63 protein-coding genes and 10 tRNA genes (2 of these 73 running past the window's edge) are annotated in these 56771 nt (G+C 39.8%); 50 read left to right on the forward strand and 23 right to left on the reverse strand.

The genetic code is table 11. From position 1 onward, the window contains the following. Positions 1-362: the beginning of a transketolase gene (gene tkt / locus GNP81_RS11190; RefSeq protein WP_012534052.1), read on the reverse strand. The gene continues 1633 nt to the left of window position 1, outside the view; the window shows 362 of its 1995 coding nt (coding positions 1-362); it begins with the start codon at positions 360-362; its stop codon lies off the left edge, out of view. 364 nt (positions 363-726) lie between these two features. Here tkt and metK point away from each other — a divergent pair, with 364 nt between their 5' ends. From metK to ruvX, 7 genes are all read left to right on the forward strand, one after another. Beyond that, entirely contained in the window at positions 727-1881 is a 1155-nt protein-coding gene (gene metK, locus GNP81_RS11195) for a methionine adenosyltransferase (RefSeq protein ID WP_155674772.1), read from the forward strand. 164 nt (positions 1882-2045) lie between these two features. Beyond that, a complete protein-coding gene (locus GNP81_RS11200; RefSeq protein ID WP_155657725.1) occupies positions 2046-2546 on the forward strand; it encodes a SprT family zinc-dependent metalloprotease in 501 nt (166 codons plus the stop codon). A 91-nt stretch (positions 2547-2637) separates the two neighbouring features. Next, a complete protein-coding gene (locus GNP81_RS11205; protein WP_155674774.1) occupies positions 2638-3342 on the forward strand; it encodes an endonuclease in 705 nt (234 codons plus the stop codon). A 73-nt stretch (positions 3343-3415) separates the two neighbouring features. Next, positions 3416-4147, forward strand: coding sequence for a 16S rRNA (uracil(1498)-N(3))-methyltransferase (rsmE, locus tag GNP81_RS11210; protein WP_155657724.1), 732 nt, complete (start codon positions 3416-3418; stop codon positions 4145-4147). A 13-nt stretch (positions 4148-4160) separates the two neighbouring features. Next, positions 4161-5108: a glutathione synthase gene (gene gshB / locus GNP81_RS11215; protein WP_155674776.1), complete on the forward strand. Its 948-nt coding sequence runs from the start codon at positions 4161-4163 to the stop codon at positions 5106-5108. A 112-nt stretch (positions 5109-5220) separates the two neighbouring features. After that, positions 5221-5784 carry a YqgE/AlgH family protein gene (locus GNP81_RS11220; protein ID WP_005417575.1) on the forward strand — a complete coding sequence of 188 codons (564 nt, stop codon included), beginning with the start codon at positions 5221-5223 and terminating at the stop codon, positions 5782-5784. Further along, positions 5781-6206, forward strand: coding sequence for a Holliday junction resolvase RuvX (gene ruvX / locus GNP81_RS11225; RefSeq protein WP_012533754.1), 426 nt, complete (start codon positions 5781-5783; stop codon positions 6204-6206). The genes GNP81_RS11220 and ruvX overlap by 4 nt, the downstream gene beginning before the upstream one ends. A gap of 128 nt (positions 6207-6334) precedes the next feature. Here the strand turns inward: ruvX and GNP81_RS11230 are convergent, their stop codons facing one another. Together GNP81_RS11230 and GNP81_RS11235 are read right to left on the reverse strand one after the other, a co-directional pair. Then, on the reverse strand, positions 6335-7441 hold the full coding sequence (locus GNP81_RS11230) for a PilT/PilU family type 4a pilus ATPase (protein WP_155674778.1): 1107 nt from the start codon (positions 7439-7441) through the stop codon (positions 6335-6337). Positions 7442-7443: 2 nt separating this feature from the next. Continuing rightward, positions 7444-8481, reverse strand: coding sequence for a type IV pilus twitching motility protein PilT (locus GNP81_RS11235; RefSeq protein ID WP_005417568.1), 1038 nt, complete (start codon positions 8479-8481; stop codon positions 7444-7446). A 23-nt stretch (positions 8482-8504) separates the two neighbouring features. Between GNP81_RS11235 and GNP81_RS11240 the strand changes: the two genes are divergently transcribed. The 7 genes from GNP81_RS11240 to hemW all read left to right on the forward strand — a co-directional run bounded on the left by GNP81_RS11240 (position 8505) and on the right by hemW (position 13287). Further along, a complete protein-coding gene (locus GNP81_RS11240; protein WP_155674780.1) occupies positions 8505-9215 on the forward strand; it encodes a YggS family pyridoxal phosphate-dependent enzyme in 711 nt (236 codons plus the stop codon). A gap of 83 nt (positions 9216-9298) precedes the next feature. Beyond that, on the forward strand, positions 9299-10117 hold the full coding sequence (gene proC, locus GNP81_RS11245; RefSeq protein ID WP_155674782.1) for a pyrroline-5-carboxylate reductase: 819 nt from the start codon (positions 9299-9301) through the stop codon (positions 10115-10117). Between the two features lie 48 nt (positions 10118-10165). Beyond that, positions 10166-10720 (forward strand): YggT family protein, encoded by a 555-nt coding sequence (locus tag GNP81_RS11250; protein ID WP_155674784.1) that lies wholly within the window; start codon positions 10166-10168, stop codon positions 10718-10720. 7 nt (positions 10721-10727) lie between these two features. After that, positions 10728-11015 carry a DUF167 family protein YggU gene (yggU, locus tag GNP81_RS11255; RefSeq protein ID WP_005417561.1) on the forward strand — a complete coding sequence of 96 codons (288 nt, stop codon included), beginning with the start codon at positions 10728-10730 and terminating at the stop codon, positions 11013-11015. Between the two features lie 69 nt (positions 11016-11084). Then, the gene (locus tag GNP81_RS11260; RefSeq protein WP_012533186.1) at positions 11085-11516 is read left to right on the forward strand and encodes a DUF4426 domain-containing protein; all 432 of its coding nucleotides are present in this window, start codon (positions 11085-11087) and stop codon (positions 11514-11516) included. Between the two features lie 10 nt (positions 11517-11526). Beyond that, positions 11527-12123, forward strand: a complete 597-nt coding sequence (locus GNP81_RS11265) for an XTP/dITP diphosphatase (RefSeq protein WP_155674786.1) — start codon at positions 11527-11529, stop codon at positions 12121-12123. A 3-nt stretch (positions 12124-12126) separates the two neighbouring features. Further along, on the forward strand, positions 12127-13287 hold the full coding sequence (gene hemW, locus GNP81_RS11270) for a radical SAM family heme chaperone HemW (protein WP_155674788.1): 1161 nt from the start codon (positions 12127-12129) through the stop codon (positions 13285-13287). 103 nt (positions 13288-13390) lie between these two features. Here hemW and glsB read toward each other — a convergent pair whose 3' ends face one another. Together glsB and trmB are read right to left on the reverse strand one after the other, a co-directional pair. Continuing rightward, a complete protein-coding gene (gene glsB, locus GNP81_RS11275; protein WP_155674790.1) occupies positions 13391-14311 on the reverse strand; it encodes a glutaminase B in 921 nt (306 codons plus the stop codon). Positions 14312-14394: 83 nt separating this feature from the next. After that, positions 14395-15111, reverse strand: a complete 717-nt coding sequence (gene trmB / locus GNP81_RS11280; protein WP_005417556.1) for a tRNA (guanosine(46)-N7)-methyltransferase TrmB — start codon at positions 15109-15111, stop codon at positions 14395-14397. 244 nt (positions 15112-15355) lie between these two features. On the opposite strand from trmB, the gene mutY reads away from it, so the two are divergent. The 14 genes from mutY (at position 15356) to GNP81_RS11350 (ending at position 19757) form a co-directional block, all read left to right on the forward strand. Continuing rightward, entirely contained in the window at positions 15356-16408 is a 1053-nt protein-coding gene (mutY, locus tag GNP81_RS11285) for an A/G-specific adenine glycosylase (RefSeq protein ID WP_155674791.1), read from the forward strand. Positions 16409-16410: 2 nt separating this feature from the next. Then, complete coding sequence (locus GNP81_RS11290) at positions 16411-16683, forward strand: oxidative damage protection protein (RefSeq protein WP_005417551.1); 273 nt, start codon at positions 16411-16413, stop codon at positions 16681-16683. Between the two features lie 108 nt (positions 16684-16791). Further along, complete coding sequence (mltC, locus tag GNP81_RS11295; protein WP_069581819.1) at positions 16792-17928, forward strand: membrane-bound lytic murein transglycosylase MltC; 1137 nt, start codon at positions 16792-16794, stop codon at positions 17926-17928. 109 nt (positions 17929-18037) lie between these two features. Continuing rightward, positions 18038-18113 (forward strand) — tRNA-Phe (locus GNP81_RS11300). A 75-nt stretch (positions 18114-18188) separates the two neighbouring features. After that, positions 18189-18264 (forward strand) — tRNA-Thr (locus GNP81_RS11305). A 7-nt stretch (positions 18265-18271) separates the two neighbouring features. Next, positions 18272-18347, forward strand: a tRNA-Phe gene (locus tag GNP81_RS11310). A gap of 6 nt (positions 18348-18353) precedes the next feature. Then, a tRNA-Asn gene (locus GNP81_RS11315) sits at positions 18354-18429 on the forward strand. A gap of 41 nt (positions 18430-18470) precedes the next feature. Then, positions 18471-18546, forward strand: a tRNA-Thr gene (locus GNP81_RS11320). A gap of 33 nt (positions 18547-18579) precedes the next feature. After that, positions 18580-18655 (forward strand) — tRNA-Asn (locus GNP81_RS11325). A 73-nt stretch (positions 18656-18728) separates the two neighbouring features. After that, positions 18729-18804 (forward strand) — tRNA-Thr (locus tag GNP81_RS11330). Between the two features lie 7 nt (positions 18805-18811). Continuing rightward, positions 18812-18887: transfer RNA gene (locus GNP81_RS11335), tRNA-Phe, on the forward strand. 6 nt (positions 18888-18893) lie between these two features. Next, a tRNA-Asn gene (locus GNP81_RS11340) sits at positions 18894-18969 on the forward strand. A gap of 110 nt (positions 18970-19079) precedes the next feature. After that, positions 19080-19466 (forward strand): diacylglycerol kinase, encoded by a 387-nt coding sequence (locus tag GNP81_RS11345; protein WP_011261207.1) that lies wholly within the window; start codon positions 19080-19082, stop codon positions 19464-19466. 33 nt (positions 19467-19499) lie between these two features. After that, positions 19500-19757, forward strand: a complete 258-nt coding sequence (locus tag GNP81_RS11350; RefSeq protein ID WP_063658530.1) for a DUF2999 domain-containing protein — start codon at positions 19500-19502, stop codon at positions 19755-19757. A gap of 128 nt (positions 19758-19885) precedes the next feature. Here the strand turns inward: GNP81_RS11350 and GNP81_RS11355 are convergent. After that, a tRNA-Leu gene (locus tag GNP81_RS11355) sits at positions 19886-19970 on the reverse strand. A 179-nt stretch (positions 19971-20149) separates the two neighbouring features. Between GNP81_RS11355 and GNP81_RS11360 the strand changes: the two genes are divergently transcribed. Beyond that, positions 20150-20614 (forward strand): RDD family protein, encoded by a 465-nt coding sequence (locus GNP81_RS11360; protein WP_012533244.1) that lies wholly within the window; start codon positions 20150-20152, stop codon positions 20612-20614. Between the two features lie 73 nt (positions 20615-20687). Here the strand turns inward: GNP81_RS11360 and lptG are convergent, their stop codons facing one another. Together lptG and lptF are read right to left on the reverse strand one after the other, a co-directional pair. Then, the gene (lptG, locus tag GNP81_RS11365) at positions 20688-21764 is read right to left on the reverse strand and encodes an LPS export ABC transporter permease LptG (RefSeq protein ID WP_155672025.1); all 1077 of its coding nucleotides are present in this window, start codon (positions 21762-21764) and stop codon (positions 20688-20690) included. Continuing rightward, a complete protein-coding gene (gene lptF / locus GNP81_RS11370; RefSeq protein WP_005417536.1) occupies positions 21757-22869 on the reverse strand; it encodes an LPS export ABC transporter permease LptF in 1113 nt (370 codons plus the stop codon). Before lptF ends, lptG begins: the two co-directional genes overlap by 8 nt. A gap of 189 nt (positions 22870-23058) precedes the next feature. On the opposite strand from lptF, the gene pepA reads away from it, so the two are divergent. The 3 genes from pepA (at position 23059) to GNP81_RS11385 (ending at position 28074) form a co-directional block, all read left to right on the forward strand. After that, the gene (pepA, locus tag GNP81_RS11375) at positions 23059-24567 is read left to right on the forward strand and encodes a leucyl aminopeptidase (RefSeq protein WP_011261202.1); all 1509 of its coding nucleotides are present in this window, start codon (positions 23059-23061) and stop codon (positions 24565-24567) included. A gap of 79 nt (positions 24568-24646) precedes the next feature. Then, complete coding sequence (locus tag GNP81_RS11380; protein WP_005417533.1) at positions 24647-25090, forward strand: DNA polymerase III subunit chi; 444 nt, start codon at positions 24647-24649, stop codon at positions 25088-25090. A gap of 110 nt (positions 25091-25200) precedes the next feature. Then, positions 25201-28074 (forward strand): valine--tRNA ligase, encoded by a 2874-nt coding sequence (locus tag GNP81_RS11385; protein WP_155674851.1) that lies wholly within the window; start codon positions 25201-25203, stop codon positions 28072-28074. A 283-nt stretch (positions 28075-28357) separates the two neighbouring features. Here the strand turns inward: GNP81_RS11385 and GNP81_RS11390 are convergent, their stop codons facing one another. Then, positions 28358-29200: a glycosyl hydrolase 2 galactose-binding domain-containing protein gene (locus tag GNP81_RS11390; protein WP_155674793.1), complete on the reverse strand. Its 843-nt coding sequence runs from the start codon at positions 29198-29200 to the stop codon at positions 28358-28360. Between the two features lie 70 nt (positions 29201-29270). Then, entirely contained in the window at positions 29271-29687 is a 417-nt protein-coding gene (gene rraB / locus GNP81_RS11395) for a ribonuclease E inhibitor RraB (RefSeq protein WP_005417527.1), read from the reverse strand. Positions 29688-29840: 153 nt separating this feature from the next. Here rraB and arcA point away from each other — a divergent pair, with 153 nt between their 5' ends. The 5 genes from arcA to GNP81_RS11425 all read left to right on the forward strand — a co-directional run bounded on the left by arcA (position 29841) and on the right by GNP81_RS11425 (position 34359). Beyond that, positions 29841-31061, forward strand: a complete 1221-nt coding sequence (gene arcA / locus GNP81_RS11400; protein ID WP_155672027.1) for an arginine deiminase — start codon at positions 29841-29843, stop codon at positions 31059-31061. 112 nt (positions 31062-31173) lie between these two features. Next, positions 31174-32178: an ornithine carbamoyltransferase gene (argF, locus tag GNP81_RS11405; RefSeq protein WP_155674795.1), complete on the forward strand. Its 1005-nt coding sequence runs from the start codon at positions 31174-31176 to the stop codon at positions 32176-32178. 245 nt (positions 32179-32423) lie between these two features. Further along, positions 32424-33353 carry an aspartate carbamoyltransferase gene (gene pyrB / locus GNP81_RS11415; RefSeq protein WP_012533771.1) on the forward strand — a complete coding sequence of 310 codons (930 nt, stop codon included), beginning with the start codon at positions 32424-32426 and terminating at the stop codon, positions 33351-33353. 13 nt (positions 33354-33366) lie between these two features. After that, positions 33367-33831 carry an aspartate carbamoyltransferase regulatory subunit gene (pyrI, locus tag GNP81_RS11420; RefSeq protein ID WP_011261195.1) on the forward strand — a complete coding sequence of 155 codons (465 nt, stop codon included), beginning with the start codon at positions 33367-33369 and terminating at the stop codon, positions 33829-33831. Between the two features lie 138 nt (positions 33832-33969). After that, the gene (locus tag GNP81_RS11425; RefSeq protein ID WP_005417516.1) at positions 33970-34359 is read left to right on the forward strand and encodes a RidA family protein; all 390 of its coding nucleotides are present in this window, start codon (positions 33970-33972) and stop codon (positions 34357-34359) included. Positions 34360-34432: 73 nt separating this feature from the next. On the opposite strand, the gene idi is transcribed toward GNP81_RS11425, so the two are convergent. The 9 genes from idi to mlaF all read right to left on the reverse strand — a co-directional run bounded on the left by idi (position 34433) and on the right by mlaF (position 40515). Continuing rightward, positions 34433-34978 carry an isopentenyl-diphosphate Delta-isomerase gene (gene idi, locus GNP81_RS11430; protein ID WP_155674797.1) on the reverse strand — a complete coding sequence of 182 codons (546 nt, stop codon included), beginning with the start codon at positions 34976-34978 and terminating at the stop codon, positions 34433-34435. A 71-nt stretch (positions 34979-35049) separates the two neighbouring features. After that, entirely contained in the window at positions 35050-35778 is a 729-nt protein-coding gene (locus GNP81_RS11435; RefSeq protein WP_005417513.1) for a 1-acylglycerol-3-phosphate O-acyltransferase, read from the reverse strand. Between the two features lie 147 nt (positions 35779-35925). Beyond that, positions 35926-37194 (reverse strand): UDP-N-acetylglucosamine 1-carboxyvinyltransferase, encoded by a 1269-nt coding sequence (gene murA, locus GNP81_RS11440; protein WP_005417511.1) that lies wholly within the window; start codon positions 37192-37194, stop codon positions 35926-35928. A gap of 11 nt (positions 37195-37205) precedes the next feature. Continuing rightward, positions 37206-37463 carry a BolA family iron metabolism protein IbaG gene (ibaG, locus tag GNP81_RS11445; protein ID WP_005417509.1) on the reverse strand — a complete coding sequence of 86 codons (258 nt, stop codon included), beginning with the start codon at positions 37461-37463 and terminating at the stop codon, positions 37206-37208. Continuing rightward, positions 37463-37783 carry an STAS domain-containing protein gene (locus GNP81_RS11450; protein WP_005417508.1) on the reverse strand — a complete coding sequence of 107 codons (321 nt, stop codon included), beginning with the start codon at positions 37781-37783 and terminating at the stop codon, positions 37463-37465. Before GNP81_RS11450 ends, ibaG begins: the two co-directional genes overlap by 1 nt. Continuing rightward, on the reverse strand, positions 37783-38424 hold the full coding sequence (gene mlaC, locus GNP81_RS11455) for a phospholipid-binding protein MlaC (protein ID WP_155674799.1): 642 nt from the start codon (positions 38422-38424) through the stop codon (positions 37783-37785). The genes GNP81_RS11450 and mlaC overlap by 1 nt, the downstream gene beginning before the upstream one ends. Next, entirely contained in the window at positions 38424-38918 is a 495-nt protein-coding gene (gene mlaD / locus GNP81_RS11460) for an outer membrane lipid asymmetry maintenance protein MlaD (protein WP_155672032.1), read from the reverse strand. Before mlaD ends, mlaC begins: the two co-directional genes overlap by 1 nt. 3 nt (positions 38919-38921) lie before the next feature. Next, positions 38922-39716: a lipid asymmetry maintenance ABC transporter permease subunit MlaE gene (gene mlaE, locus GNP81_RS11465; RefSeq protein ID WP_155672033.1), complete on the reverse strand. Its 795-nt coding sequence runs from the start codon at positions 39714-39716 to the stop codon at positions 38922-38924. After that, positions 39709-40515 (reverse strand): phospholipid ABC transporter ATP-binding protein MlaF, encoded by an 807-nt coding sequence (gene mlaF / locus GNP81_RS11470; protein WP_196587439.1) that lies wholly within the window; start codon positions 40513-40515, stop codon positions 39709-39711. The genes mlaE and mlaF overlap by 8 nt, the downstream gene beginning before the upstream one ends. 201 nt (positions 40516-40716) lie before the next feature. Between mlaF and GNP81_RS11475 the strand changes: the two genes are divergently transcribed. From GNP81_RS11475 to mgtE, 12 genes are all read left to right on the forward strand, one after another. Then, positions 40717-41688, forward strand: a complete 972-nt coding sequence (locus GNP81_RS11475) for a calcium/sodium antiporter (RefSeq protein WP_005417502.1) — start codon at positions 40717-40719, stop codon at positions 41686-41688. A gap of 185 nt (positions 41689-41873) precedes the next feature. After that, the gene (gene kdsD, locus GNP81_RS11480) at positions 41874-42848 is read left to right on the forward strand and encodes an arabinose-5-phosphate isomerase KdsD (protein WP_155674800.1); all 975 of its coding nucleotides are present in this window, start codon (positions 41874-41876) and stop codon (positions 42846-42848) included. Beyond that, positions 42848-43408, forward strand: a complete 561-nt coding sequence (gene kdsC, locus GNP81_RS11485; RefSeq protein WP_155672036.1) for a 3-deoxy-manno-octulosonate-8-phosphatase KdsC — start codon at positions 42848-42850, stop codon at positions 43406-43408. The genes kdsD and kdsC overlap by 1 nt, the downstream gene beginning before the upstream one ends. Beyond that, a complete protein-coding gene (gene lptC / locus GNP81_RS11490; protein ID WP_005417499.1) occupies positions 43405-43968 on the forward strand; it encodes an LPS export ABC transporter periplasmic protein LptC in 564 nt (187 codons plus the stop codon). Before kdsC ends, lptC begins: the two co-directional genes overlap by 4 nt. Then, positions 43949-44446: a lipopolysaccharide transport periplasmic protein LptA gene (gene lptA / locus GNP81_RS11495; protein ID WP_012533710.1), complete on the forward strand. Its 498-nt coding sequence runs from the start codon at positions 43949-43951 to the stop codon at positions 44444-44446. The genes lptC and lptA overlap by 20 nt, the downstream gene beginning before the upstream one ends. Before the next feature lie 2 nt (positions 44447-44448). After that, positions 44449-45174 (forward strand): LPS export ABC transporter ATP-binding protein, encoded by a 726-nt coding sequence (lptB, locus tag GNP81_RS11500; RefSeq protein ID WP_005417497.1) that lies wholly within the window; start codon positions 44449-44451, stop codon positions 45172-45174. A 65-nt stretch (positions 45175-45239) separates the two neighbouring features. Beyond that, on the forward strand, positions 45240-46667 hold the full coding sequence (locus GNP81_RS11505) for an RNA polymerase factor sigma-54 (protein ID WP_419465706.1): 1428 nt from the start codon (positions 45240-45242) through the stop codon (positions 46665-46667). Between the two features lie 19 nt (positions 46668-46686). After that, on the forward strand, positions 46687-46974 hold the full coding sequence (gene hpf / locus GNP81_RS11510) for a ribosome hibernation promoting factor (protein ID WP_005417493.1): 288 nt from the start codon (positions 46687-46689) through the stop codon (positions 46972-46974). A 1-nt stretch (position 46975) separates the two neighbouring features. Beyond that, complete coding sequence (gene ptsN, locus GNP81_RS11515; protein WP_012534023.1) at positions 46976-47419, forward strand: PTS IIA-like nitrogen regulatory protein PtsN; 444 nt, start codon at positions 46976-46978, stop codon at positions 47417-47419. A 24-nt stretch (positions 47420-47443) separates the two neighbouring features. Continuing rightward, positions 47444-48298 carry an RNase adapter RapZ gene (rapZ, locus tag GNP81_RS11520; RefSeq protein ID WP_011261178.1) on the forward strand — a complete coding sequence of 285 codons (855 nt, stop codon included), beginning with the start codon at positions 47444-47446 and terminating at the stop codon, positions 48296-48298. Between the two features lie 18 nt (positions 48299-48316). Next, positions 48317-48595, forward strand: a complete 279-nt coding sequence (locus tag GNP81_RS11525; RefSeq protein ID WP_155672038.1) for an HPr family phosphocarrier protein — start codon at positions 48317-48319, stop codon at positions 48593-48595. A gap of 150 nt (positions 48596-48745) precedes the next feature. Continuing rightward, positions 48746-50101 (forward strand): magnesium transporter, encoded by a 1356-nt coding sequence (mgtE, locus tag GNP81_RS11530; RefSeq protein WP_005417489.1) that lies wholly within the window; start codon positions 48746-48748, stop codon positions 50099-50101. Positions 50102-50186: 85 nt separating this feature from the next. Here the strand turns inward: mgtE and pmbA are convergent, their stop codons facing one another. Continuing rightward, on the reverse strand, positions 50187-51530 hold the full coding sequence (gene pmbA, locus GNP81_RS11535) for a metalloprotease PmbA (protein ID WP_155672039.1): 1344 nt from the start codon (positions 51528-51530) through the stop codon (positions 50187-50189). A gap of 118 nt (positions 51531-51648) precedes the next feature. Between pmbA and yjgA the strand changes: the two genes are divergently transcribed. After that, positions 51649-52179, forward strand: coding sequence for a ribosome biogenesis factor YjgA (gene yjgA, locus GNP81_RS11540; RefSeq protein ID WP_196587436.1), 531 nt, complete (start codon positions 51649-51651; stop codon positions 52177-52179). Positions 52180-52265: 86 nt separating this feature from the next. Here the strand turns inward: yjgA and tldD are convergent, their stop codons facing one another. From tldD to GNP81_RS11555, 3 genes are all read right to left on the reverse strand, one after another. Further along, positions 52266-53711 (reverse strand): metalloprotease TldD, encoded by a 1446-nt coding sequence (gene tldD, locus GNP81_RS11545; protein WP_155674804.1) that lies wholly within the window; start codon positions 53709-53711, stop codon positions 52266-52268. A gap of 93 nt (positions 53712-53804) precedes the next feature. Beyond that, positions 53805-54623: a carbon-nitrogen hydrolase family protein gene (locus GNP81_RS11550; RefSeq protein ID WP_155674806.1), complete on the reverse strand. Its 819-nt coding sequence runs from the start codon at positions 54621-54623 to the stop codon at positions 53805-53807. 14 nt (positions 54624-54637) lie between these two features. After that, on the reverse strand, positions 54638-56771 hold the 3' portion of the coding sequence (locus GNP81_RS11555; RefSeq protein ID WP_336495452.1) for a YhdP family protein. The gene runs 1736 nt beyond the window's last position; only the last 2134 of its 3870 coding nucleotides appear in the window; its start codon lies beyond the right edge, outside the window — the gene reads right to left on this strand; the stop codon is at positions 54638-54640.

Below are 56771 nucleotides of genomic sequence, written 5' to 3' on the forward strand. Positions count from 1 at the left end.
GTGATGCCTTGGCCTAATGGACCCGTAGTTGTTTCTACGCCTGGCGCATAACCATACTCAGGGTGACCTGGAGTTTTAGAATGCAGTTGACGGAAATTCTTTAAGTCTTCGATAGACAGGTCATAACCTGAAAGATGAAGCAGAGAATAAATCAGCATAGATCCATGGCCGTTTGAAAGAATGAAACGGTCGCGGTCAGCCCACTCTGGATTTTGCGGGTTGTGATTTAGGTGGCTACGCCATAATACTTCAGCGATATCTGCCATACCCATAGGTGCGCCTGGGTGACCAGAATTTGCTTGTTGAACACCATCCATGCTTAAAGCGCGGATTGCATTTGCTAGATGTTTACGTGAAGACATGCCTGCTCCTGAAAATTCGAAGGACTATATTGTTGAGCAAGTTAATCACTATTGATTAACCTAAATTTGCAGGTGCGTATTGTCGCAAAGCCTCATCGGCACTGCAAACGATTACTTAGTAAATAAGACGCTTTTTTTCACGATTTTGACAGAAAACGGGATTTATACCGATAAATCTCACAGCAAAACGCAAACGATTGGTTATGTCTTATATTTATTTTCTTAAACTAAATGAGTTGTAATTAATCAATTTTACTTTATTATGGACGTCTAGATGGAAAAACACCTACACTGTTAAACGTATAGACTTATATAGATTGTGGGTATTTTTAGAACTTATTATTTATAGAAGTGGAGCTCCCTTATGGCTAAGCACCTATTTACCTCTGAGTCAGTATCAGAAGGTCATCCAGATAAAATTGCAGATCAGATTTCAGATGCAGTACTTGATGCGATCTTAGAACAAGATCCAAAAGCGCGTGTTGCGTGTGAAACATACGTAAAGACTGGCATGGTGATGGTTGGTGGTGAAGTAACCACTTCTGCATGGGTTGATATCGAAGAGATCACTCGTGAAACCGTTCGTGAAATCGGCTACGTACATTCAGACATGGGCTTTGATGCAAACTCTTGTGCCGTACTAAACACAATTGGTAAGCAATCTCCAGACATCAACCAAGGTGTTGATAAAGCAGACCCTAAAGAACAAGGCGCTGGTGACCAAGGTATCATGTTTGGTTACGCAACTAACGAAACGCCAATTTTAATGCCAGCTCCAATTACCTACTCTCACCTACTTGTTCAAAAACAAGCTGAAGTACGTAAGAGTGGCAAATTAGACTTCCTACGCCCAGATGCAAAATCTCAAGTAACGTTCCAATACGACCAAGGCAAAATTGTTGGTATTGATGCCGTTGTTCTTTCAACACAACACTGTGATTCTGTAACAACACCAGATCTTCGTGAAGCGGTAATGGAAGAAATCATCAAGCCAGTACTGCCTGCTGAATGGTTAAATAAAGACACTAATTTCTTTATTAACCCAACAGGTCGTTTTGTTATCGGTGGCCCAATGGGTGACTGTGGTCTTACTGGTCGTAAAATTATCGTTGATACATACGGCGGTGCAGCTCGTCACGGTGGCGGTGCATTCTCTGGTAAAGATCCATCAAAAGTTGACCGTTCAGCAGCATACGCAGCACGTTACGTAGCGAAAAACATCGTAGCAGCTGGCATGGCTGATCGTTGTGAAATCCAACTTTCATACGCAATCGGTGTTGCTGATCCAACATCTATCATGGTTGAAACGTTCGGTACTGAAAAGGTATCTCACGACATCATCATTGAAGCAGTTCGTCAAAACTTCGACCTACGCCCATACGGCCTACAAGAAATGCTTCACCTTCTTCAGCCTATCTATAAGAAGACAGCAGCTTACGGTCACTTCGGTCGTGAAGAGTTCCCATGGGAAGCAACTGATAAAGCAGCAATCCTTCGAGATTTTGCTGGTATTAAATAAGTATTATTTACTTATTTCTGAATTTAAAAAGGAAGCTTCAGCTTCCTTTTTTATGTTTACAGCATGAATAATATCTTCCCATCTATTGATTAATCTTCTTTGAAATGGTCTATTTAATCGTTCTTCCTTTCCGGAAGTTTGAAAACCGATAATAAAGAGACGTAATGACCCCACTTCAACAAGCATCAATAGCAAAAGCACAACAATGTATTCAACAAGCTTCTACCTTTTTTAATCGTCCTTTTTCTCTGCCAGAAATCAAATTTACTCAGCGTGGAAAAATCGCAGGGACAGCACGTCTTCAAGGTTGGGAAATACGCATTAACCCTATTTTATTAGAAGAAAATCAATACACGTTTATTAATGAAGTGATCCCTCACGAAATCGCTCACCTAATCACATTCAAATTGTATGGCCGTGTGCGCCCTCATGGAAAAGAATGGCAAGGAGTAATGAATCAAGTATTCAACCTTCCCGCTCGTACAACACACAGTTTCAGTGTAGATTCGGTTAAAGGAAAAACCTTTCCTTATCGTTGTAAATGCTCGACACACGAATTAACGGTGCGTCGCCACAATCGAGTGCAAAAAAAACAGACTCAATATGTATGTAAAAACTGTCAATCTCCATTAAAACTGTCTAGAGCAAAAATCAACTGTAGTTAAATTAACAACTTCTAATAATTAATTTATCTATAAAGCGGTTTAACAATAAGCTACTCTTACTGGATTAATACAATCATCAGTAGTAGTTATTATGAAATTAATCCGCTTACTTATTAGCATTATCGCTATTGGCTCTGCATTTAATGTATTAGCCGCTCCCCCTTCTTCATTTTCAAAAGCCAAAAAAGAAGCAGTCAAAATCTATTTAGATCACCCAACTTCATTTTATTGTGGCTGTGACATTACTTGGAAAGATAAAAAGAAAGGTATTCCTGATTTACAAAGTTGTGGTTATAACGTGCGTAAACAAGAAAAACGTGCAAGCCGAATCGAATGGGAACACGTCGTTCCAGCATGGCAATTTGGCCACCAACGTCAATGTTGGCAAGACGGGGGCCGTAAAAACTGCACCCGAAAAGATAAGCAATTTAAGTTAATGGAAGCTGATTTACATAACCTTGTTCCAGCAATTGGCGAAGTAAATGGTGACCGCTCTAATTTCCATTTCTCACAATGGAATGGCAATAAAGGCGCATATTACGGCCAGTGTGCCTTCAAAGTGGATTTCAAAGGACGTATCGCTGAGCCACCAGCACAATCAAGAGGTGCTATTGCTCGTACTTATTTATACATGAACCAAGAGTATCGTTTCAATTTATCGAAGTCACAACGTCAGCTAATGAATGCATGGGACAAGCAATACCCAGTATCTGAATGGGAGTGTGAACGAGATAAGCGCATTGCTAAAATTCAAGGCAACCATAATCAGTTTGTCTACAAAGCATGTCGCAAATAGACATAATTAGAGGTTGAAAAAGCATACTTTAACCTCCATCCTTAAATACAAGATAGTTAAAGAAAAGTAGACCATGAGAATACCAAGAATCCACCACCCAGAGCTTCTTCCTTCACAAGGAAAAGTGAATTTAAGTGATGATGCAGCAAATCACGTTGGTCGTGTAATGCGAATGAAAGAAGGTGAATCTGTACTTCTGTTTGATGGAAGCGGATCTGAGTTTCCAGCCGTGATCACTTCAGCGTCAAAAAAGAGTGTTGAAGTGGAAATCACTGAGCGTATTGAGCGTAGCAGCGAATCACCACTTAACTTACATTTAGGTCAGGTTGTTTCTCGTGGCGATAAAATGGAATTTACCATTCAAAAATCGGTCGAATTGGGTGTGAATGTGATTACACCACTGATCTCTGAACGCTGTGGCGTTAAATTAAATAAAGAACGATTTGAAAAGAAATTAGATCAATGGCAAAAAATTGCAATTGCAGCATGTGAACAGTGTGGACGCAATACCGTTCCTGAAATTCGTCCTATTATGTCATTAGAAGAATGGTGTGCAGAAGAGTACGATGGGTTAAAACTCAACCTTCATCCACGAGCAAAATACTCAATCAACACACTTCCTGAACCGGTAACAAATGTGCGCTTGTTAATTGGTCCTGAAGGCGGTTTATCGTCTGATGAAATTAGCATGACAGAGCAATATCAATTTGAAGAAACGCTGCTTGGTCCTCGTGTTCTACGAACAGAAACCGCAGCGCTTACCGCAATTACAGCCCTACAAGTTCGTTTTGGCGATCTTGGCTAACTGGAGAAACACAATGATCAAACTCGGTATCGTAATGGATCCAATCTCATCCATTAACATCAAAAAAGACTCTAGCTTTGCCATGATGCTTGAAGCTCAAAAACGTGGTTGGGAAATTCATTACATGGAAATGAGTGACCTGCATTTAGATCAAGGCAAAGCGGTTGCTGATACCAAAATCGTTACACTAAAAGATGACCCTACAGGTTGGTATGAATTCCAATCAGAGCAAACCATCGATCTTGCTGATCTTGATGCGATATTAATGCGAAAAGATCCACCTTTCGATACAGAATACATCTATGCGACGTATATTCTAGAAAGAGCAGAGATTCAAAGTGCACTGATTGTAAACAAACCTCAGAGCCTACGTGATTGTAACGAGAAACTATTCACCGCTTGGTTCCCAGAACTAACGCCTACAACATTAGTGACTCGCAAAGCTGAAAAAATTAAAGCTTTCCGTGAAGAGCATGGTGATGTGATCCTTAAGCCTCTAGATGGCATGGGTGGTGCTTCTATTTTCCGAGTAAAAGCAGGCGATCCAAATGTATCAGTGATCATCGAAACATTAACTAATCACGGGCAAAACTACTGCATGGCACAAACTTTTGTTCCTGATATTAGTAACGGTGATAAGCGTATTCTTGTGGTTGATGGTGAGCCAATGCCTTACTGTTTAGCTCGAATTCCGGCAAAAGGCGAAACTCGCGGCAATTTAGCTGCAGGTGGTACAGGCGAAGCGCGTCCATTAAGTGAGACTGACTGGGCAATAGCCAATGCAGTAGCTCCAACATTGAAAGAAAAGGGTCTAATCTTTGTAGGACTCGACGTGATTGGCGACAAGCTAACTGAGATTAATGTAACAAGCCCAACCTGTATTAAAGAAATTGAAGCCGCTTTTGATATTTCGATTACAGGCAAATTAATGGATGCAATTGAGCGCCGAATTAACGCTTAATCACATTCTAACTGTATTGAGGAGGCAGCTCCTCAATATTAATACCAATTGGTTTATGCGTTATTTTTAACGGTATCTACATTGGTATTAATCTCGCTTTCCGGGAGGCTCTGTGAATTTAAAAAATCATTTTTTAGTTGCTATGCCTAGTATGAAAGATCCGTTCTTTCAACGAAGCGTTATTTATATTTGTGAACATGATTCAGATGGAACCATGGGCTTACGCATCAATGAGCCTGTACAGATTTCATTAAAAGGAATGCTAGATCAAATAGAACTAGATAATCCATCACCTATCATTTTCCCTCAAACATTAAGCCAACCAGTATTAAATGGTGGGCCGGTGTCGGATGATCGTGGTTTTGTTCTTCATTCAAATAAAGATAACTACTTATCAAGCATTCAAGTGACTGATGAGTTATCAGTAACAACCTCAAAAGATATTCTTGCTACATTAGGTACAGAATACCAGCCATATAAATATCTTGTTGCACTAGGATACTCTGGATGGGAAGGTGGACAGCTTGAAAAAGAATTATCAGAGAATACATGGCTGACTTTAGAGGCAGACCCAAGCGTTATTTTCGATACTCCTATTCCTGATCGTTGGCGTAAAGCATTACAACTACTGGGAATTAACCCTGCAAACTTATCAAGTGAGATTGGACACGCATGAGTTCACGCACCATTATGGCCTTTGATTTCGGAACCAAGAGCATTGGTTCTGCGATTGGACAAGAAATCACAGGAACAGCAAGTCCACTAAAAGCATTTAAAGCTCAAGATGGCACCCCTAATTGGGATGATATTGAAAAACAAATTAAAGAGTGGAACCCAGATTTAATCGTTGTTGGTTTACCAACCGATCTTCACGGTAAAGAGCTCGACACCATTACGCCACGAGCAAAGAAATTTGCTAATCGCCTACATGGTCGTTTTGGTAAACAAGTTGAATTACACGACGAACGCTTATCAACCGCTGAAGCTCGTGCTGATTTATTCGAGTTTGGTGGGTATAAAGCACTGTCGAAAGGCAATATTGACTGTCAGTCAGCTGTGGTTATTTTAGAGAGCTGGTTTGAGAATCAGTGGAGCTAAAAGCATAAGAGCAGGTTTCAGATCGGTCGCAAGCTCCCTTAAAGGGTTCAGAGGTACTCGTTGTAAGTGCAATACTTACAACAAACGTCTCTGAATCCTAAGCGCGAAGCGTCCTGAACCCTGCTTTTTTAGTCTAACGATATCGACACATTATCCAATGTAGATGAAGAGAACGCATCCCCTCTTTTTGTTTTCAACATCAAGCGTAAATCATTAGCTGAATCCGCACTATGCAACGCTTCCATTTCTGATATTTTCTTATCCATCACCAGTTCAAATAAGCTTTGATCAAACGTCTGCATTCCTGACTCACGTGACTTAGCCATGGTCGATTTAAGTTCATGCAAATCACCACGACGGATCAAGTCAGCAACGCGTGGCGTGTTTAGTAATACTTCATAGACGCCATGACGACCATTACCATTCATATCCGGAACTAACTGTTGTGCCATGACCCCTTTTAGGTTCATGGATAAATCAAACAAAAACTGCTCTTTACTCTCTTTAGGAACAAGATGCAAAATTCGCTCTAATGCTTGGTTAGCGTTATTTGCATGTAATGTTGCCATGCATAAATGACCTGTTTCAGCAAAGCTCATGGCGTATTCCATTGTCTCTCGATTACGGATCTCACCAATTAAAATCATATCTGGTGCTTGGCGTAACGAGTTTTTTAATGCCACTTCATAACTTTCAGTATCAAGCCCAACTTCACGCTGAGTCACGATGCATTTATTATGAGGATGCACAAACTCAATTGGATCTTCTACCGTTAAGATATGACCACTTCGGTTATCATTTCGATAACCTGTCATCGCAGCCATTGACGTTGATTTACCTGAACCCGTTGCGCCCACCACTAACACTAATCCACGCTTAGTGACGGCTAATTCTTTCATTACTTCTGGAAGATTTAGTGACTCCATGGACGGAATTTTGGTTTCAATACGACGTATCACTGCACCAGGTTGCTCTCGCTGCCAAAAAGCACTCACACGAAAGCGACCAAATTCTTTCACAATGGCAAAGTTCGCTTCTAAGCTTTCATTAAACTCTTCTTGACGCTCTTCATCCATCATCTCAGCAAGCAAAACGGTGACTGATTCAATACTCTGTTTGTGGCCTAAAGCTTGAAGTTCACCATTCACTCTTAGTAAGCAAGGAGCATCAACCGTTAAGTAAATATCCGATGCTTTTAAAGCGATCATTTGTTTCAGTATTTGATCCAATGTCATGACTAAAACCCTATGCTGCTCATTTCAACTTTCTTAACGACTTCATCCGGATCAACCAAACCTTGAGCAATAATTTTCTTTGCATTCTGCTCCATGGTATTCATACCAAAAGAAGACCCCGTTTGAATAATTGAATACATTTGAGCGACTTTGTCTTCACGGATTAAGTTACGAATAGCTGGTGTCGCTATCATTATTTCATGGCACGCAATACGACCACCACCGATACGTTTAAGTAAGGTTTGTGCCACCACGGCTCTTAATGATTCAGATAGCATTGAGCGAACCATAGATTTATCACTACCAGGAAAAACATCAATAATACGGTCAATAGTTTTTGCAGCTGAACTCGTGTGCAAGGTACCAAATACCAAGTGTCCAGTTTCAGCGGCTGTCAGAGCAAGGCTGATCGTCTCCTGATCACGTAATTCACCAACTAAGATAACATCAGGATCTTCACGCAGAGCTGAACGAAGTGCCGCTTTAAAACTATGGGTATCACGATTAACTTCACGTTGGTTAATCAAACACTTTTTATTCTTATGAACAAATTCAATCGGATCTTCAATCGTAAGTACGTGCTTGTTGTAGTTCTCGTTAATGTAATCAACCATAGCTGCTAAAGTTGTCGACTTACCTGAACCTGTCGGTCCAGTAATTAACACTAATCCTTTTTGATATTTTGCAATATCGGTGAACACTTGAGGTGCCGCTAATTGCTCTAATGAAGGAATATCAACAGGGATAGTTCGAAACACGGCAGCACAACCACGGGATTGGTTAAATGCATTGACACGAAAGCGACCAATATTAGGTAACTCAAATGAAAAATCGACTTCTAATTTATCTTCAAATTCACTGCGCTGAGCATCATTCATAATGTCAGTCACTAAACGATGAACATCGGCATGTGTAAAATCAGGTAATGTCAGTTTACGCACTTCACCATCCACACGTACCATAGGAGGAACTCCTGCAGATAGGTGTAGATCTGATGCGTTTTGTTTTACACTAAAGTCCAGTAGTTCTGTGATGTCCATAATTTTCCTCGGTAATCGTTTCTATGACTAGTATTAAGCAAAATATCAATCAAATCACTCATCAAATAGAGAATAGCATTCAAAAATGTGGTCGAAACCCCGATTCAGTGCAATTGCTGGCGGTAAGTAAAACAAAACCTATCGAGTTACTCGAACAAGCGATAGAAGCTGGCCAATGTATTTTTGGTGAAAACTACGTTCAAGAAGGTATAGAGAAGGTTCAATACTTTCAAAAACAACACCCTACCACCTCTCTTGAGTGGCATTTCATTGGTCCAATTCAATCGAATAAAACACGCCCTATTGCAGAACATTTTGACTGGGTTCACTCAGTAGAACGCCTTAAAATCGCCCAACGTTTAAATGACCAACGTCCTTCCGAACTAGGCGAACTAAATGTACTTATTCAGGTCAATACTAGTTCTGAAGAGAGTAAATCAGGCACGACTGCTGAAGAAGTGATGGAGCTTGCCTCAGCCATTCATACAATGCCAAATCTAACCTTACGTGGATTGATGTCTATTCCTGCGAATGTTTCTAATTATGCAGAGCAATTGGCGGCATTTAAACAACTTACTTCCATTCAAAATCAATTACGAGCACAATACCCTCAAGTAGATACTCTATCGATGGGAATGAGTGGCGACATGGACGCTGCAATCGAAGCGGGTTCAACAATGGTACGTATTGGTACTGCCATTTTTGGTGCTAGAGATTATAAAAACAAAGAATAATATCTGCTATCAATTTCAAGTAAAACGAATTGATATCATATGCTCACAACAACTAAGGTCTATTGACCCTAAAAGGAATAGAAATGGAACATCGCAATATTGCTTTTATTGGTGCAGGTAACATGACTCGCTCAATTATTGCGGGTCTAATTAGCAGTGGTTATCCAAAAGATAAAATCACGGCTACTAACCCTAGTACTGAAAAACTAGACCATTTATCTCAATGCTACGGTATCCATACCAACACTGATAATTTACAAGCAGCACAGCAAGCTGATGTGATTGTTCTAGCTGTAAAACCACAAATGATGGCAATGGCAGCAGAACCTCTACAGCACATTGATTTCTCAAATAAGCTAGTCATTTCTATCGCTGCTGGTATTTCCGCAAAACGCCTCAATGAGATGTTTGCTAGTGAACTAAACTTAGTAAGGGTTATGCCAAACACCCCAGCTTTAGTGGGTAAAGGCATGAGTGGCTTATTTGCGGTCGAACACCTTACAGAGCAAGATAAGAACTTCGCAAGCGATTTACTATCTGCTGTTGGTGAAGTGTGTTGGGTTGAGCAAGAATCAGGAATAAACTCTGTAATTGCAGCAGCAGGAAGCGCTCCTGCGTATTTCTTTTTATTTATGGAAGCCATGCAAGCCGAGGCTATTAAGCAAGGCTTTGATGAAGCAACCGCTCGTCTACTTGTACAACAAGCGGCTCTTGGTGCAGCAGAAATGGTTGTAGCAAATCCAGAAACACAATTATCAACACTACGTGAGCAAGTCACGTCAAAAGGCGGAACTACTGCTGAAGCACTGCGCACGTTTAATGAACATCAACTGCAAGAGATCGTAGCAAAAGCAATGCAAGCTGCTGTGTCTCGTGCAGAAGAAATGGAATCTTTATTTTAAGATCCTTAAAGCTAACTCAATTCTGATATTTCTAAGGTTAAACATACTATGAATGCAATGAGCTTTTTAATCTCAACCGTTTTTGATCTATACATCATGGTCGTGATTTTACGTATCTGGTTACAAATGGCGCGAACAGATTTCTATAACCCATTCTCACAATTTATTGTTAAAGCAACTCAACCAGTAGTATCTCCTCTACGTCGAGTGATCCCATCAATCGGTAGCTTAGACCTAGCAACGGTACTATTTGCTTATGTATTGTGTGTGGTTAAATTTGTCGCACTGCAACTTGTTGTTTCTGGTGGCGTCGCATTTGGCCCTGAGTTTCTATTTATCGGTTTAATCGCACTTGCTAAAGCGGCTGGTGGTTTACTGTTCTGGATCTTATTAGTTCGTGCAATTTTAAGCTGGGTTAGCCAAGGTCGTAGCCCAATTGAATACGTAATGCACCAATTAACAGAACCTATGCTTGCTCCAATCCGTAAGATCTTGCCTCAAATGGGTGGACTGGATTTAAGTGTATTAGTGTTATTTATTGTTCTTCAATTTGCTAACTTCTTAATGGGCGATTTAATTGGCCCAATCTGGTACAGCTTGTAATCTCGCTATGCCAGTTAAATATGATAAAGACGATCTGATCTTACGACTGTATTTACAACCTAAAGCCAGTCGCGATCAGATAGTTGGAATACACGGTGAAGAGTTAAAAATAGCCATTACTGCTCCTCCTGTTGATGGAAAAGCGAATGCGCATTTAATTAAGTACTTCTCCAAGTTATTCAAAGTCGCTAAAGGAAAAATTACGGTAGAAAAAGGCGAGTTGAATCGACATAAACAAGTTCGAATTCACTCCCCTGAGCTCATACCGAATGAAATCCAACAGCTATTAGTATAAAAATAACGATTAATGCCGAGTTAACCCTCGGCTTTTTTATATGGAAGCCATTTTTATAAGGAGAGTAATATGAAAAAAACGCTATTACTGTTGTCACTGTTTATTTTTAGTTTACCCAGTTTTGCAGGACAATTTGTACAAATAAAAAATGTCGAAGTACACTACTCGGCATTCAATTCCACATTTTTAACACCAAAAGTAGCTAGAGCCTACCAACTAAAACGCTCTGGCTACAATGCGTTATTAAATATCAGCGTCTTAGATATATCTCAAGCAGGAAAGCCGGCAATTTCAGCAACAATATCAGGTAGTGCAAAGAATCTATTAGGTCAAACTAAACAACTGACCTTTAGAGAAATCAAAGAACAAAATGCCATTTACTATATTGCTGAATTGCCCATTACCAATGAAGAAACCTTTCGCTTTGATATTGATGTCTCTGCTGGTACTAAAGGCGCTGGCAAGTTAAAGTTCAACCAAAAGTTTTACGTAGAAGAGTAAGAGAACCATTATGAGTAAAATCGTATTAGCAACGGGCAACCAAGGTAAAGTTCGTGAAATGGCCGACATCCTAGCGGATTTTGGTTTCGATGTCGTAGCGCAAAGCGAATACAACGTCTCTGATGTAGCTGAAACAGGCACAACATTCATTGAAAATGCCATCATCAAAGCGCGTCATGCAGCAAAAGAAACGGGCTTACCAGCTATTGCTGATGATTCAGGTTTAGAAGTTGATGCACTAAATGGCGCTCCGGGTGTTTACTCTGCTCGCTACTCTGGCGAAGGAGCTACGGATCAAAAGAACATTGATAAAATGCTAACAGCAATGGAAGGTATTCCTGCTGAAAAACGTACAGCTCGCTTCCATTGTGTTTTAGTTCTGATGAAACATGAAAATGATCCAACACCATTAATTTGTCATGGAACATGGGAAGGCCATATCACCACAGAGCAAAAAGGTGAAAATGGCTTCGGTTATGATCCTATTTTCTGGGTAAGTGAAGATAACTGTTCATCTGCTGAACTTGAACCTGCACGTAAAAAACAACTTTCTCACCGTGGCCAAGCCCTGAAAAAACTCTTCGCTGCATTAAAAGAAGGTCAATAAGTAATGCTTATTCCACCACCTCTAAGCTTGTACATACATATCCCTTGGTGTATTCAGAAATGCCCATATTGCGACTTTAACTCTCACGCTTTAAAGACTGAGATCCCAGAAGCGCAATACATTTCAGCATTGATTGATGATCTTGATACGGATCTTGCTCGTTATAATATGCAAAATGAACCTCGTAAGCTGCATTCTATTTTTATTGGTGGTGGTACACCTAGCTTAATTACGGCTCCAGAAATAAAGCGCCTATTAAGTGAAGTAGAAAAACGCCTTCCTTTTGCTGATGATATTGAGATCACAATGGAAGCCAATCCGGGAACCGTTGAAGCTGGTCGCTTTATTGAATATCGACAAGCAGGCGTTAACCGTATTTCTATTGGTGTACAAAGCTTTCAGCAAGAAAAGTTAGAAAAGCTTGGTCGAATTCACGGTAAAGATGAAGCGATTCGAGCAGCGCACCTTGCTCATGAAGCACAATTAAACAGCTTCAATCTCGATCTTATGCACGGTTTACCAAACCAAAATATTGAGGATGCACTGTCTGATTTACAGCAAGCTATTGATCTTAACCCTCCTCACTTATCTTGGTATCAATTAACCATTGAACCAAATACCGTATTTTACTATAAGCCACCAACACTCCCTGATGACGACGATCTATGGGATATTTTTGAGCAGGGTCATCAAATGCTTGCTAAGGCTGGTTATGTTCAGTATGAAATATCTGGCTACAGTAAAGTGGGTTATCAGTGCCGCCATAACTTAAATTATTGGCGCTTTGGGGATTATCTGGGTATTGGTTGTGGTGCTCATGGTAAATTGAGTTTTTCTGACGGCCGTATTGTTAGAACCACGAAAATTAAGCACCCTCGCGGATTTCTGGATCTAACAAAACCTTACTTAATTGATGAGCAAGAGGTAATGGATCACGATAGACCTTTCGAGTTTTTCATGAACCGTTTTCGTCTATTAGAAGCGTGTCCTAAGCAAGATTTCATTGATAAAACTGGATTAGGCTTTGATACTATTCAAGAGACCATTGATTGGGCGAAAGAGAAAAAATACTTAGAAGAAACCGAGACGCATTGGCAGATCACAGAGCACGGGAAACTGTTTTTGAATGATATGTTAGAAGCATTTATGGGGGATGAGGATTAAGAGCAGGCTTCAGATCGCTTCACTTAAAGGTTTCAGTAAGAGCAAAGAATCTTTTCCTGAAACCTTTAGGGAGCTTGCGACCGTCCTTAATCCTATTCTTATCTTAAAATATCGAACGTCCGATACGTTCTGAAAGCAACTCTAATGCTTTAGTGCCTGCAAGCGAGTTCCCTGATGGATCAAGCTCTGGTGACCATACTGCAATAGTCATTTCACCAGGAACGATGGCAATAATGCCGCCACCAACACCTGACTTTCCAGGCATACCGACACGATAAGCAAATTCACCAGCACCATCATATAAACCACATGTCGCCATTAATGCATTAATCTGCTTACATTGCATTGGTGTTACAATAGGATCACTGATCCCTTGCTGAATGCCTTTATTAGCTAAATAACCAAAAGTACGCGCCAAATCTACGCAGTTCATACTCAATGCACATGCATGAAAATAGTTTTTAAGAACAGGCATGACTTCATTATCAAAATTACCAAACGAGCGCATCAAATAAGCAATGGAAGCATTTCGATCACTATGATCCATTTCCGAATTAGCCACCACGCGATCATAAATAATATGCTCATTACCTGATAGCTTACGAACAAATTCTAATAATCGGTGCTTTGGAGCAGAAAAGCGACTGTACAGCATATCTGAAATAACAATCGCTCCCGCATTTATGAAGGGATTGCGAGGGACACCTTGTTCCATCTCAAGCTGAATAAGAGAATTAAATGCTTGCCCAGAAGGCTCTTTACCAACTCGTTGCCATAGCTCTTCTGGTTGATACAGTTCCATTGCCAACGTCAAACTTAGCGCTTTTGAAATAGATTGAATAGAAAAACACTCTGTCGCATCACCTGCTGTGAGCATTTCACCATCATTAGTAAATACTGCAATACCCAACTTATCATTAGGAACGCAAGCAAGAGCAGGAATGTAATCAGCAACTTTACCTTGACCAATAAGAGGACGAACTTCATCCAAAATATCTTCGAGTATTTGTTTTGTTGGCTTCATTATTTCTACTTCCTTTTGACAGCAAGGACAAAAAAGCCAACACTCAGGTTGGCTTTAATTATGTTGTATTATGACAATACTAATTATGCGTTACGACGGAATTTAATATCCCAAACGCCATGGCCTAAACGGTGACCACGAGCTTCAAACTTAGTTAATGGACGCTCATCTGGACGAGGGATGAAATCACCATCAGTAGCAATGTTTTCATAACCCGGTGCAGCATTCATTACTTCAATCATGTGCTCTGAGTAATTTTCCCAGTCAGTTGCCATGTGGAAAATACCACCTTGGATTAACTTTGGACGGATCATCTCAGCAAACTCAGCTTTAACGATACGGCGCTTATGGTGACGCGCTTTATGCCATGGGTCAGGGAAGAAAAGTTGTAGAGTATTTACAGATGAATCAGGGATCATTGATTCAAATACTTCAACTGCATCATGACACATAACACGTAGGTTAGTTACGCCCGCTTCTTTTGCTGCCGCAAGACATGCGCCAACACCTGGACGGTGAACTTCGATACCTAAAAAGTTTTTCTCTGGAGCGTTTTTAGCCATCTCAACAAGAGATGCGCCCATACCAAAACCGATTTCAAGAACAACTGGATTGTTGTTACCAAACACTTCATTCCAATCAAGCATTTGCTCTACAAAATCAATACCCATGCTAGGCCAACATTCTTGGATAGCACCTTCTTGGCCTTTAGTTAAACGCCCTTCACGGCGAACAAAGCTACGGATTTTACGAACAATTTTACCTTCTTCGGTAAAATCATTTTTAGTCACTTCAGTCATGATTGGATTGCCTGGTTATTCTCTGAACAAGGATTGTGGATCCGGCATTATCCAAAGTTTAGCCCAGTGTTCAAGTATTATCTTTCGTTTTCCCATTATAAATCGCTTTAGACTTAATTTATCTAACACACAATTACGATTGGTTTACCTTCAAAGCAAATATATATCCTTACTTTCTATCGGGTGTACAAACTCATCACAGTGTGGTGCAATCTCAAGAATTATAAAAATGAATGAGCATGTCATGACGTCTTTCTCTCAAGCTATTTTAGAATGGTACGATAATTACGGTCGAAAAACGCTGCCTTGGCAGTTAGAAAAAACGCCTTATAAAGTATGGTTATCAGAGATCATGCTGCAACAAACTCAAGTTACTACCGTTATCCCTTATTTCGAACGCTTCATGGCACGATTTCCAACAATCGTTGATTTAGCACATGCCGAGCAAGATGAAGTTCTTCACTTATGGACAGGGCTAGGCTATTACGCTCGTGCTCGTAATTTACATAAAACGGCACAAATCATTGCTGAACAATATAATGGTATTTTCCCTACAGATATTGATGATGTAATTGCACTTCCTGGTATTGGTCGCTCAACAGCCGGCGCTGTTTTATCGCTTTCTTTGCAACAGCATCATCCAATTCTTGATGGTAACGTTAAAAGAACATTATCTCGCTGTTTCGCAATTGAAGGCTGGCCGGGTAAAAAAAGCGTTGAGAATGAAATGTGGACGGTGGCTGAAACACACACTCCAAACCAAGGTGTTGAGCGTTATAACCAAGCAATGATGGATATGGGTGCAATGGTATGTACACGCTCAAAACCTAAATGTGAATTGTGTCCAGTAAACGATCTTTGCCAAGCCAAAGCTCAAGATAGGCAATTAGATTTTCCGACTAAAAAGCCAAAGAAAGAAAAACCCGTTAAAGAAGCGTGGTTTGCTATCTACTATCATGATGGTGAAGTTTGGTTAGAACAGAGGCCACAAAGTGGCATTTGGGGAGGGTTATTTTGTTTTCCCGAACAACCAACAAACACACTTGATGAGTTATCAGAAAACTATGGTTTTGAAATAGCATCAAAACAACAGCTAATCGCTTTTCGCCATACTTTTAGTCATTATCATCTTGATATTACCCCTGTACTTATCACTCTTACGAAGAAACCGAACATGATAATGGAAGGAACGCGTGGAGTTTGGTATAACTTATCTCAACCGATGACGGTCGGGTTAGCTGCACCAGTTCAAAAATTATTGGATGCCCTACCGTACGAAATTTCTAATGGAGAATAACCATGAGCCGCACAGTGTTTTGCGTTCGTTTAAATAAAGAAGCCGATGGCCTAGATTTTCAACTTTACCCTGGCGAACTAGGTAAGCGTATTTTTGACAACATCTCCAAAGAAGCTTGGGGACAATGGCAACACAAACAAACCATGCTGATCAATGAAAAGAAATTGAACATGATGGATCCTGAGCACCGTAAACTTCTAGAAACAGAAATGGAAGGTTTCCTATTTGATGGCAAAGATGTTGTTATCGATGGTTACACACCTCCAAGTGAATAATCACTTTTACATTAAAGCAGTCATTTGGCTGCTTTAATTTTATGCTATTAAGTCAAAGTTAAACCTGCCGTTAACCTTATTATCGAGTTCTCAATCTATATTGCCTTTATGAAAAAAATTATACTGATCGCCTCGACCTGTCTTCTTCTTACCAGTTGTAGTCGAGAATCAATAGAGTCTACTTTTGGTGTAAATTACGATACAACCAACCGTTTTGCTAAAAACCTGGCTCCTCTTCCTGGGCAATTCACTAAAGATATCAAAGCATTAGACAGTCTAATAAGTAGTTTTAATGGCAATATCGAAAAACGTTGGGGTAAGAAAAACCTTATTACTGCAGGTAAACGCTCCTATGTAAAATATACTGATGGGTATTTAAGCCGATCCCAAGTGGATTTCACTAATGGTCGAGTTACCGTCGAAACGGTTGCTGGCACCGACCCTAAAGCGCATTTACGTCAAGCTATCATTACTACTCTTTTGACACCGGAAGATCCTGCCAGTGTTGACCTTTACTCTGATGCTGATGTTACCTTAGGTGGCAAACCCTTCTTATATCAACAAGTCTTAGATCAAGATAAAAAACCAATTGAATGGTCATGGCGTGCCAGTCGCTACGCAGATTATTTAATTGCGCATCATTTAAAACAAAAAAATGTCGATTATAAAAAAGCATACTACGTCGATATTCCAATGGTAAAAAACCATACTCAGCTCCGAGAATACAAGTATGCTGATATCGTACGTAAAGCATCATTAAAATATGATATTCCAGAAGATCTTATTTATTCAATCATCCGAACAGAAAGTAGTTTTAACCCATATGCGGTAAGTTGGGCTAATGCTTATGGTTTGATGCAGGTTGTACCAAAAACAGCTGGTCGTGATGTATTTAAGTTAGTTAAAAATAAATCAGGAGATCCAACTCCTGAGTATTTATTTAATCCTTACAATAATATTGATACGGGTACGGCTTACTTTCATATTTTAAAAACACGTTATTTAAAAGACATTCGTCACCCAACATCAAAACAATACAGCATGATCTCCGCCTACAATGGTGGCGCTGGTGGCGTATTTAATACATTTAGTAGCAGCAGAAGTCGTGCAATCAATGACATAAACAGCCTACAACCCAATCAAGTGTATTGGGCATTAACCAAAAAGCACAAAAATGCAGAGGCCAGACGCTACTTAGAAAAAGTTACCGCGTTTAAAAAAGAGTTTAATTCGGGAAAGTTTTAACCATAAAACAGGCCATTCGCTGAATATTCAATCAAACAATCAAAAAAACGGACTATTTTGAAAAAAAAAGTTGACGATGAGGGTAAAAATCCGTTTAATAGCGCTCGTTGCCCGGATAGCTCAGTCGGTAGAGCAGAGGATTGAAAATCCTCGTGTCGGTGGTTCGATTCCGCCTCCGGGCACCATACAATAAGATTGTTGGTGTTGTTTTAAGTTTATAATTAAACTCTAAATCACGAATAGTCAAAAGAATTTAGTGTGCCGACTTAGCTCAGTAGGTAGAGCAACTGACTTGTAATCAGTAGGTCACCAGTTCGACTCCGGTAGTCGGCACCATTCTTTTGCCTCGATAGCTCAGTCGGTAGAGCAGAGGATTGAAAATCCTCGTGTCGGTGGTTCGATTCCGCCTCGAGGCACCATACAATTCCCTTTTAGTTCAGTTGGTAGAACGGCGGACTGTTAATCCGTATGTCGCTGGTTCAAGTCCAGCAAAGGGAGCCAAACAATTTAATCTTTCACCTAAAGATTAATAAAAAACACGTGCCGACTTAGCTCAGTAGGTAGAGCAACTGACTTGTAATCAGTAGGTCACCAGTTCGACTCCGGTAGTCGGCACCATTTCTTCCTTTAAAAGAAGAAAGTAAAATCTGTTCCCTTTTAGTTCAGTCGGTAGAACGGCGGACTGTTAATCCGTATGTCGCTGGTTCAAGTCCAGCAAAGGGAGCCACATTTTAAAGCTTTGTTTATAACAAGGTTTTAGTTACTGAAGAAACATCAGTAACAGCATAAGAATATAGTGTGCCGACTTAGCTCAGTAGGTAGAGCAACTGACTTGTAATCAGTAGGTCACCAGTTCGACTCCGGTAGTCGGCACCATTCTTTTGCCTCGATAGCTCAGTCGGTAGAGCAGAGGATTGAAAATCCTCGTGTCGGTGGTTCGATTCCGCCTCGAGGCACCATACAATTCCCTTTTAGTTCAGTCGGTAGAACGGCGGACTGTTAATCCGTATGTCGCTGGTTCAAGTCCAGCAAAGGGAGCCATATTAAAAAGCCTCATCATCTGATGAGGCTTTTTTTATGCTTGTCATTTCTTAATCTCAGCACTACCATACCCCACTCCTTTGTATTATGTATATCGTTAAGGCTACATCATGACAGACGTACCATCAGGTAAACCAGGGAACACTGGGATCAAACGCATTATTAAAGCAACTGGATTCTCAATCCAAGGATTAAAAGCCGCATTCAAACATGAAGCAGCCGTTCGCCAAGAATTTGCCATGTTAGTTATTGCAACGCCTATTGCTTTACTGCTGGATGTCACTGTCGTTGAAAAAATCTTATTAGTTGGTGTGTTTGTTCTGATCTTTATGATTGAGCTTTTAAACTCAGCTATAGAAGCGGTAGTTGACCGTATAGGGCCAGAACACCACGAATTAAGTGGAAGAGCTAAAGATATTGGTTCTGCGGCTGTATTCGTCGCTCTGTGCTTTGCAGGCTTTACTTGGTTAATGATTTTAGGAAGTCATTATCTTTAATACCAATTCCAATAATTATTAAGGCATATTTAAATGAATCCAATTATTCAAACATTAAAAGAACATAATGTAAGTGATGAACAAATCGCAGAAGTGTTCCAAACACTAACACAGAATCCATTCGCAGCAATGGCAACCATCCAATCTCTTGGTATTCCACAAGAGAAGCTACAACCATTGATGATATTAGTGATGAGTAATCCAGCTTTAATTAAAGAAGCCGTTGAAGAGCTAGGTTTGGATTTTTCTAAAGTTGAAGAAGCAAAAGCAAAACTTGACGAAAATCAGTAACGCTTTTGACTAGTGATACTAGAGCCCTGACTTCGGTTGGGGCTTTTTATTATGAATAGGATAATTAAATTTCTATTCTCCAGATACAACAAAGCCCCGATTTTCATCGAGGCTTTGTCATTTAAATATGGTACCGGTAGGCGGACTTGAACCGCCACGCCCGAAGGCAACGGATTTTGAATCCGTCGTGTATACCAATTTCACCATACCGGCTTTATCAGCATTGCTGCTTGATGTGATTGATTATACTCAGAGATGATCTTGGCGCAAGCTCTTTATTACTCTTAGTTTTTTGTTTGCTGAAATAAGCAGCACTTATTTACAATCTGATTTTCATTTTTTCCCTCACAGTCGTTATACTGCTGTCAGTTTTTTAATTTATGGAAGAAAAAATGAACACTCAAAAACAAGCTGGCTTTATGCGCCGCATGGGAGCATGGTTTTACGATACCTTAATCATTAGTGCTGTGATGATGTTAACTGGTGGCGCTATCGTAGCAACACTTGAAATGCTTTATGGCGCAGGCATTATTAGTTACGGTGAATTTCCTGATGTGAGTTCTTATCTCAATCACGATCCACTATGGCGTAACCTTTACCCTGTTACTCTTGTTTCTGTTTTCGTTGGCTTCTTTGCTTACTTTTGGTGTAAAGGCCAAACTCTTGGGATGCGAGCATGGAAACTACAAGTACAACAACTTGATGGCTCCCCTATCACACTAACCCAAGCTATTATCCGTATGTCTACATCAGCCTTTGGTTTAGGCAACTTATTAGTATTTATCTCTCACGATAACTCCGCCTTCCAAGATACATGGGCAAAAACACGCGTTGTTGTTTTAGATAAAGCGATTTAGTACTAAGTACCAAAATTAAATACAAAAAAAGGAGATACATTTTTAATGCATCTCCTTTTTATTTAAGTAAATATTATAATTTTCTATTTAACAAACCGACAGTCACGGCTAAAAAGACCAAACTTGGCCCTAGTGCACCGAATATGGGGTGTATGTTATACACCAAGGTCATTGGTCCAAATACTTCATTAGAAATATAAAACGTAAAGCCTGCAATCACACCAGATAAAATACGAGCCCCCATGGTCACGCTTCGTAATGGACCGAATACGAATGAAAGAGCAAGTAGCATCATTACCGCTACCGAAATTGGCTGCAATGCTTTACGCCAAAAAGCCAATTCATAACGTGACGCATCCAACTCTGAATCTTTTAAGTAATTTACGTAATCATAAAGCCCTGTTAATGACTGTTCTTCTGGTTTTACCGTTACTACCGCTAATTTATCTGGCGTTAAGGTTGTAGACCAATCTAAAGAATCGACTTTCTTTTCACTGATCACAGCCTTGTTTTTCATTTGAGTAATCGATACATCATTCATTTTCCAGTCATCTTGAGCAGCCTGATACGTTGCTGTACGTGCAAAAATAACGTTATTTAGCTCTTGATTATCATCAAATTGCCAAACCGTTACGCCATACAGTTTTTCTTTATTTTCTACTCGAGCTAAATAAATGAAATCATCAGCATCTTTTGCCCACACGCCAGCTCTGACTGCTGCGATATTACCGCCTGAAACTTCAAAAGTACGTAAATCACGAGCCATTTTCTGCGCTTGAGGCGCACCCCATTGTCCTAATGCCATTACCATTAGCATTAATGGGATTGCCGTTTTTAACACTGAAACACCGATGCTTAACTTTGAATAACCCGCCGCTTGCATAACGACCAATTCAGAACTAGCCGCAAGCATACCCAAACCGATTAAAGCCCCAAGTAGTGCCGCCATTGGGAAAAACATCTCAATATCACGAGGCATACTTAAAATTACAAAATACAGAGCATCAAGTAGATCGTAAGTTCCTCGCCCTACTTTTCGTAATTGCTCTACGTATTTAATGATCGAAGATAAACCAACTAACGTCACCAAACATAGAGCTGAGGTGGCAATAATCGTACGGCCAATATACCAATCTAAAATCTTAAACATTCTTTGGTTTTCTCCGCATTTTATCTTTTATTTGTCTAACAAAAACACTGTCCATGGAGTTAAGAATAATACCAACTAACAACAATGTTGCATTAATTGCCCATAAACCAATCGAAGGGGCAAGGCCACCATCTTCTATCGCTGATTTACCCGCACTTAATGATAAGAAGTAAGCTAAGTAAAGCAAAACTGCTGGCCCAAGTTTAGCAAAACGTCCCTGACGAGGGTTTACGGCAGACAGAGGCACAACCACCATTGTCAGTAATGGAATACAAATAATTAGAGAGATACGCCATTGCAATTCTGCTTTCGCTTCTAATTCTGGACGCTTCATTAAATCAAGCGTTGGAATAGCATCCCAATCACGACGTTTTTCTTTTACTTCTTTTTGCCCTATCAGTACTTCATAAGACTTAAAATTACTTTCTAAGTAATCTAGACGAGTTGGGATACCCTCATAACGAGTTCCATCCTGAAGCTCTAACACCTGACGGCCATCTTTAAGCTCTTTCACAACCCCTTTATCAGCAACTAATACACTTGGGCGTAAAGAATCATGCGGAACGGGTTGGGCTAAAAAGATATGGCGCAGCTCTTTACCATTTTTATTGCTAATATCATCAATAAATACGACGGCTTTTCCATCTGGAGAGCGTTGAAACTGTCCTTTTTGCAACAAGTCTACACCAGCATCGGATTCGACAGTTTCCATTAACTGCGTGGTTTTTTCTTGGCTCCAAGGAGATAACCAAAGTGAGTTAAAAGTAGCAGCAGCGCCTGTAATTAACGCAAGGTATAACGCAGCACGAATAAGAATCGAATTTCCCATACCCGTTGCGTTCATTACGGTGATTTCACTCTCCGCATAAAGGCGACCAAACGTCAGTAAGATACCGATAAATATACTAAGCGGCAGCATTAATAGTCCCATCGCAGGCATATTCAGTCCCACAAGGGAAAGAATCAAACCACCAGGAATATCCCCATCCGATGCGTCAGCTAACACACTAATAAATTTTTGACTCATGAAGATCAAAAAAAGTACAAAAAAGATCGCAAATTGACTCTTTAATGTCTCCTTGATCAAATATCTAATAATAATCACGTCGAATCTACCTATAGAAAACTTGTATTTTTGCCAGAATCACTATAATTTCCGTGTTAACCATTTATTTTTTAATCTTTGGCTAAATGTTAGCCTGTGAAATTAGTATACGAATATTACAGTATCTTGCTAGATTTTACCCATTATCTAACATTTAGTTCTATTTGTCTTTAGGATGTAGGAGTACGCATGGAGTTCAGTGTAAAAAGTGGTAGTCCAGAGAAACAACGCAGCGCTTGTATCGTTGTTGGTGTCTTTGAACCACGTCGTTTATCTCCAATAGCTGAGCAGCTTGATAAAATCAGTGGCGGCTACATAAGTTCACTACTTCGTCGTGGTGATCTTGAAGGAAAGCCTGGCCAAATGTTGCTATTGCACCAAGTGCCAAACATTCTTTCGGAGCGTGTTTTATTAGTTGGTTGTGGTAAAGAGCGTGAACTTGGTGAGCGTCAATATAAAGATATCATCAAAAAAACCATCAGCACACTAAATGAAACAGGCTCTATGGAAGCAGTATGTTTCCTTACAGAGCTTCACGTTAAAGGTCGCGATACGTACTGGAAAGTACGCCAAGCCGTTGAATCGACCAAAGACAGCTTATATACCTTTAATCAATTTAAGAGCAATAAGCCTGAGACTCGTCGTCCATTACGTAAGTTAGTCTTCAATGTTCCGACTCGCCGTGAACTTAACTTAGGTGAAAAAGCGATTGCTCATGGTTTATCTATTGCTTCTGGTGTTAAAGCATCGAAAGATTTAGGCAACATGCCACCAAACGTTGCAAACCCAGCTTATCTTGCTTCTCAAGCTCGTCGTCTTGCTGATGATTACGAAACCGTAACCACCAAGATCATTGGCGAAGAGGAAATGAAAAAGCTAGGCATGACTTCTTACTTAGCGGTTGGGCAGGGCTCTCACAACGAATCTATGATGTCTATCATGGAGTACAAAGGTCACCCTGACCCTGCTGCAAAACCAATCGTTTTAATTGGTAAAGGCTTAACGTTTGATTCAGGCGGTATTTCAATTAAACCAAGCGAAGGCATGGATGAAATGAAATACGACATGTGTGGCGCAGCTTCAGTATTTGGTGCAATGAAAGCCCTAGCTAAACTGAACTTACCACTAAACGTTGTTGGTGTGCTTGCTGGCTGTGAAAATATGCCAAGCAGCAACTCATACCGTCCAGGTGATATTCTAACTACGATGTCAGGCCAAACGGTTGAAGTATTAAATACCGATGCTGAAGGTCGACTAGTACTTTGTGATGCGCTGACTTATGTTGAGCGTTATGAGCCAGAATGTGTGGTTGATGTTGCGACATTAACAGGTGCATGTGTTGTTGCACTTGGTCACCACATCAGTGGTTTGATTTCGAATCACAACCCGCTTGCTCATGAACTAATTAATGCGTCAGAACAATCGGGTGACCGTGCTTGGCGCTTACCAATGGCTGAAGAGTACAACGAACAACTAAGCAGTCCATTTGCAGATATGGGTAATATCGGTGGCAAAGCTGCTGGTACTATTACTGCTGGCTGTTTCCTTTCTCGTTTTGCTAAAAAGTACCACTGGGCTCATATTGACAGTGCAGGTACTGCTTGGGTCTCTGGTGCAAATAAAGGGTCAACAGGCCGACCAGTCTCATTGCTTGTCCAATTCTTACTGAATCGTTCAGGCCAAGAAAACGAAGAATAAATCAATTCGTTTTATGATATAAAGGGGCCTATATTGAGGCCCCTTTTTAATACATACTATTTATCAACTAAGAGAGTTTATGAGCCAAGCCCTGTTTTATGTTTTAGAACCCACATCTCCAGCAGCAACCACTGATGGTCAGCTAAAATTTGTGTGTCAGCTTGCTCACTATTATTACTCTCAAAATGCACGAGTGTATGTATTAGCCCAAGATAAAGAACAAGCCTTGCTGATTGATGAAGCACTTTGGCAATATGATGTATCAGAATTTACGCCACACAATTTAGTTGGAGAGGGACCAAAATCAGGCTCTCCTATCGAAATTGGTTGGGGAACATTACGTTCATCAGGACGTCGTCATGTGTTAATTAATTTAGCTCAAGAGGTCGCAAGTTTTGCTGTTTCCTTTGCTCAAGTGGTAGACTTCGTACCTTGCGAAGAAAAAAGCAAACAACAAGCTCGAGAAAGGTATAAAATATACCGAAATGCAGGCCGAGCCATGCAAACCGAGATACTGAAATGATGCCAATCATCATAGCTAAATGACTCATATATTTATTCTTTTTAATAATGAGCCATTAATTATGATATTTGGCATTCCACTTTTTAATAGAGATATTCGTGACGAACACTATGGAAAAGACATATAACCCGCAATCGATAGAACAAGCTCTGTACCAGACTTGGGAAGAAAAAGGCTACTTTAAGCCACACGGTGACACTTCAAAAGAAGCTTACAGCATCATGATCCCGCCACCGAACGTCACAGGTAGCTTACACATGGGTCACGCTTTCCAAGATACAATCATGGATACTCTAATCCGTGCTGAACGTATGAAAGGTAAAAATACGCTTTGGCAGGTTGGTACAGACCACGCAGGTATCGCAACTCAAATGGTTGTAGAGCGTAAGATTGCTGCTGAAGAAGGCAAAACAAAACACGACTACGGCCGTGATGCTTTCATCGACAAAATCTGGGAATGGAAAAACGAATCTGGTGGCACAATCACTAAACAGCTTCGTCGTCTAGGTGCATCTGTAGACTGGGATCGTGAACGTTTCACTATGGATGATGGCCTATCTAACGCTGTTCAAGAAGTGTTTGTTCGTCTATACGAAGATGACCTAATCTACCGTGGTAAGCGTCTAGTAAACTGGGATCCAAAACTGCACACTGCAATTTCTGATCTTGAAGTTGAAAACAAAGACAAAAAAGGTCACATGTGGCACTTCCGCTACCCGCTAGCAAATGGCGTTAAGACAGCTGAAGGCAAAGACTACATCGTTGTTGCAACAACTCGTCCTGAAACCATGCTTGGTGATACAGGTGTTGCTGTAAACCCAGAAGATCCTCGTTACAAAGATCTTATTGGTAAAGAAATCCTACTTCCTATCGTTAACCGTCTGATCCCTATCGTTGGTGATGAGCACGCGGACATGGAAAAAGGTACAGGTTGTGTGAAAATCACTCCTGCGCACGATTTCAATGACTACGAAGTTGGTAAACGTAACCAACTACCAATGATCAACATCCTAACCTTCAACGCTGATATCCGTGAATCTGCAGAAGTATTCACAACCAACGGTGAAGCAAGTGATGTTTACTCAACAGAAATTCCAGCTAAATACCAAGGTATGGAGCGTTTCGAAGCTCGTAAAGCTATCGTTGCTGAATTTGAAGAACTTGGCCTTCTTGAAGAAATCAAGGATCATGACCTAACCGTTCCTTACGGTGACCGTGGTGGCGTTGTTATCGAACCAATGTTAACTGACCAATGGTATGTACGTGCCGCTCCTCTTGCTGAACCAGCAGTTAAAGCAGTTGAAGATGGTGAGATCCAGTTCGTTCCTAAGCAGTACGAAAACATGTACTTCTCTTGGATGCGTGACATTCAAGATTGGTGTATCTCTCGTCAACTTTGGTGGGGCCACCGTATCCCAGCTTGGTACGATAACGACGGTAATGTATATGTTGGTCGTACTGAAGAAGAAGTACGTGCTAACAACAACCTTGCACCTGTAATCGTTCTACGCCAAGACGACGATGTACTTGATACATGGTTCTCTTCAGCATTATGGACATTCGGTACTCAAGGCTGGCCTGAGCAAACTGATGATCTGAAAACATTCCACCCTTCAGATGTTCTAGTAACTGGTTTTGACATCATATTCTTCTGGGTTGCACGTATGATCATGATGACCATGCACTTCAACAAAGATGAAAATGGTAAAGCACAAGTACCATTCAAGACAGTTTACGTAACGGGTCTAATCCGTGATGAAAACGGCGACAAAATGTCTAAGTCTAAAGGTAACGTACTTGACCCTATCGATATGATCGATGGTATCGACCTTGAGTCTCTAGTTGAAAAACGTTGTGGTAACATGATGCAGCCTCAACTAGCTAAGAAGATCGAAAAGAACACTCGTAAGACTTTCGAAAACGGTATCGAACCATACGGTACAGATGCATTACGTTTCACTCTTGCTGCTATGGCTTCAACGGGTCGTGACATCAACTGGGATATGAAACGTCTTGAAGGTTACCGTAACTTCTGTAACAAGCTATGGAACGCGAGCCGTTACGTACTAATGAATACAGAAGAACACGATTGTGGCATGTCACTGTCTGCTGAAGAACGTGCGAACATGGAATTCTCTCTAGCTGATAAGTGGATTGAATCTCAGTTTGAACTTGCAGCAAAAGAGTTTAACGCTCACCTAGACAACTACCGTCTAGATATGGCGGCAAACACGCTTTACGAATTCATCTGGAACCAATTCTGTGACTGGTACCTAGAGCTTACTAAACCAGTTCTATGGAAAGGAACAGAAGCTCAGCAGAAAGCAACACGCTACATGCTGATCACAGTACTAGAGAAGACTCTGCGTCTTGCTCACCCTGTTCTTCCTTACATCACAGAATCTATCTGGCAGAGCGTGAAGCCGCTAGTAGATGGTGTTGAAGGCGACACAATCATGACTCAAGCTCTTCCTCAGTTTAACGAAGAAAACTTCAATGCTGATGTGGTTGCTGATCTTGAGTGGGTTAAAGCGTTCATTACAAGCATTCGTAACTTACGCGCTGAATACGACATTGCCCCAAGCAAAGGCTTAGAAGTAATGATTAAAGTAGCTGATGAGAAAGACGCTGCTCGTATTGAAGCAAACAAAGTTGTGCTTTCTTCTCTTGCTAAACTGGATGAAATCAAAGTGCTTGCAAACGGTGAAGAAACGCCAGCATGTGCGACATCTCTTGTTGGTAAATCAGAGCTTATGATCCCAATGGCAGGTCTTATCGATAAAGATGCTGAACTTGCTCGTCTTGCTGGTGAAGTGAAGAAAACTCAAGGTGAAATCAAGCGTATCGAAGGTAAACTAAGCAACGAAGGTTTTGTTGCAAAAGCACCTGAAGCAGTTATTGCTAAAGAGCGTGAAAAACTTGAAGGTTACCAAGAGACTCTAGTTAAACTAGAAGCTCAACAAGAAACTATCGCTGCACTATAATGTAGAGCAAGCAAAATAAAAGGTCGATGTTAACGCATCGACCTTTTTTATTTATACCAATGTAACTATTGAATGATTTAACCAGTAATACCAATGTAATTAATTAGGTGATCTATTTATTACGCAGGAAAATCACTTAAGAGTAAGGCAAAAATTCTTATAAGTAGTTATTCTACAATAATAATTTTTAACGCAACTATTGAGAGATTTAACCAGTAATAATGAACAACTAATTAATGGAATTGGTATAATCATGTTCAGATAATTAATGGCATTGGTATTACTACAAGGGAAAGTGAATCACGTTTTCCGTGTCACACAAACCAAACTCCAACTCGTGTAACTGCCCATCAAGAGTAATTTCTACACGATATAAATCGTTCGAATTAGGTTTCTCATCACACCAATATTTAGGCGCTTCAACCTGAAAAAGTGCCGATACTTGATCACTACGTACATCAACAGGAATAGTCAAAGTCATGCCATCAAACTTAATACTTGCTGATATCAAATTGGCTTTATACGTTTGAAAGAACACATTCACTTTTAATTCACACCCATGATGCCAAATTTGTTCAATAGTAATGTGATTTAAAGCGAGATGAGAAATAGGCTGAAGAAAGCACACACCAAAAACACCAATATCTTCTTTAATATCGACATCCTGAACAGCACCAAATCGACGATGATAAGCCTGATTAATATTACAAAGCTTAGTCTCACTTTCATCATCAATGAGCCAATCATCCTCGTCTTCTTGTAAAAACAACACTTCAAATCGGTTGCCACCCACTTGAAGATACTCTTTAATGTCTTTACGGTAGCGAGTCATTTTTTCCGTACAATCAAATACCGCAACACCATTGATACGCACTTCGGCATAACGAGACACCCCGCTCATAACAAGTTCGATTGCTGGATAATTCAATAGTGTTTCATCAACATCAAAATAACGCATTAAATGCCACTCTTGCGCTTCAACTTGTAGTAAAGAGAGCTCATCAAAAGCAGAACTTATCCCTTGCTGGATAGGAATATCTTTAATGGGTAGTGATGTTTCTGTTAATGGCGACAACTGCCATAAGGCCTGCTCATTATTTAATATAATTCTTGAGTTTATCGTCATATTCATCCTTAAAAAAATGCCCCAGACATGATTCACATCTAGGGCATCTATGTTCTTTAGTGGTTATGAATTAATCTTCATCACCATCTTCAATCACATCGTACTCAGCATCTTCGCCTTCATAGTAAGTACCCCAACCGTCATAAATGATGTCGTACTTCTCAGCAAGATTTACTAATTTTTCAACTTGAGCATCGATTACTTCTGCGTCTAATGCCGAATCCATTACTGCATCACAACATAAGATTTTAGCACCATCTTCGTCTTCAAGCTCTTCAGCTTCTAATACTTCAAAGCCCATTTTAAATGCTTCAACAACTGCATTTTCAAGTGCTTTAAAATCTTCAGCCATTAAATGATGCTCAATCGCATACAGTGCATCAGGCTCACTACCATCGGCTTTTAGCGACTCGATAATCTCACGAGTTTCTGCTTTTTGTAATTCAAGAAATTGTTCAACCGATAGATATTCATCTTCTTGAGACATAGTTAATGCTCCACACTGTATGTAATAAAAAAATAAGACTCAGTCATTATAGCCTGTACTCAGCAAATCCCCTAGCACTTCAATAAGTAAAGAAAAATTAACATCTATACGGTATGATAGCTGTGCAACAAAAATATTAAAGAAAGGAATCTTATGAATAAATTATTTGTTGGCTCTGAAATTGGTCAACTACGCCGTGTTATTCTTCATCGTCCTGAACGAGCACTCAGTCATTTAACTCCAACTAATTGTCACAACTTACTTTTTGATGATGTTTTATCAGTTGAGAAAGCCCTTTTAGAACACGACCAGTTTGTTAAAACCTTGGAAAACCAAGGCGTCGATGTACTCTTACTTCAGGATTTATTAGAACAAACATTAGAAAATCCAGAAGCAAAAGAGTGGCTTCTTAAACATCAAATTTCACACTATCGATTCGGTCCTACTTTCGCCAATCAAATCCGATCTTTCTTACTTGAGCATAGCAATAAAGAGCTAGCTTCTATTTTATTAGGAGGTTTAGCTTTCATTGAACTTCCGTTTAAAGCTCCTTCTATGCTTCAACAACTGAGCGATCCATTTGATTTTGTCATAGACCCATTACCAAATCATTTATTTACTCGAGACACCTCATGTTGGATTTATGGCGGCGTATCAATCAATCCTATGGCGAAGGCCGCCCGTAAAAGAGAATCCAATCATTTAAGGGCAATCTATCGTTGGCATCCACTTTTTTCTCATCAAGATTTTGCACGTTATTTTGAAGATGAAAACCGCTATTACGATAATGCGACTATTGAAGGTGGGGATGTTTTAGTTATTGGTAAAGGTAATGTATTAGTCGGAATATCTGAGCGCACTACCCCTCAAGGTATTGAAAATTTAGCCAAACAACTGTTTAGAACTCATCAAGCAAAACAGGTCATTGCAATAAAATTACCCGAAGACCGTTCATGCATGCATCTAGATACGGTCATGACGCATATGGATCACAACGTCTTTTCTGTTTATCCAAGAGTCATTGATAAAAATATGGGTTGTTGGTCAATCACCCCTTGTGGAGAGCAACACCTAGATATTAAAGAAATGCCTAACTTCCAAAACGTATTAATGTCGGCATTAGAATTAGACAACTTAAATATCATTACAACGGGTGGAGATAGCTATGAAGCTGAGCGTGAACAATGGCACGATGCAAATAATGTTTTAACCATTAAACCTGGTGTTGTGGTTGCCTATGAACGGAACACCTATACCAATGAAAAATACGACAAAGCAGGAATTAACGTCCTTCCGATTACCGGTGATGAATTAGGACGAGGTCGTGGAGGAGCTAGATGCATGAGTTGTCCAATAGAAAGAGACGGTATTTAATTCTCTACCAAAACACATACGCAATCAAATAAAACAAAATAAATATTCACATTTAATGAATTATTATATATAACTGTAAATCACTGGACTGAATTTTTGCAAGGAGCACATGATGGCTTTTAATTTACGTAATAAAAACTTTTTAAAACTATTAGATTTCACCCCTAAAGAGATCGCACACCTACTTGAGTTATCTGCTGAGCTGAAAAAAGCAAAATACTCAGGTTATGAACAACCTCGTTTAGCTGGGAAAAACATTGCGTTAATTTTTGAAAAGTCATCAACACGTACTCGCTGTGCCTTTGAAGTTGCAGCCTTTGATCAAGGAGCTAAAGTCACTTACCTTGGACCTTCTGGCTCCCAAATTGGTCACAAGGAATCCATGAAGGATACCGCCCGTGTATTAGGTCGCATGTATGATGGCATTGAATATCGTGGTTTTGGTCAAACGATAGTTGAAGAATTAGGTCAATATGCAGGAGTACCTGTATGGAACGGATTAACGGATGAATTTCATCCAACTCAAATATTAGCTGATTTTCTAACAATGCAAGAATATGCAAATGGAAAGCAACTTAACCAAATTACGTTTGCCTATCTTGGTGATGCTCGAAACAATATGGGGAATTCTCTAATGGTTGGAGCAGCAAAAATGGGAATGGAAATCCGACTCGTTGCACCAAAACAGTTCTGGCCTGAAGAAGAGTTGGTCGCTCAATGCCAAGAGATTGCATTACAAACTGGTGCAAAAATTGTGTTAACTGAAGAGGTTACAGAAGGTGTTAAAGGTTGTGACTTTCTTTATACTGATGTATGGGTTTCGATGGGTGAAGCACCCGAATCATGGGATGAGCGCGTTGCTTTAATGACTCCTTATCAGATCAATATGGATGTTATCAAAGCAACTGAAAATCCTAATGTGAAATTCATGCACTGCTTACCTGCTTTTCATAATGATGAAACGACGCTTGGTAAGGAGATTGCCGAAAAGTACGGTATGAATGGTCTAGAAGTCACAGAGGATGTCTTTGAATCTGAGTATTCCATTGTTTTTGATGAAGCAGAAAACCGTATGCATACAATTAAAGCGGTTATGGTTGCGACACTTGGTAGTTAATTGGATACAAATTTTTGATGCAAACGCTTGCTTAGGAATTTGATACGAGTATAATTCCGCCCAATTTATTAGGGAATTATGATGTTATTAACTTATCTTCATACAGCGGTCGACCGAGTAGCTACATTGAAAAAATGTGGTGGTCCCCTATTTTTTTATTTTCCTAATCAACCCAATTTTTAAAGCCTCCTATTTATTAGGGGGCTTTTTTTTGATTTCAATATAATACATAAGGGAAGAGAGACATGGCTAACTCGCTATATCAAAAGCATATCATTTCTATTCCAGAGCTTTCTCGTCAAGAGTTAGAGCTGATCGTTGAAACGGCAGGGAAGATAAAAAAAGAACCTCAACCTGATTTATTGAAAAATAAAATCGTGGCGAGTTGTTTCTTCGAAGCATCAACTCGTACCCGTCTTTCATTTGAAACTGCCATCCAGCGTTTAGGTGGTTCAGTAATTGGTTTCGATACCGCTGGCAATACCTCTCTTGCACAAAAAGGGGAAACACTAGCGGATTCAGTTCAAATCATTACCTCATATGCAGATGCTTACGTTATGCGTCATCCACAAGAAGGGGCTGCACGCTTAGCGTCTGAATTCTCAAACGGCACACCAGTAATTAATGCTGGTGACGGTGCAAACCAACACCCAACTCAAACGCTCTTAGATCTTTACACCATTTATGAAACTCAAGGTCGCTTAGATAATCTAAACGTCGCTTTCGTTGGTGATTTGAAATACGGTCGTACTGTCCACTCTCTGACCCAAGCGTTAGCAAAATTTGAAGGCATTAAATTCTTCTTCATTGCACCAGAAGTATTAGCGATGCCTGACTACATTTGCGAAGAACTTGATGAACTAGGTATTGAATACCAACTGGTTGAAAGCATGGATGATGCAATTCCTGAGCTTGATATTCTATACATGACTCGAGTACAGAAAGAACGTTTTGATGAGTCTGAATACGCACACATCAAATCAGCATATATTCTTTCAGCTGAAAACCTACAACCAGCACGCGAAAACTTAAAAGTACTGCATCCACTACCACGTGTTGATGAAATTGATACCGATGTAGACGCAACGCCACACGCTTACTATTTCCAACAAGCTGAAAATGGTGTTTATGCTCGCCAAGCTCTATTGGCTTTAGTTTTAAATGAAACACTTTAAGGGAGATAATACCATGGCTAACAAAACTCAATTACGTGTTGAAGCTATCAACAACGGTACGGTAATCGATCATATTCCCGCTAACATTGGGATTAAAGTGCTTAAATTATTCCAAATGGATAAAAGTGCAGAGCGTGTAACTGTTGGTTTAAATTTACCTTCATCAGCGCTTGGAGCAAAAGATTTATTAAAAATTGAAAATACATTTATCACTCCAGAGCAAGCAAGCAAACTCGCATTATATGCACCACACGCAACAGTTAACCAAATTGAAAACTATGAAGTAGTAAAGAAAATACCATTAGTGCTACCAGAGCAAATCACGGGTGTTTTTGAGTGTCCAAACAGTAACTGTATTACTCACGGTGAACCTGTAGACAGCAGCTTCAAAGTCCTAACAAAGAAAGAAGATATTCATCTGAAGTGTAAATACTGTGAGAAAGTATACTCACGTGAAGTAGTCACTGACTTAAATTAATTAAATTTGATTCTCTTCTCAGCCTCGATATTCTCGGGGCTGTTTTCTTACTGTTATTTGTTTTATATTGAACCATCGTAATGCTTCTAAGGTCTATTGCTCCTTAGACTTACCTTATTTCAAAAAGGAATCATAACAATGACTAAAGTTCTTCATACAGATAATGCACCAGCAGCTATTGGCCCATACATTCAAGGTGTTGACCTTGGTAATATGGTACTGACTTCAGGCCAAATCCCTGTAAATCCAGCAACAGGTGAAGTTTCTGACGATATCGCTGAGCAAGCACGCCAATCACTAGAGAACGTAAAAGCCGTTGTTGAAGCTTCTGGCCTAACTGTATCTGACATTGTAAAAATGACAGTTTTCGTAAAAGATCTTAATGACTTTGGCACAGTAAACGAAGTATATGGTAACTTCTTCGACGAGCACAAAGTTGCAAACTACCCTGCTCGTTCTTGTGTTGAAGTAGCTCGTCTACCAAAAGATGTTGGTATCGAAATCGAAGCTATTGCAGTTCGTAAATAATCGAACACTAAATTAAAACGAAATAAGGCAGAATCTTTTCTGCCTTATTTTTATCTAATAAAAGAATATCGACTTAGTTTGCTTGCTGTAGGTGAGTAAGTACTTTCTTATAAACAGTAGGAAACCAAACAGAAAAAGTCTCTGGGTTTACTTTCATTTCTTTTTCAATATCAGCTTCACTCCACCACTGAATATCACTGACTTCTTCAGGGTTTAATATAAAACTCACATCTGGAGTATTAGCAATCAAAATATAATCTTGCTCATGCTCACTCAATCCATTTTCTAATTCAGCTTGATAAATAAACCAACCAAGATTTACGAACTGCTCTGGTAAAACACCAGTTATACCAATCTCTTCATTTAAACGTCGCGTACCCGCCGCCTCTACGTTTTCATTCACTCGAGGGTGAGAACAACAGGTATTGCTCCATTTGTTCTTACTGTGGTATTTACATTCGGCACGCTTTTGTAATAAAAACTCTTTTCCTAAATCCGTTTCACGATAGAGCAATACTGAAAAAGCGAGATGTAACAAGCCTTTTTCATGCGCTTCTAATTTTTCCATTGTACCAATGGCATCACCTTGCTCATTCACAAGAACTACATATTCTGTCATGTCTACACATCTAAAAAAGAAAAAGGCACACAGAAGACCGTATGCCTTAGATAAAATTTAAGGATGATTAATTACGCTTGGTTGCGTTCTGCAACTTCTTTATTTAATTCTTCTAATTTAGTAATCATCTGCTCACGGCATAAATTAGCTAATTCACGCACATTGTCTTTTTCGTACCCTTCACTGCTGATCGGTGGCAAAATTTCAACAATTACATGTCCATTATTCCAACGATTTAACTTGATGTTGCCTTGAGTATTACTACACACAATCGGAGTTACAGGCACATCCGCTGCGATAGCGGCATGAAAAGCGCCCGTTTTAAATGGTAGCAATCCACGTCCACGTGAACGTGTTCCCTCAGGAAACATCCAAACAGAAACATTACGCTTTTTAATATTCTCTGCCACTTGAGCAATCGTACCTACCGCTTTACTGCGATTGTTACGGTCGATCAAAATATTCCCTGTAATCCAGTAAAGCTGACCAAATAATGGCATCCAAGCTAAGCTTTTCTTACCAACCGTTACGGTTCTTGGCTGAATAGCACCAGAAACAGTAAAAAGATCCCAGTTATTTTGGTGATTCGCAATGTATAAACTTGGCTCTGAACTTTTTGCACTCTCTGGTACACGGATTTCTAGTTTGATACCAAAAACACGTGACATTCGAGCAAATAAGCGACCAAAAGTATAAACGTGCTTTGGATTACGAGGGCTTAATAAGCAATAACCGCAACCAAACACAAAAGTAAAGACAGCAAAGATAGCCAACGCAATCAGGCGTAACAATGCGATCATAAATGTATCTCCTAAACTCACTAACCTGTTCATTATTATCGTTTTTAATAAACAAATTAGCTTTATTTCCAACCAATAAAAAACCGGGTAGTAATATACCCGGCTTCCACTTTAATACGTTTACATTAAGCGTATATATCGCAACACTTATAAGTCGTCGCTATGAACTCGCTCAATATTTGCACCTAAAGCGGTTAACTTGTCTTCAATCTTATCATATCCACGGTCGATATGATAAATTCGATCAACAATTGTTTCACCTTTTGCTATACAACCTGCGATCACAAGGCTTGCTGATGCACGTAAATCTGTCGCCATAACCTGAGCACCACTTAAACCATCAGTGTCACCACAAATAGCAGTATTACCTTCGATTTCAGCGTGAGCACCCATACGTTGCAGTTCAGGAATGTGCATGAAACGGTTTTCGAAAATCGTTTCAGTAATGATACCTGAACCTTTAGCCATCATATTTAAAAGTGTGAATTGAGCTTGCATATCTGTAGGGAATGCTGGGTGTGGTGCAGTACGGATATTTACCGCCTTTAACTCACGACCCGTCATATCTAAGCTAATCCAATCATCACCAGTTTGAACGTCTGCACCCGCTTCTTCAAGCTTAGCAAGTACCGCTTCAAGCAGATGTGCTTTAGTATTCTTACAAACAATCTTACCGCCAGATACTGCAGCAGCAACAAGGAACGTACCGGTTTCAATACGGTCAGCAACCACTTCGTGATAACCACCACCTAGGCGTTCAACACCTTCGATAGTAATAGTATCGGTACCCATACCAGACACTTTAGCGCCGATAGCATTAAGGAAGTTAGCAGTATCAACAATTTCAGGTTCACGTGCTGCGTTTTCTAATACCGTCGTGCCTTCAGCCAATGTTGCTGCACACATAACAGTAATTGTTGCACCAACACTTACTTTGTCCATTACGATATGAGCACCTTTAAGGCGACCATCAACTTCCGCTTTTACATAACCTTCTTCAAGTTTGATTGTTGCGCCTAATTGCTCTAATCCGTGAATATGAAGATCAACAGGACGAGCACCGATAGCACAACCACCAGGTAATGAAACCTGACCTTTACCAAAACGAGCAACTAATGGACCTAATGCCCAAATTGATGCACGCATTGTTTTTACTAAATCATAAGGTGCACAGAAATCGTTTACACCACTTGCATCAATATGAACAGAACCGTTACGAGATACTTCAGCACCTAAACGTTTTAATAGTTCCATCGTGGTATCAACATCACGAAGTTTCGGTACATTTGCTACTTCAACAGGTTCTTCTGCAAGCAACGAAGCAAATAGAATTGGTAGTGCAGCATTTTTTGCACCAGAAATTGTAACTTCGCCAGAAAGTGGTTTATCACTTCCTTGAATTCGAAACTTATACATCAAAGGGCCTCTTAGAATAAGCTATTTAATTTTTTATCACGTGCCCACTCTTCAGGAGTAAACGCTTTTATTGATAGAGCATGAATTGTGTTCGTTGAGATATGCTCCATCAAAGGTCCATAGATGGTTTGTTGTTTTTTCACTCGGCTCATACCTGCGAATGATGCGTCAACAGCAATGACTTCGAAATGGCTTCCTTCGCCTTTTACATGTATCTCTTCTAGTTGAAGTGCTGCGTCTAGTAACTCTTTAATCTCGGCGCTATCCATTACTCTACCTTTGCGTTATTTATATGATCAGCAAACAATGATTCCACATTACTTAATTGAATTAAAGTAATGAGCTGATCTGGGACGAAAGTAAACATTATATGACAGTTTTGATTTTTTGCATGCTCTATTAGGTGTAAAAGTAATACAAGCCCAGCAGAGTCAATGCGATTAACGTGAGCTAAGTCTACCTTTACTTGACTCAAATTAGGTTGCCACTTTGTCAATTTATTCCAAATATTAGGCACAGTCTCACGATCAAGAGCACCATTGAAGCTTATTTCATCAACCTTGGTTACACATAAATCGATAACTGACATTATTTATTGCCTTCTAATCGAATTGGTTGCTTAGCTAAAGAGCGTAACTCAGCACTCACAGAACTGATGCCTTCTTTACGAATTTTACCATTCCACTCAGACTGTTTGGTCGATAAAAGGCTTACCCCTTCAGCGATCATATCAAAAGCCTGCCATTCACCTGTTTTTTTATTCTTACGCAGTTTGAAATCGACTTTTACGGTAGGGCGAGCTGAATCTAAAATATCAACACGAACGCTGATGATTCTTTTTCCTTCCGGTATTTTTTTCGCCTTTTCTAATACAATTTTTTGATCTGTATATAGTGTTAAAACTTGAGCATAAGAGGCAACTAAATAATCACGAAAAGCAGTTACGAACTCCGCTCGCTCTTCTGGTGTGGTCTTTTTTAAATGAGTACCTAGTAATTTGTAAGCTGCATATTTTACATTTACATACGGCATTAACTCTTCATCAACAACCGTTTTTAAAATGTTTGGATCCGTTTTTATTGCGCTCTGCTCTGATTTTAATCGAGCGAAAGTAATTTCTGATACTTGCGCCATCATTTCATAAGGTTTTGTTTTATCTATTTCTTGAGCACTTATTGCTGATGAAAAAAAACAAATTACTGCAACAATTGCACTTATCCACGATTTCATTACTCTTCCTCACTTAATTCTGACGAATCGCCACCAATGCTGTATAGCACTTGCCCGATCATATCCTCTAATACCAATGCTGATTTGGTATCTTCAATAAAATCACCATTACCTAACATATCAATATCTTCGTCAATAAACCCAGGAACAATCCCGATGTATTGTTCACCAATCAGGCCTGACGTTAAAATCTGAGCCGCTGAGGTTTCAGGAAAAGCACCAAACTGTTTATCAATTTGCATACTTACGATAGGTAAATAACTCTCTTTATCAAGAGTAATGTTATCTACACGGCCAATAACAACACCACCAACTTTTACTGGTGAACGTGATTTTAAACTTCCGATGTTATCAAATTGCGCATTTAGAGTGTAATACTCACCACTACCACCACTGCGAACATCCGCAACTTTAAGTAATAACATCAGTAGAGCGGCTATTCCTGCTAATACAAAAAGGCCAACAAAAAATTCTACTTTACGTGTCTGTTGCATAATTTAGTTCCCAAACATCAGTGCCGTAAGCACAAAATCAATACCTAATACCGCCAACGAAGAGTGCACTACTGTGCGAGTCGTTGCCAATGAAATACCTTCAGAAGTAGGCGTTGCATCATAACCATTAAACAGAGCAATCCATGTAACAATAAATGCAAACACCACACATTTAATTAAGCTATTTACAATGTCATATCGCACATCAACCGATGATTGCATTACCGACCAAAAACTACCGTAATCAATCCCTTTCCATTCAACTCCGACGATTTGCCCCCCCCAAATTCCCACAGCCATAAAGATGACAGCGAGAACTGGCATCGAAATGATCCCAGCCCATAAACGAGGTGCGATAATTTGACGCAACGGGTCTACTGCCATCATTTCCATACTTGAAATTTGTTCGGTGGTTTTCATTAATCCAATTTCAGCCGTTAATGCAGAACCCGCACGTCCAGCAAACAGTAACGCAGTTACCACTGGGCCTAATTCTCTGAGTAATGATAAGGAAACAAGCTGCCCTAAACTGGTCTCAGCCCCGTAATCAACTAAAATAATATAGCCTTGCAAGCTGATTACCATACCAATAAAGAGTCCTGAAACCACAATAATCACTAAAGATAAAACACCTACGGAATAGAGTTGCTTTAACAGCAAAGGAAACATTTTTATTGGTTGAGGTTTCGCAAATATCGCGCCAAGCAACATAAAGGTTGCACGCCCAAAGGCCTCACAAACCGATAAAGCTCGTCGTCCTATTTGTTCGATTGAGGAAACAAGTGAAAAATTACTCATGAGAGAAAAGATCCTCATTTAATGTATTAGCCGGAAAACGAAATGGTACTGGCCCATCAGATTCACCATCCAAAAATTGTCGAACTTGAGGATCAGGATTTTGCTCCAATTCTTGCGGTGAACCTTGTGCAATAATTTTACCGTTAGCGAGTAAGTAGACATGATCGGCAATACTCATCACTTCAGGAACGTCATGTGAAACAACAACAGAGGTTAATCCTAACGCATCATTTAAATTACGAATTAAATCAACCAGTACCCCCATCGTTATAGGGTCTTGGCCAACAAAAGGTTCATCATACATTATTAAGTCAGGATCTAATGCGATTGCGCGAGCTAATGCAGCACGTCTAGCCATACCACCAGAGAGTTCACTTGGCATCAACTGAGCGGCACCACGCAACCCTACAGCTTCAAGTTTTAAGAGAACCAATGTACGGATCAGTTTTTCAGGTAATTTAGTATGTTCTCTCAAAGGAAAAGCCACATTATCGAATACATTCATATCCGTAAATAATGCGCCAGATTGAAATAACATCCCCATTTTCTTACGAGCTAAATACAGAGCTTTACGCCCTAGTTTGGGGATATTCCATTCTTCAAAATGGATATTTCCTGATTCAGGAAGTATTTGCCCACCAATTAATCGTAATAATGTGGTTTTGCCAATTCCTGATGGCCCCATGATCGCCGTTATCTTCCCTTTTGGAACAGACAAACTAATATCATCAAAAATAATACGCTCACCACGTTTAAAGGTTAGATTCTCTATTTTAATCAGTGTGTTCTGCGTATCCATATCTTCACTGCTCATTTAAATCATGCATTAACAATATAATCATAAGTATACGTGAACTTATCTGTCTAACTTATATTTTTTAATAATCTTTAGAGACTGTTCCACGTTAAACACTCCTTTTTTCTTTCTTTTTTGTTAGAGAAACGTCAAAATTAACGATTCAAACTAAAAAACATCTTTCTACAAAAGGAAATTAACACAATGACAGAGCTGCTCATGCCAACTCTACTTCTTATCGTCGGTCTATCTCTATTGGTTTGGGGCGCCGATAAACTGGTATTTGGTTCTGCTGCCTTAGCGAGAAACTATGGTATTTCACCTCTTGTAATTGGTATGACTATCTTAGCCATGGGCTCATCTGCACCAGAGATGATGGTGTCAGCGGCTGCAGCTTTAGATGGAAAAACAGATACTGCGGTAGGTAACGTTATTGGTTCAAACATTGCGAACATCGCATTAATTTTAGGTATTACTGCCTTAATTAAACCCTTAGCAATCAGCTCAGCAATCATTCGCCGCGAATTACCACTAATGCTGATGGTTACGTTATTAGCTGGTGGTATTATGTTTAATAACTACCTTGGCTTTTATGAAGGTTTATTGTTAATTGGCCTTTTTGCTTGCTTCATCATTGCCATGCTATACATCAGTAAAAATGAACAACAAAATGGGGATATTCTTCTTGAAGAACAAGAGTCAGAAATCCCTGAAGGCGTGGCGAACGGTAAAGCACTTTTTTGGGTTGTTGTCGGTCTAATCTTACTTCCTGTGGGTGCAAACATGTTGATTGATAATGCCGTTGTTATCGCTAAATACTTTGGTATGAGTGATTTAGTTATCGGCTTAACTATCATTGCATTAGGTACAAGCCTTCCTGAGTTAGCTGCTTCTGTTGCAGGTGTACTTAAAGGTGAAGATGATATGGCTGCTGGTAATATCATTGGATCAAACGTATTTAATATTCTTGCTGTAATGGGGATTCCAGCATTAATTAATCCATCAGAAATAAGTCCTGATCTTATGGGGCGTGATTTCTATGTAATGCTGGGTGTATCCATCTTATTACTCATTATGGCATTAGGAAAAAGCCGCAGCATTAATCGCATAGAAGGCGGTATTTTGGTGACATGTTTCTGTGTTTACCAAGGCTATTTATTTCTAAATATGGGTTAACCATTCTTTTGAACCCCATAAGTTTGATGAACAATAAAAATCATGAACTTATGGGGTATTTATCCTGATAATTTACCTGCTTTTACCTACTCAATATTGAACTAGCTCTGGCAAATGGCATAATATTTGTATAGGCTATTCCTCTAAATCATAAATTCCGCTCAAATACAGCAAGGTGGTAACCGATGGCAACTCAGTTTGATTTCTGCAAAGCAGGAAAAAATGTTCTTCAAATTGAAATCGATGCTCTTACCCAACTCAGCAATTACATTAACGATGACTTCACTAAAGCGTGTCAATTAATGCTTGAATGCAAGCAAAAAGTCGTTGTTATGGGAATGGGTAAATCAGGTCACATTGGTAATAAGATTGCAGCTACCTTAGCAAGTACAGGCACTCCCTCTTTCTTTGTTCACCCAGGCGAAGCAAGTCACGGTGATTTAGGCATGATTGAAAAAGGCGATATTGTTATTGCTATTTCTAACTCAGGTGAAGCGTCTGAAATTCTTGCTTTACTACCAGTAATTAAACGTCTAGGTATCACTTTAATTACAATGACAGGCAAGCCAGAATCAAGCATGGCAAAAGTAGCTGATGTGAACCTTCAAATTACAGTTCCTCAAGAAGCTTGCCCTCTTGGTTTAGCGCCAACATCAAGTACAACGGCAACCCTTGCTATGGGAGACGCTTTTGCTGTTGCGCTTCTTCAAGCAAGAGGCTTTACTGCTGATGACTTTGCTTTGTCACATCCAGGTGGCGCTTTAGGTCGTAAATTACTACTCTTATTATCAGACATCATGCATACAGGTGATGAATTACCAATGGTCACTGCTGATGCTCTTATTAAAACAGCACTTTTAGAAGTGTCTGAAAAAGGGTTAGGAATGACAGCTATCGTCGATAACGAGCAAAAAGTAATTGGTATCTTCACTGATGGTGACTTACGTCGCCTTTTAGATAATAAGATCGATATTCATACTCAAACTATTGGAGAAGTGATGACACACTCTCCAGCGGTAGCAAATCCAAACTTACTTGCTGTTGAAGGGTTAAACCTAATGCAAGATAAGAAAATAAATGGATTATTGCTTTGTGATGATACTCATCGCTTGGTTGGTGCATTAAATATGCATGACTTATTAAAGGCGGGGGTAATGTAATGACGAAAAAATTAGTTTCAACTCTTTATGGCCAAGTTGAAGAATCAATCTTTAACATAGCAAAAGACATTAAGCTTCTGATTTGTGATGTTGACGGCGTCTTCTCTGATGGCCTTGTTTACATGGGTAATGATGGCGAAGAGCTAAAAACTTTCCACACTCGTGATGGCTATGGAGTGAAATCACTCATGTCAGCAGGGGTTGAAATTGCGATTATTACGGGTCGTAGCTCAAAAATCGTTGAAAACCGAATGACGGCTCTTGGTATTAAATTGATCTACCAAGGACAAGACAACAAATTACAAGCATACCAAGATATTTTAACTAAACTCAATGTAGCCCCAGAGCATACTGGTTATATTGGTGATGACCTTATTGATTGGCCTGTTATGGAAAAAGTTGCATTAAAAGTATGTGTTGCTGATGGACACCCTTTATTAGCTCAACGTGCAAACTATGTCACAACCATAAAAGGTGGTCACGGTGCGGTACGTGAAGTAAGTGACCTGATCCTAGAAGCAAAAGGTGAATTAGAGCAACATAAAGGTTTGAGCATATGAGCTTAAAACATCTTTTCATGGCCATTCTATTGATGATTTGTAGCTGGTCGGGCTACAACTTATATTATGACTACGTGAAAGGTGAACAACAAACAACACCAGACCAACAAGTTCCTGTTTTTACAGGCAAAGGAATCACGAATAATAACTACGATGTTAGTGGTATTCGTAACTATCAAATAAACGCAAAAGCATTAGCTCGATTTGGTAAGACTGGTGAAACGAACTTCACAACACCTCACCTTTTTGTATTCAAAGATGGTGAATTAAAAGAATGGGAGATCATCTCCGATCTCGGCGTTTTAAATAAAAAGCACGAACTTTACTTAAGTGGTAACGTCATTGTTAAAAACCTACTGCCTGACGCAGCATTTGAGACAATGACAACAGACAGTATGAAGATCGAGCTAACGACAAAAGACTTTATGACAGAGGATGTTGTTAATCTCATTGGCCCTACTTTTGAAACAACAGGAGTTGGAATGAAAGGTAACTTCACAAGCCAAGAAGCAACCCTATTAGAAAATGTACAAGGTATCTATGAAGCTTTCACACGTTAGTCTACTTGCAAGTCTACTTTTCAGTGCTTCAAGCTGGGCATTGAGTAGCGATACAGAACAACCGATCCACATTAATTCAAATTCACAGAATTTTGATATGCAGAGTAACCAAGTAACCTTTACAGGTGATGTGACTCTAAAACAAGGCAGTATCGAAATTTTTGCAGATAAAATTGTGGTGATTCGTCCTCAAGGCAAAGAAGGACGAGAAGTGTTAGAAGCATATGGAAAACCAACTCGCTTTAGTCAATTAACCGATGACGGTAAAACATTAAAAGGTAAAGCGAATAAACTGCGTTATGAATTAGAAAACGAATTTCTAAAAATGACTGATAGCGCAGAGCTAACCCAAGATGACAGCATCATAAAAGGTAAAGTAATTACCTATAATATGAAGACTCAAAAACTAATTGCTGATGGTGGTAAAGACGATCGCGTAACAACCATCCTTCAGCCTAGCCAATTGAATAATAAATAATTATGGCCATATTAGAAGCAAAGAATTTAGCAAAAACATACGGAAGCCGAAAAGTAGTTTCCGATGTAAGCCTTACCGTTGAATCTGGAAAAATTGTTGGTTTACTAGGACCTAATGGTGCAGGTAAAACGACCTCTTTCTATATGATTGTAGGCTTAGTCGCTCGTGATGAAGGTTCGATTACTATTGATGGTGTCGACATTTCATTGCAGCCAATGCATAACCGCTCAAAAATGGGGATAGGCTATCTACCTCAAGAAGCTTCTATTTTTAGAAAATTGTCGGTATTTGACAATATCATGGCCGTTTTACAAACGCGTAAAGATCTAAATAAAGCTGAACGTCTTGATAAGCTTGAAGAACTATTAGATGAGTTCAATATCCAGCACATCCGTAATAGTAATGGTATGGCGCTATCTGGTGGTGAACGTCGTCGTGTTGAAATCGCACGCGCACTCGCTGCTAATCCTAAATTCATTTTATTGGATGAACCATTTGCTGGTGTTGACCCAATCTCGGTTATTGATATCAAAAAGATCATTCAACATCTAAGAGATCGTGGTTTAGGCGTATTAATCACTGACCACAATGTTCGTGAAACGCTTGATGTATGTGAGCACGCTTACATCGTAAGCCAAGGTCACATGATTGCAAATGGCACTCCTGAACACGTATTAAATGATGAACACGTAAAACGCGTTTATCTTGGTGATCAATTTAAGTTGTAATGTACAAAAGGTATCGCTAAATAATGAAAGCATCTCTTCAGCTAAAAATGGGACAACAACTTGCTATGACGCCTCAGTTGCAGCAAGCTATTCGATTATTGCAATTATCGACCCTTGACCTACAGCAAGAGATTCAAGAAGCGCTCGACTCAAATCCACTTCTAGATGTAGAAGAGGAAGCATTAAGCACACCTGAAACTCTTACCTCTCCTGAGCCTCAAGCGGAAAAAGAAACCGCATCAGCAGAGCAAGAAACACCAGTAACTGATAGCAGCGATGTCATCGAAAGCAATAACATTTCAGAAGAACTTGAAATGGATGCAAGTTGGGATGATGTTTATAGCGCAAACAGTGGAAGTACTGGATTAGCCATTGATGACGACACTCCTATTTATCAAGGTGAAACCACAGAAAGCTTGCAAGATTATCTGATGTGGCAAGCGGACTTAACTCCATTTACCGATCTTGATCGTACAATCGCAACCACGATTATCGAGTCATTAGATGAGTATGGTTACCTAACGAGCTCTCTTGACGATATTTTAGAAAGTATTGGAGATGAAGAGGTTGAGATGGATGAAGTTGAAGCGGTTTTAAAACGCATTCAACAATTTGATCCATTAGGTGTAGCTTCTCGTGATTTGGCAGAGTGTCTATTACTTCAACTTGCGACCTACCCTGCAGATACCCCTTGGTTACCTGAAACTAAGCTGATTTTAAAAGAGCATATTAATTTATTAGGAAATCGAGACTACCGACAACTAGCAAAAGAGACTAAGCTTAAAGAAAGTGACTTAAAGCAAGTCATGATGCTTATTCACGAGTTAGATCCTCGTCCTGGTAACCGTGTTATTGATACTGAAACTGAGTACGTTATTCCTGATGTTTCTGTATTCAAACATAATGGAAAATGGGTTGTAACCATTAATCCTGACAGTGTTCCTCGCTTAAAAGTAAACGCAGAATATGCGGCTCTTGGTAAGACAATGGGCAATACTCCAGATGGGCAATTCATTCGTACCAATTTGCAAGAGGCAAAGTGGTTAATTAAGAGCTTAGAGAGCAGAAACGAGACGCTGCTCAAAGTTGCACGTTGTATAGTTGAACATCAACAAGATTTCTTCGAATATGGTGAAGAAGCAATGAAACCTATGGTTTTAAATGACATCGCATTAGATGTCGATATGCACGAATCCACCATATCACGAGTAACAACACAGAAGTTCATGCATACCCCTCGAGGTATTTTTGAATTGAAATATTTCTTCTCTAGTCATGTTAGTACGGATAATGGTGGTGAATGTTCATCTACAGCAATCCGAGCACTAGTGAAAAAATTGGTTGCGGCTGAGAATCAAGCGAAGCCGTTAAGTGATAGTAAAATTGCAACCTTACTGGCTGAGCAAGGGATCCAAGTAGCACGCCGTACCATTGCTAAATATCGTGAATCACTTGGTATCGCACCATCAAATCAGCGTAAGCGTTTACTTTAATTAATTAAAAGGAAGTGTTATGCAAATAAACATCGCAGGTCAAAACGTCGAACTAACCGATAGCCTTCGTGAGTATGTGAATACCAAATTCCAAAAATTAGAGCGTTTTTTTGAACACATTAATAATGTGCATGTTGTATTAAAATTAGAAAAAGTACAGCATGTAGCAGAAGCAACACTTCACGTAAATCAAGGTGACATACACGCTCATTCTGACGCAGAAGATATGTATGCAGCTATTGATGGTTTGGTTGATAAATTGATCCGCCAACTCAATAAACATAAAGAAAAACTAAGTAGTCATTAACATGCAATTAAGCACCATTCTTTCATTGGATTGCACGAAAAGTGCAGTCCAATGCACAAGCAAAAAGCGCGCATTAGAACTTATTAGTGAGATTGCCGCACCTCAAATTGGTCAAAGTCCTCAAGAACTTTTTGAAAGCTTATTAAACCGAGAAAAAATGGGAAGTACTGGTATAGGTAATGGAATAGCTATCCCCCATGGCCGTATGTTCAATTGTGATAATGCCGTAGCTGTACTTATCCAATGCCAAGAACCCATCGAATTTGATGCTATTGATAATCGTCCTGTTGATATTCTTTTTGCACTTCTCGTTCCCGATGAACAATGTAAGCTTCATCTAAAAACACTTTCTAGTGTTGCTGAAAAACTCAATGATAAACAAGTACTGCGTCAGCTTCGTCATGCGGAAAATGATGACGAGCTTTATCAAATCATCACATCTTAGCCATCTCTTTTTAAGGTCATAATAATGAAACTCATGGTAGTTAGCGGAAGCTCTGGAGCAGGTAAATCTGTCGCTTTACGTGTATTAGAAGATCTTGGTTATTATTGTGTTGATAATTTACCGATTGATTTACTCACGCAATTTGTAGAATCAATTCAGCATAGCAGCCAAAATGTTGCTGTCAGTGTTGATATCCGCAACCTACCTAAAGATCCGGCATTATTAAAGAACACCTTAGCGCTATTAAAGAAAACACATGACGTTACGGTTATCTTTTTAGATGCTGAAGATAAAGAGCTAATTAAGCGCTACAGCGAAACTCGCCGCTTGCACCCACTCTCTTTAATTGGAGAACAGTGCTCTTTAGAGCAAGCCGTCACACTTGAGAAAAGCATTTTAAGTGACTATAGAGAAGAAGCCGATCTTGTTTTAGATACCACAACAAAATCTATTCATGATTTAAGTGAAACCCTGCGTTCACGGATCCTAGGTCGAGAATCTAAAGAGTTGGTGATGGTATTTGAATCTTTTGGTTTTAAGCACGGTTTACCCACCGACGCTGATTATGTTTTTGATGTACGCTTCTTACCTAACCCTCATTGGGAGCCAAGTTTACGTCCAATGACAGGATTAGATAAACCTGTTGCTGACTATCTAGCAAAGCATACAGAAGTCATTCAACTTAAAGAACAAATCCAACAATTTTTGACAACTTGGTTACCTGCTCTTGAAAAAAACAATCGCAGTTATTTAACCGTAGCCATTGGTTGTACTGGCGGACAGCACCGCTCTGTTTATATTACTCAACAATTAGGGGAATACTTTAAACAGCAAGGTAAACAAGTTCAGATCCGTCATAAAACCCTAGAAAGACATTAATATTAAAGAGCCTTAACTATGCCAATCTCATCTCGCCACTTATTAATAAAAAATCGATTAGGTTTGCATGCTCGTGCCGCAATAAAATTAGTTGAGATGGCACAAAGCTTTGATGCTGTCATTACCTTAACGAATGAAGAGAATACTCAAGCAACCGCAGATGGTGTCATGGGGCTTTTAATGCTCGATTCATCACAAGGGCAATACGTTGATGTATCCGCTGATGGGATTGATGCAGAGCAAGCACTCAATGCCATTTGTGAACTTATTGAAGCGGGTTTTGATGAAGATGAGTAGATAATACTCATCTCAACACCTGTTTAACTCAATCCTTACAAAATTCACTTATCGTGCCTTCCAAATTGCGTTACTATTCAGCCCATTATCTAATCTAGATTGTCTATACTCATTATTCGAGTTAGAAATCGGTTTTCTATGGGGGAGAGTATGCAAGAGCTACAAGATTTCGATCAAACCCATCAAACTCTTCAAGAAGTATCTAATGCACTTGATAGTGGGATGTTTGTCCATGTTCGTCGTTTATTACAAGACATGGAACCCGAGGATATTGCCCATCTATTAGAAGCTTCGCCCAGAAAAAGCCGTAACGTATTATGGCAGTTAACCGATCCTGAAGATTATGGTGAGATCCTTGATGAGCTATCTGAAGATGTAAAAGATGGCATCGTCTCTCAAATGGCTCCAGAAAGCATTGCTGAAGCAACTGAAGGCATGGAGACAGATGATGTCGCTTACGTTCTTCGTAGCTTACCTGACGATGTCTCTCGTGAAGTATTAAGTCAAATGGATACGGTTGATCGCTTCCGCGTTGAAACCGCCCTATCATACCCAGAAGACACTGCTGGCGGTATGATGAATACCGACTTCATTACAATTCGTGCAGATGTCGAGATCGATGTTGTTCTTCGTTACCTTCGCATGAAAGGTGAATTACCAGAAGCCACCGATGCACTGTATGTATTAGATGAGGAAAGCCGCTTAATCGGTCATTTATCTTTAACTACGATTCTTACTGCCCAACCAGATGTTCTTGTCAGTGATGTAATGGAAGATGCCGATGAAGCGATTCCTGTAAATACGGATGACGGTGAAGTTGCTAATTTATTTGAACGTCGTAATTGGGTTTCTGCACCAGTTGTTGATGAAAATAATTTACTCTTAGGTCGTATCACTATCGATGATGTTGTCGATGTTATTCGTGAAGATGCTGAGCACTCAATGATGAGTATGGCCGGTATGGATGACGAAGAAGATACCTTTGCACCAGTTGTAAAATCAGCACGTCGTCGTAGTGTTTGGCTTGGTATGAATGTACTTGCAGCACTTGCTGCCGCATCGGTTTCAAACATGTTTGAAGCAACCTTAGCCCAAATGGCTTCTATTGCAGTCTTAATGACAATCGTACCATCAATGGGTGGCGTGGCTGGTAACCAAACTGTTGCTCTGGTTATTCGTGGTTTAGCGGTGGGTCATATCGGTGACAGTAACAAAAAAGAACTGCTTATGAAGGAAGCCGGGATCGGCATCTTAAATGGTATTCTTTGGGCTGCTATCATTGGGGGCATTGTGATGGTTTGGAAAGGTGACATCATGCTTGGTGCTATTATATCTGCAGCTATGTTGGTTAATCTTACTGTAGCGGGTGTTGCTGGTGTATCGATTCCTTTGATTCTTAAAAAGATGAATATCGATCCTGCCTTAGCTGGTGGTATGGCATTAACAACCATTACCGATGTTATCGGTCTATTTGCTTTCCTTGGTTTAGCAACTATCCTGATGTAATTTTGATTTTTTACATGACATAAAAAAAGCGCGCTCTCATTTAATGATTGCGCGCTTTTTTCTTTATGCTTTATTCGTGTTACGGCTACTGACCAGCAATCTTCATTGATTCAATTAAAATAGAACCTGTTTGAATTTGAGAACGTGTTTCTACATCATTACCCACTGCAACAATATTGTGATACATGTCAGCAAGGTTACCCGCAATGGTAATTTCAGAGACAGGATATTGAATTTCACCATTCTCAACCCAAAAACCGGCAGCTCCACGAGAGTAATCACCCGTGACCGTATTCACACCTTGCCCCATAAGCTCAGTCACTAAAAGACCTGTACCCATGGTTTTCAGCATTTGCTCAAAGCTTTGACCTGTTGATTTAACAAACCAGTTATGGATACCACCAGCATGACCTGTTGGTGTCATGTTTAATTTACGTGCAGCATAGCTGGTTAGTAGATACGTAGCTAATACACCATCGGTAATGATTTCACGGTCTTGAGTGTACAAACCTTCACTATCAAATGGACTACTTGCCAGCCCTTTTAAAATATGTGGACGCTCACTTACATTAAACCACTCAGGTAAAATCTTCTCATTTAACTTATCAAGCATAAATGTCGATTTACGGTACAAGTTAGCACCACTAATCGCCATAACTAGGTGCCCTAATAAGCCCGTAGCAACGTCTGCAGCAAACATTACAGGTACTTTCATAGTATCTAGCTTTTTAGCATCTAAACGACTTACTGTGCGTTTTGCGGCTTCTAAACCTACTTTTTTAGCATCCCATAAATCATCACGATGACGAGCAACGGTATAGCTGTAATCACGTTCCATATCGCCATTTTTATCAACACCAATTACGCTACAGCTAATGCTTTGGCGGCTAGATGGGTAACTTGCCAACATACCATGACTGTTACCATATACCTTAATGCCATAATGACTATCATAGCTTGCACCATCACTTTGTTTAATTGATGAGTGATATTCTAAAGCCGCTTGCTCAGCTTCAATCGCTTTTTGCGCAGCATAGTCTGGCTCTGGTTCATCAGGATGAAATAAATCCAAATCTGGAATATTTTTCGCCATTAATTCTTTTGGCGCAGGACCTGAAAACGGGTCTTCTGATGTGTAGTTTGCAATATCAAGTGCTGCAGCAACCGTTTGTTGAATCGCTTTATCACTTAAATCAGATGTTGATGCGCTTCCTTTACGATGACCACGGTATACAGTGATGCCTAACGCACCATCACGGTTAAATTCAACATTCTCAACCTCACCCATAAGTGTTGATACACTAATGCCCGTCGTTTTTGTAATAGCAACTTCTGCTGCACTTGCATGCTGTGTAGCCATGTCTAAAGCTTTAGCTACCGCTGCTTCGAGTTCAATTTTTTGATTCATCATTTGCTGTTTTGCGCCCATAACATCTGACTAAATAGATACATTTTTACTAGAATAACATTCTATGTGATAAATTTGCGCCCAATTATTCATTTATCTTGCTAAAATAGAGTCAATCACCCATTAAAGAATGAAGATCATGGCAAGAAAAAATCAGAAAGCTCCTTGGGAAGAGGAAGAAGAGATCATCTGGGTAAGTAAGACCGAGATGAAAAACGACATGGAAGACTTACAAAAATTGGGCGAAGAGTTAGTTGGTTTAAAACCATCTGTTCTGGCTAAATTCCCTCTTTCAGATGATCTGAGAGAAGCAATCAATGACGCTCAACGTTTTAAAAATGAAGCGAAACGTCGTCAACTGCAATTCATTGGTAAGCTAATGCGTAATGAAGATCCAGAGCCTATCCAATTAGCTCTAGATAAAATTCGCAACAAGCACTCACAAGCAACAGCTGCACTTCATAAACTAGAAACACTTCGCGATCGTATGATTGAAGAAGGTGACGCAGTGATTGAAGAAGTAATGGCAAAATATCCTGATGCCGATCGTCAGCGTTTCCGCCAACTTGCGCGCCAAGCTAAAAAAGAAAAAGCATCGAACAAGCCACCAAAGGCGTTCCGTGAAATTTTCCAAATCTTAAAAGATCTGTACCTAAACGAAGATCTGTAATTCTTTTGAATGCATATTTTTGTTAATAAAAAAGCCAAGCATCTTAATGATCCTTGGCTCTTTTTTTATTCATTTCGTTGTCAGTATTACTCTGTACCACCAACCGTTAACGCATCTAGTTTAAGCGTAGGTTGACCAACACCAACAGGTACGCTCTGACCAGCTTTGCCACATACACCTACACCACGGTCGAGTGATAAATCATTACCAACCATCGAGATTTGCTGCATTGCTTCAATGCCTGAACCAATTAATGTCGCCCCTTTTACTGGACGGGTAATTTTACCATCTTCAATTAAATACGCTTCTGATGCTGAGAAAACAAACTTACCAGAGGTAATATCTACTTGGCCACCACCAAAATTAGGTGCATAAATACCTTTTTTAACCGTTGAGATGATTTCTTCAGGTGCATACTCACCAGGCAGCATATAAGTATTTGTCATGCGAGGCATTGGTAAATGTGCATAAGACTCTCGACGGCCATTACCGGTAGGTGCAACACCCATTAATCGAGCATTAAGCTTATCCTGCATGTAGCCTTTTAATACACCATTTTCAATTAGTGTATTGTATTGCCCAGGAACACCTTCATCATCAACATTTAATGACCCACGACGATCAACCATAGTGCCATCGTCAACAATAGTACATGCAGAAGACGTTACTTTCTCACCAACTTTACCAGCAAATACTGACGAACCTTTACGGTTAAAGTCACCTTCAAGACCATGCCCTACTGCTTCATGCAATAAAACTCCCGGCCAACCAGAACCAAGAACTACAGGCATCATACCTGCAGGTGCTGCGTCAGCATCAAGATTAACTAAAGCTTGGCGTATCGCCTCATCAGCAAACTCTAGCGCAATAGATTTACCACTGATTTCCGTTAAGAAATAATCATAACCATAGCGGCCACCACCACCAGCACTACCACGTTCACGCTTATCACCACGCTGAACTAATACGCTAATAGAAAGACGTACCAATGGACGAATATCGGCAGCATAGGTGCCATCTAAAGCAGCAACAAGCATTTGCTCATAGACACCACTAATGCTTGCAGACACTTCTTGAACTAGTGGCTCTTTCGCTCGAATATAAGCGTCGATCTCTTCAAGCAATGCGATCTTCTGTTGCTTATCTAAACTATTTAACGGATTTACAGGCTGATAAAATTGAGGAATAGACTGCGATGAGAATGCCTTAACTTTGCCTTCACCACCTTGCTGAACGATACCACGAGCCGCTTTAGCACTCTGAGTTAATGCTTCAAGGTTAATCTGATCTGAATAAGCAAACCCTGTTTTTTCTCCAGCAACAGCTCGAATACCTACACCACGATCTATATTAAAAGACCCGTCTTTAATAATACTGTCTTCAAGTACCAATGACTCATGCCAACATGATTGAAAGTAGATATCAGCGTAGTCTACGTCTCGTTTTGCGATGGTGCTTAAGGTCTGAGACAGTTCCTGCTGACCGATCCCTGCTTGACTCAATAAGGATTGTTCTACTTCTTGCAAACTCATTAGGAATACTCTTTTTTAAGAATTTAAAATCTATCGTTTAATTATGAAGAAAAAAGAGTGAGTTTTATAGGCTAAACTCACTCTTTTCTGTATTTAAAGCAGATGACTGGTTAAACGAGCGTGTTCCGCTATAGGCATTTTTTTTCGGATTTGATTCATTTGCTCAAGGTCTATATCAGCAATAATAACACCAGTTCCTTCTTGTTGTGCGGTCACTTTATTGCCCCACGGGTCTATAATCATTGAATGCCCCCATGTTTCGCGTCCAGCACCATGTTTACCCCACTGCCCAGCAGCAAGTACCCAACACTGGGTCTCTATGGCTCTTGAGCGTAATAATATGTCCCAATGTGCATAGCCGGTGACTTTAGTAAAAGCCGCTGGAACAAGAATGATTTCAGCGCCCTGCTTACGTAATTCACTATACAACTGAGGAAAACGCACATCATAGCAAATAGATAGTCCAACTTTCCCAATAGGCGTATCTACGACTTTAATGTCATTACCAGCCGTAAAAGTATCGGATTCTCGGTAACTCTGATGCCTATCTTCGACATCAACATCAAACATGTGCAATTTATTGTAATGTTCGACTAAATGACCATTATCATCAAATACAAGGCTGGTCGTAGATAAACTGCCGTTTTCATTTCTTGTAGGGAATGAACCTATCACAAGCCACAATTGATAATGACGAGCAAGCGCTGACAATTGGTCTTGTAATACACCTTTACCTACTGGCTCAGCATATCGCTCATAATCGTCTTTTTGCCCAAATACAATGCAATTTTCTGGAGTTAAAACTAACTTAGCGCCTTGTAGTTGTAGCCCTTTTAGTTTGAGTTTTAGCTGCTTAATATTCTCATCGGGCTCCGCTCCCGAAGTCATCTGAACAATACCAACTTTACTCATAATACGTCCTTTTCTTATTTTTCCGTTTTCTCAGGTAATTGATATTCACCTTGGCTACGAGATAGCTCTTTTACCGTAGGTGAATCTAGCGGCCCTTCAACCTTATAATTAACTTGTGTAATAACGTCAATAACAGGAGCAATAGCCGTCGCTACAGCCAATACGATAATTGCGGTTTGTGGTGCTACAGCAAATGCGGTAATGATTGGTATTCCCGATGTTAAATCTGGCGTAAAGCTAACCTCTGCATCAACTAAGCGAGTATTTAAGTCAGCTTTACCTTTTATATTCATCTCACCAGCGACCGCATCCATCGTTAGATTATTACTAACAAAGATACCATTTCGCATCTTGCCGCTACCTGTAATTGAATTAAAGGCCATACCATCATCAAATACGTCTCTAAAGTCCAATTGCATTTTTCGGATAATAGAATCGATACTAAATAAACCTAAGAAGCGAGCAGCACCTTTTACATCGGTAATCACACCCTCACCTAAAGTCGATGCTAACTCACCAGATAATGTATTTGTTCGAATACTCCATGGAGCACCATCCCAATTTAAATCACCATCCATACTATAGCTGGCTTTTTGAATGCCTGAACTGATACCAAATCGAGCTAACAATTCTGAGTTGTTTTCACCTGACGCTTTCACTTTAAAGGTTGAATGACTCTTTTCTTTATCTAACAACCAATTACCAGACATAGCTAATTTATTTTCACCACTGGTAATTTTCAATTTATCTAAATAAAAAGTATCACCCTTCTTATGCAGTTTTGTGTCAACTTTCCCCAATTTGTAACCTTGAATCCACGCATCTTTAATCGTTAATTCTAAATTTGGCATTAAGCGGAAGAACTCACGGTCAAAAGAGGATATTAGCGGTTCATTCTCTTTTGCTCGATTTAGCCCTCTTTGATTTTCAGGCTTATCAAGACTTGGAATAAATATATGCAGATTATCCAATTGTACTAGCAATTCATCATTATCTTTCCAGCTCGCCTTGCCATCGACCTCTTGGCTTCGAACCTGAGCATACCAACCTTGAGATTTTTTACGAATATCAGCATTCACATCATTCCAATCTAGCGATGCTAAATGAAGAGATTTAATATTTGAATCAATTCGAGTCGGTACAGGAATAACAGGAAAGTGAGACATAGCTACACTTTTTGATTTTTTCTTAGCCCCTTTACTTAAAATAGGCTCTGCAATCCATGCATCAGCATCTAAATACTTGGTATTGATTGACGCCGAATTACCAACGATAGGGCTGACCTTGTAATTCCCTTTACCAACAACTACATGACTAGCTGTAATCTCTGGAATTTTACCCGTAATATCTATTTCAGCTTGATATTTTGTATCAGGTAAAGTTAATCGCCCTGATAGTTTTTCAGAGTTTCCAGAAACTTGTAGCGATGCCTTTTCAGTTGTTCCTCTCTCTGATGCTAAAGGATAAGGAAGCGTTGAAGCCATATTACCTAATTGCGCATAAACGCCAATCTGATAAGTAAAACCAACATCTGCAACTTGGAGATTAATATTTGAATTCCATGAAGAAGTACCACTCACCTTATCCATCATAGGCGAATCAATATAGTTTTTAAGTGGTGCAATTTTCCAATTACCTTTGGTTTCAATTTTTACACCATAGTAATCAGATTGGTCTTCACCATGGAAAGATAACGAAACAGGTTGCCCAAGCAACGAAGCTTTAATCCCACTCGCTTTCACAACATCATTATCAAACTCGATGCGCCCTTTAGCATTAGTTAATACAATATTAGGCGACTGCAACTCTATATGGTTATTCGCTAAATCAGCATAACCCCACGCTCGAACACCCTCACCAGAGAATGGAATATCTAAACGCAGCAATGCATCCACACGATTATCAACTTGTATGCTATTTAATGCAGCCCCCACAGAATCAACCAATGGCGTTGCTGTCATGTACTCTCGAACCGCTTTACCTGAACCATTCGCCGTTGCTCGAATCGTTAATTTTCCATCTTCAGATAGGTTTGCAATTCGACCTGTTACTCGAGTGGCATGGACATCCATAAGATCCGCTGAATGCGAACTTAAAAACATCGATGCATTTTGGAACATTAAATCCAATTGGAGATTAGTTAATGGT

This window comes from Aliivibrio fischeri, assembly GCF_009727955.1.
Lineage (GTDB): Bacteria > Pseudomonadota > Gammaproteobacteria > Enterobacterales > Vibrionaceae > Aliivibrio > Aliivibrio fischeri_A.

What these genes read in the sequence shown, in the direction of transcription:
- metK (WP_155674772.1), top strand. Translation starts at nt 727, where the DNA reads ATGGCTAAGCACCTATTTACCTCTGAGTCAGTATCAGAAGGTCATCCA.
- GNP81_RS11200 (WP_155657725.1), top strand. Translation starts at nt 2,046, where the DNA reads ATGACCCCACTTCAACAAGCATCAATAGCAAAAGCACAACAATGTATT.
- GNP81_RS11205 (WP_155674774.1), top strand. Translation starts at nt 2,638, where the DNA reads ATGAAATTAATCCGCTTACTTATTAGCATTATCGCTATTGGCTCTGCA.
- rsmE (WP_155657724.1), top strand. Translation starts at nt 3,416, where the DNA reads ATGAGAATACCAAGAATCCACCACCCAGAGCTTCTTCCTTCACAAGGA.
- gshB (WP_155674776.1), top strand. Translation starts at nt 4,161, where the DNA reads ATGATCAAACTCGGTATCGTAATGGATCCAATCTCATCCATTAACATC.
- ruvX (WP_012533754.1), top strand. Translation starts at nt 5,781, where the DNA reads ATGAGTTCACGCACCATTATGGCCTTTGATTTCGGAACCAAGAGCATT.
- GNP81_RS11230 (WP_155674778.1), bottom strand. Translation starts at nt 7,441, where the DNA reads ATGACATTGGATCAAATACTGAAACAAATGATCGCTTTAAAAGCATCG.
- GNP81_RS11235 (WP_005417568.1), bottom strand. Translation starts at nt 8,481, where the DNA reads ATGGACATCACAGAACTACTGGACTTTAGTGTAAAACAAAACGCATCA.
- GNP81_RS11240 (WP_155674780.1), top strand. Translation starts at nt 8,505, where the DNA reads ATGACTAGTATTAAGCAAAATATCAATCAAATCACTCATCAAATAGAG.
- proC (WP_155674782.1), top strand. Translation starts at nt 9,299, where the DNA reads ATGGAACATCGCAATATTGCTTTTATTGGTGCAGGTAACATGACTCGC.
- GNP81_RS11250 (WP_155674784.1), top strand. Translation starts at nt 10,166, where the DNA reads ATGAATGCAATGAGCTTTTTAATCTCAACCGTTTTTGATCTATACATC.
- yggU (WP_005417561.1), top strand. Translation starts at nt 10,728, where the DNA reads ATGCCAGTTAAATATGATAAAGACGATCTGATCTTACGACTGTATTTA.
- GNP81_RS11260 (WP_012533186.1), top strand. Translation starts at nt 11,085, where the DNA reads ATGAAAAAAACGCTATTACTGTTGTCACTGTTTATTTTTAGTTTACCC.
- GNP81_RS11265 (WP_155674786.1), top strand. Translation starts at nt 11,527, where the DNA reads ATGAGTAAAATCGTATTAGCAACGGGCAACCAAGGTAAAGTTCGTGAA.
- hemW (WP_155674788.1), top strand. Translation starts at nt 12,127, where the DNA reads ATGCTTATTCCACCACCTCTAAGCTTGTACATACATATCCCTTGGTGT.
- glsB (WP_155674790.1), bottom strand. Translation starts at nt 14,311, where the DNA reads ATGAAGCCAACAAAACAAATACTCGAAGATATTTTGGATGAAGTTCGT.
- trmB (WP_005417556.1), bottom strand. Translation starts at nt 15,111, where the DNA reads ATGACTGAAGTGACTAAAAATGATTTTACCGAAGAAGGTAAAATTGTT.
- mutY (WP_155674791.1), top strand. Translation starts at nt 15,356, where the DNA reads ATGACGTCTTTCTCTCAAGCTATTTTAGAATGGTACGATAATTACGGT.
- GNP81_RS11290 (WP_005417551.1), top strand. Translation starts at nt 16,411, where the DNA reads ATGAGCCGCACAGTGTTTTGCGTTCGTTTAAATAAAGAAGCCGATGGC.
- mltC (WP_069581819.1), top strand. Translation starts at nt 16,792, where the DNA reads ATGAAAAAAATTATACTGATCGCCTCGACCTGTCTTCTTCTTACCAGT.
- GNP81_RS11345 (WP_011261207.1), top strand. Translation starts at nt 19,080, where the DNA reads ATGACAGACGTACCATCAGGTAAACCAGGGAACACTGGGATCAAACGC.
- GNP81_RS11350 (WP_063658530.1), top strand. Translation starts at nt 19,500, where the DNA reads ATGAATCCAATTATTCAAACATTAAAAGAACATAATGTAAGTGATGAA.
- GNP81_RS11360 (WP_012533244.1), top strand. Translation starts at nt 20,150, where the DNA reads ATGAACACTCAAAAACAAGCTGGCTTTATGCGCCGCATGGGAGCATGG.
- lptG (WP_155672025.1), bottom strand. Translation starts at nt 21,764, where the DNA reads ATGTTTAAGATTTTAGATTGGTATATTGGCCGTACGATTATTGCCACC.
- pepA (WP_011261202.1), top strand. Translation starts at nt 23,059, where the DNA reads ATGGAGTTCAGTGTAAAAAGTGGTAGTCCAGAGAAACAACGCAGCGCT.
- GNP81_RS11380 (WP_005417533.1), top strand. Translation starts at nt 24,647, where the DNA reads ATGAGCCAAGCCCTGTTTTATGTTTTAGAACCCACATCTCCAGCAGCA.
- GNP81_RS11385 (WP_155674851.1), top strand. Translation starts at nt 25,201, where the DNA reads ATGGAAAAGACATATAACCCGCAATCGATAGAACAAGCTCTGTACCAG.
- GNP81_RS11390 (WP_155674793.1), bottom strand. Translation starts at nt 29,200, where the DNA reads ATGACGATAAACTCAAGAATTATATTAAATAATGAGCAGGCCTTATGG.
- rraB (WP_005417527.1), bottom strand. Translation starts at nt 29,687, where the DNA reads ATGTCTCAAGAAGATGAATATCTATCGGTTGAACAATTTCTTGAATTA.
- arcA (WP_155672027.1), top strand. Translation starts at nt 29,841, where the DNA reads ATGAATAAATTATTTGTTGGCTCTGAAATTGGTCAACTACGCCGTGTT.
- argF (WP_155674795.1), top strand. Translation starts at nt 31,174, where the DNA reads ATGGCTTTTAATTTACGTAATAAAAACTTTTTAAAACTATTAGATTTC.
- pyrB (WP_012533771.1), top strand. Translation starts at nt 32,424, where the DNA reads ATGGCTAACTCGCTATATCAAAAGCATATCATTTCTATTCCAGAGCTT.
- pyrI (WP_011261195.1), top strand. Translation starts at nt 33,367, where the DNA reads ATGGCTAACAAAACTCAATTACGTGTTGAAGCTATCAACAACGGTACG.
- GNP81_RS11425 (WP_005417516.1), top strand. Translation starts at nt 33,970, where the DNA reads ATGACTAAAGTTCTTCATACAGATAATGCACCAGCAGCTATTGGCCCA.
- idi (WP_155674797.1), bottom strand. Translation starts at nt 34,978, where the DNA reads ATGACAGAATATGTAGTTCTTGTGAATGAGCAAGGTGATGCCATTGGT.
- GNP81_RS11435 (WP_005417513.1), bottom strand. Translation starts at nt 35,778, where the DNA reads ATGATCGCATTGTTACGCCTGATTGCGTTGGCTATCTTTGCTGTCTTT.
- murA (WP_005417511.1), bottom strand. Translation starts at nt 37,194, where the DNA reads ATGTATAAGTTTCGAATTCAAGGAAGTGATAAACCACTTTCTGGCGAA.
- ibaG (WP_005417509.1), bottom strand. Translation starts at nt 37,463, where the DNA reads ATGGATAGCGCCGAGATTAAAGAGTTACTAGACGCAGCACTTCAACTA.
- GNP81_RS11450 (WP_005417508.1), bottom strand. Translation starts at nt 37,783, where the DNA reads ATGTCAGTTATCGATTTATGTGTAACCAAGGTTGATGAAATAAGCTTC.
- mlaC (WP_155674799.1), bottom strand. Translation starts at nt 38,424, where the DNA reads ATGAAATCGTGGATAAGTGCAATTGTTGCAGTAATTTGTTTTTTTTCA.
- mlaD (WP_155672032.1), bottom strand. Translation starts at nt 38,918, where the DNA reads ATGCAACAGACACGTAAAGTAGAATTTTTTGTTGGCCTTTTTGTATTA.
- mlaE (WP_155672033.1), bottom strand. Translation starts at nt 39,716, where the DNA reads ATGAGTAATTTTTCACTTGTTTCCTCAATCGAACAAATAGGACGACGA.
- mlaF (WP_196587439.1), bottom strand. Translation starts at nt 40,515, where the DNA reads ATGGATACGCAGAACACACTGATTAAAATAGAGAATCTAACCTTTAAA.
- GNP81_RS11475 (WP_005417502.1), top strand. Translation starts at nt 40,717, where the DNA reads ATGACAGAGCTGCTCATGCCAACTCTACTTCTTATCGTCGGTCTATCT.
- kdsD (WP_155674800.1), top strand. Translation starts at nt 41,874, where the DNA reads ATGGCAACTCAGTTTGATTTCTGCAAAGCAGGAAAAAATGTTCTTCAA.
- kdsC (WP_155672036.1), top strand. Translation starts at nt 42,848, where the DNA reads ATGACGAAAAAATTAGTTTCAACTCTTTATGGCCAAGTTGAAGAATCA.
- lptC (WP_005417499.1), top strand. Translation starts at nt 43,405, where the DNA reads ATGAGCTTAAAACATCTTTTCATGGCCATTCTATTGATGATTTGTAGC.
- lptA (WP_012533710.1), top strand. Translation starts at nt 43,949, where the DNA reads ATGAAGCTTTCACACGTTAGTCTACTTGCAAGTCTACTTTTCAGTGCT.
- lptB (WP_005417497.1), top strand. Translation starts at nt 44,449, where the DNA reads ATGGCCATATTAGAAGCAAAGAATTTAGCAAAAACATACGGAAGCCGA.
- GNP81_RS11505 (WP_419465706.1), top strand. Translation starts at nt 45,240, where the DNA reads ATGACGCCTCAGTTGCAGCAAGCTATTCGATTATTGCAATTATCGACC.
- hpf (WP_005417493.1), top strand. Translation starts at nt 46,687, where the DNA reads ATGCAAATAAACATCGCAGGTCAAAACGTCGAACTAACCGATAGCCTT.
- ptsN (WP_012534023.1), top strand. Translation starts at nt 46,976, where the DNA reads ATGCAATTAAGCACCATTCTTTCATTGGATTGCACGAAAAGTGCAGTC.
- rapZ (WP_011261178.1), top strand. Translation starts at nt 47,444, where the DNA reads ATGAAACTCATGGTAGTTAGCGGAAGCTCTGGAGCAGGTAAATCTGTC.
- GNP81_RS11525 (WP_155672038.1), top strand. Translation starts at nt 48,317, where the DNA reads ATGCCAATCTCATCTCGCCACTTATTAATAAAAAATCGATTAGGTTTG.
- mgtE (WP_005417489.1), top strand. Translation starts at nt 48,746, where the DNA reads ATGCAAGAGCTACAAGATTTCGATCAAACCCATCAAACTCTTCAAGAA.
- pmbA (WP_155672039.1), bottom strand. Translation starts at nt 51,530, where the DNA reads ATGGGCGCAAAACAGCAAATGATGAATCAAAAAATTGAACTCGAAGCA.
- yjgA (WP_196587436.1), top strand. Translation starts at nt 51,649, where the DNA reads ATGGCAAGAAAAAATCAGAAAGCTCCTTGGGAAGAGGAAGAAGAGATC.
- tldD (WP_155674804.1), bottom strand. Translation starts at nt 53,711, where the DNA reads ATGAGTTTGCAAGAAGTAGAACAATCCTTATTGAGTCAAGCAGGGATC.
- GNP81_RS11550 (WP_155674806.1), bottom strand. Translation starts at nt 54,623, where the DNA reads ATGAGTAAAGTTGGTATTGTTCAGATGACTTCGGGAGCGGAGCCCGAT.